A 57,671-nucleotide genomic window follows, 5' to 3' on the forward strand; every position below is an offset into this window, starting at 1 on the left:
AACTACGCCATTGACTTATATCTGTCTAGGATATATACTTTATTCATCAAATAAAAATAAGAAATAGCAATGATTTTTATTGAAACTCCAATTTTTACAGAAGACATGAAAGAACTATTATCTGATGACGAGTATGCTGAGTTTCAAGAGTATCTTGCTGATAATCCTTTAGCTGGAGACGTGATTCAGCAAACCGGAGGACTAAGGAAAGTTCGATGGTCATCTCAAGGCAAAGGAAAGCGAGGTGGTGTTAGAATTATTTATTATTATGTAACTCCTGCTTCACAAATAAGACTCTTACTTATTTATAAAAAGGGTATTCAAGATGATCTGACTGCAGATCAAAAGAAAATGTTACGACAATTAAATGAACGGTGGTAATCATGGATAAAAAATTATTTGAACGATTGTACGAAAGTATGACTCAGATGAACGAAATTATTGATGGTGAGCGCGTTCCTTCACGAGAGTTTGTTGTAGATGCTCTTCATGTAAAAGAGATAAGAAAAAAAACGGGCTTAACTCAAGAAAAATTTTGTCATTTAATTGATGTGAATATTGGAACTTTAAGAAATTGGGAGCAGGGGAGAAGGGAACCAACTGGACCTGCTAAGGCTTTGCTAAGAGCCATAAAAAATGATCCAGAACATGTATTGGCTGCCTTGGCAAGCTAAAATTTATAAGATTTTATTTTGATTAGATTAACGGAATAAATATGATTGAAAAAGAATCATGTCCAATAACATTTGAAATATTAGATGATTATTCCCACATTAATACGCCAAGAACTTGTTATTTAATTAGGAAAGATTGGGACGATTTTAATTTCAAAACTACATTTGATGCTATATTTATAACCGTTGAGGGCAAACAGAAAAATCTTGGTCCTGTAAGCATAGCTTCAAAAAATATGGGCCATGGATATGTTGTACTTCCCACCGATCATTTTTCCAAGTTACCAATTAACTACTGTTCCTTGGATACAATCTTTCTTAGGCATTTTAATCTTCCTTTTGACCGTCAAATCAAAGGGTTAGTCTAAACTAACTTGATTAAAATGCCCCTTTATTTGGGGTAGAGCTTGAGTTTGTCCATACTTGCCTATTTGACCACTCCATACATAATGGTGAAATGAAGAGTGTGACCAATCATGTAGGGCGTTAATAAAAACCATGATTGATTTGGATTGATTAAAATTAACTGATGGATTTGATTAAATAAACCTTGATTACACTATGCTCCATCAAGGCTACGCTTGCTGTTTGCCTTTCTAGGAAAGACCAGTCCCTGAATGCTGTGAACGTTCCCTCGTAAAATCACTGTGCATATGGGCATATACAAATTATTTATACTAATATGAACATAAAAAGGATTGTTCTTAATTAAATGGCAAACTTTAAAAAAATAAATTTGAATTTATTGTTACACTTGCATGCTCTTTTGACAGAGAGAAAAGTGAGCGCTGCAGCTGACAAAGTTTTTATTAGTCAACCTGCCATGAGTTCTTCACTTAAGCACCTTCGAGAAATATTTAAAGATCCATTATTAATTTTTGATAAAGGTGAATATTTTCTTTCGCCTGAAGCGGAGAAGCTTCTGCCAGAGTTAGAGCTATTTATGCTCCAAATCCAAAATATTTTAACTCCTAAAGAAAAATTTGACCCCAGGAAATCAAACCGAATATTTAAAATTGCTTTACCTGATTATATAGAACTACTTCTTCTTCCTTCCTTACTTACCTCATTAGAAAAATATCCTAATATTGTTATAGACATAACGATTAATGCTATGGTTGATAAGCCTGCATTATTCATCGAGAAAAATATGGATATTGTGATTGGTGCTATTGATGAAAATACAGCACTCTCCCAATTAAAAGTGAGAAAACTATTCGAAGAAAAACTTGTTTGCTTTGCCAGCAACAAAAACCCTTTGATAAAAAATCCATTGTCTTTAAATCAGTACTTAGAAAGTAGGCACCTAACATTCAGCTTTAATGAAAAACAATACAGTAGCTCTGCTGAGTTTTTGAGAAAAAAGAAATTAACTCGTCATGACGTCATGTATGTCAATAACATCCTTCCTGCAATTTTTGCAGTAGCTAATACGGAGTCAATAATTTCTATAGCTCCCAAAGTTTTAATTGATATTTTTGCAAAGCAGTTTGATTTGGCTCAACAACCTTTACCTTTTGATTTAGAGCCTATCCCAATTTATTTAATAACTCATAGGAAAGATCAATCAGATGAAGGAATTCAATGGTTATCAGCATTAGTTGCTGAAAATATTGAAAAATTAATCTTTTTATTTCCTTAAATAGAAATCTCTATTCTTACTACTTAAGTGAAGAACCCATGGCAGCTTGACGCATACAAACTTTGTCAGCTGCAGCACTATTTCTCGCTCTATCAAAAGGGTGTGTAAGTATAACAATAAACTCAAAAACACTCTTAGCTTAATCGTTGTAAACCCAACTGCTTTTTCCAGGATAAATAATTTATATAGGCCCATATAAAAAAGCAATTTTATGCACCAATCAAATGATTATAAAATAATCAATGTGGTGATATCGCAATCAAAGATATCGTTTTTTACTAAATACTAGGAATTTCCATCATGTTATACCAACTAAAAGACTTAATATACAAAGCAAGTAACGAGTTTATTAATGAGTTTACAACGCTTTCAACAGAAGTTACTGCTCTTGATCTGAGCAAAAATGGTCTTGATACCAGACTAACAGACGAATTCGTACAGGGGTTAACTTCTATTGCCCCTAAAATCAAAGAGCTATATTTAGCAGATAATTTTCTCGTTACAAAACCAGGGGCAGACTTGGCAAAAATTTTTGCAGCGATCCCTTCTAGTGTAACATTTCTCCATTTAGGCAGTAATTTATTAGGTAATAAAAAGGCTGCGGAATTAGCTGAAGCGTTTGCAGCAATTCCTGCTCATGTTACTACCTTAAGGTTGGATGATAATTTTCTTAATAATTTTTCTCAAGATGATTTACTTAAATTAAAGGGTTCTCTTACTCATGTAAAAACGTTATATGTTAGCTATACCGAAACTTTAAGTATGACAACAGAACAACGACAAGCACTAAAAATGGTTTTTCCACAAATTGAAACCATCAATCTAGTAGATCCATCAGGAAAAGTAATGGAATTAAATAACTCTTTTCCTCTAATTAACCTGGTCAGATCCTTAGGTGGAAAAACAAGCGTACCTTCATTGCTTGTCCAAGGCACTATGTTTGTAAAAAACAATAATATCGATTATCAAAAAGAAAATGCAATTCCTAGCGACTTAAAGGAATTTGTTAGCAGTATGAAATAATGTATCGCTCATCCTTGCTAAATAATTTCTTATCAAGGATGAGCTCCTTAAGTTGTTGTAATAAAAACCACAAAACAATAGCTCTTGTCACAAGTTCAGGTCAAATTGAGTTGACTTAACATTCGACTTGCATCTAATCTGTCGGTCTTTGTCCGTCGGTTTTTTCTATCTACTTTTATATAGGAATCTGATTCACCTCCTAAATCACTTAATTCGAGATAAGCGCTTTTAGCATTGGCCAGACTCATGGCAGGGTAGCTAACTCATAGTTTTCAAATTTCTAAATCGGTAAGCACTCGTTGAATATCAAACATCAAATGAATACAATGATATAAAAACATACTAATGGATAGAGTTCAAATGCGTTTACTTTTAGCTATATTCTTACCGTTTTCAGTATTTTTCACTATTGGTCGTCCTATAGCTGGAATTGTTTGTTTGATATTACAAATAACCCTTATTGGCTGGATCCCTGCTGCTTTATGGGCTGTATACTCCCTTTCGCAATATAATACAGATATGAAAATCCGCGAATATAATAAACGAAGAGAATAGCAATTGTAGCCTTGATGCGGCGAAGCATGAGCAAGGATTTTCCCACTTCCTATAGCAATTAACCTTATATCTTGTCTAGTATGGCGGGCTCGCACCTTGCTTTATTTTTAATCGAGAATGCGTAATTTATAAAGAAGGAAAATGAAGCTTTTTGAACGTGCTATTCTAGTATTATGTAGCCCAAAAAATTTAGAACGCCTCTGTGTTGGGTTTCACATGAGTATTTTTCAGTTTGGTGTGATGATATTTGCTAGTCGCAGGACTATATTTTGCTTCTGACTTACTGAAAAAAGGAGTGCTATGCAGCTGAATGGGAAATCAGGGAATGATTCTGGCATGAACCAAATTAAATCTTGGCATGCCCTTGAAATCAGTGAGGTTGCGCTATGTTTTAATGTTGATCTTTCTAATGGACTTACTTTGCAAGAAGCAGCAACAAGATTAGCTTCTGTAGGTATTAATCGAATTGAGGGACAACCGTCACGATCACCCATCCTGCTTTTTTGACCCAGTTTAAAAGCGCTTTGATTCTCATCCTAATCGGAGCTGCTGTACTCGCTGCACTGATTGGAAACTTTAAGGATGCTTGCGTGATCCTTGCGATTGTAGTTATTAATGCTTTCGTGGGTTTCTATCAAGAATACCGAGCAGAACACAGCCTGGCTGCACTACGAAAGATGCTCCCATTAAAGACCCATGTCCGGCGTGAAGGTAAAAAACTTTCTATTGATGCCGAAGCCGTGGTGCCTGGTGATATAGTATTAGTGGAAGCAGGTGATCGACTCCCTGCTGATGGCAGATTGGTGGTTGTAGCAAACTTCGAGGTTGATGAATCGACGTTGACTGGTGAGTCACAGCCAGTCAACAAACATGTAGCTACTCTATTTGCAAGGGATCTTCCTGTAGCTGATCGGTTGAATATGGCTTATATGAATACGATGGTCACTCGCGGACGAGCAGAACTTCTTGTCACAGCAACCGGGATGCACACTGAGATGGGGAGGATATCGCAACAGTTGGCTTCGACACCAGAGACTCTCAGTCCACTACAAGTTCAGTTAGACAAACTTGGTAAACGTCTGGGCACAATAGCGTTGATGTTGATCGGCCTTCTTTTTCTATTTCAATTGTATCGAGGTGTAAACCTCACGCATGCTGTTATCGATGCCATTGCGTTGGCTGTAGCTGCGATGCCGGAAGGATTGCCTGTAGTGGTTACAGTAACTCTTGCTTTGGGTATGTATCAGATGGCACGGCACCATGCTATTGGCAAGTGTTGAGATCCTGGGCTGCACAACCGTCATTTGCTCCGATAAGACTGGAACACTTACACTCAATCAAATGACTGTGCGTGAATTGTTTTACCTTGGTAAGCTATTCAAAGTTACTGGTGAGGGTTACAGTACTGTAGGTGCGGTACTTCATGAGGGAGAGAGCTCATTACTGCCAGATATGCGGCCAGTTTTGGTGCCTTTAGTTCTTTGCAATGATAGTAATGTTGAGGATGGGAAAGTCATTGGTGATCCAACCGAAGCTGCTCTCCTAATACTCACAAAAAAGGTGAGATTTCACTCTGAACCTATACTGAGTGAATACCCGCGCATTGCCGAGATTCCTTTTGATTCGACCAATAAATTTATGGCCACGTTTCATCGTTTTGGAGAACAAATCCGAATATTTGTGAAAGGGGCACCTGATGTTCTTCTGGCTCGCTGCAGCCATTTTATTAAGGAGGATGATCACAATGGTTTGTTGAGCAGTAAGCACAAACAAGAAATAGAAGATAAGTACCGCATGATGGCATCTCGCGGGCTTCGATGCCTGCTAATAGCGTCGCGCACTTTGAAGGCCAAAGAATTTGAAACATCAGATAACTTACTGGTTTGGGTTAGTGACCTCACTTTTTTAGGCCTGATCGGACTACAAGACCCGCCACGACCCGAGGCAAAGCAAGCTATCGCCAAGTGTAAAGCGGCTGGGATTGCAGTCAAAATGATTACGGGTGACCACAGGGATACGGGTGTAGCTATTGCACATGAACTCGGTCTGCAAGGTGAGGCCATCTCTGGTATAGAGCTTGAGCGGTTGGATGAGCGACAGCTTGCCGAAATCATCAACGATATTGCTGTGTTTGCGCGAGTGTCGCCAGCTCATAAAGTGAAGATCGTGCAATCATTGCAGAATAGGGGACATGTGGTGGCGATGACTGGTGACGGTGTCAATGATGCTCCTGCCTTAAAAAGTGCAGATATTGGCGTGGCGATGGGGGTGGTTGGCACGGCGGTTGCAAAAGAAGCGGCAACTATGGTGCTCACGGACGATAATTTCTCCACAATTGTCGATGCGGTCCAACAGGGACGAATACTCTACGATAATATCCTTAAATTCATACGTTTCCAACTCTCTACCACTGTGGGTGCTATTTTGACAGTATTTTTCGCGCCTATCCTAGGATTACCGGAGCCCTTCAATCCCATCCAGATCTTATGGGTCGCACTGATCATGGATGGTCCACCTGCAGTATCCCTGGCTCTGGATGCGGGACGGCCAGGAGTTATGAACGAGTTGCCCCGGGATCGTTCGGATCCTGTATTGCCATGGGGGCGTCTGGGACGCATCCTTGTGTTCGGTTTAACAATGATGGTGGGTACACTTGGTGTGCTGTACTACGCAGTGAACAATTACAATGAGCAAAGTGCCCTGACACTCGCTTTTACCACATTTGTGCTATTCCAGTTTTTCAATGTTTTCAATGCTCGCGTTGAGAGGGGCTCGGCTTTTGTCGAAGGTTTCTTCAAAAATCGTATGTTATGGGTATCGCTCACCGCAGTTGTCATTCTCCAGTTCTTGGCAGTGCACTGGATACCTGCCCAGTCTATTTTTGGGACAACCCACTTGACCCTTGCGCAGTGGTTCGTGGCCATTGGCATCGCTTCGTCTATATTAATATTTGAAGAAGGACGTAAAGCCGCAACCCGGTGGTTTTTAGAAAGGTGAATGCATGGAAGTGAAGAGCGAGAAATTGAATATACTTTATGAGCGACAATATATTTTAAATTTGCCTTGTTTGTTGGTTCCCATTTTTTATAACATTAAAGATAAAAAATTCAATGATGAAAGAAAGAATAAGAAACAGTAGATTTTATTTATTAATAGGCGGAATTTTAAGTCTTTTTTTATTTACGATACTTATGTTTGCTGTCTATTCTCAAAGCTCATATTTATCGATTAATAATGATCTGTATTTATTAAGCAGTAAAATTCAAAAAGATTACATTTATTTACTCAGCAGTCTCATTTCACTATTTGGTAATAAATACATTATTGTGCCTACTTTCATAAGTACAGGCATTATTTTATGCATAAAGAAACAAAAATGGATAGGCCTCCATTTGATTGGAGTCATTTCAATCGCTGCTTTTCTTGCTTACATTTTCAAAAATGCAGTTGCTTATCCCAGACCAGAAATAACAACGAGCACATTAACAAGTTATGCTTTTCCCAGCCGCCATGTAACTTTATGCTCAGCGTATGTGAGTTTTCTAGCATCGCTAATTGTTCCACAAATGAAACAACGTTCGTTCGGAATAATCATTGCTGGTTTTCTCATTATAATTGAATCAATTTCTCGTATAACGCTTCAAGTTCATTGGCTATCAGATGTATTAGGTGGGGCTCTACTTGGCGTTGCTTGTGGCTTGTTTGGCGCCTATTCCTTTTTTTTAAAACCTAAAACTTCCTTAAATATCAAATTCATAGTGATAACATTATTAATAACTTTCTTAATTTATAGTTTTATTTATCTGGTGTTACATTTAATTGGAGTTAATCTGAATTAACTAGCTCATTCTATCTTTCCTGAGACATGATTGATATCATCCAGCAAGTAGCAACTGTTGTTATTCCCTTGGCTATTTTCTAACAAGTAATGCTTGACTTATGTAAATAATGTAATCAATATAATCGCATAATGAGCAAAATGTGCCTATATGGGGTGATTTTTCCAAATGAAAACTCGGCGGCCTAAAAGCTTTTATTATATCGGCTATCGATTTTAAACTTTTGAAATGGGTTCTTATTATGCACGATAAAACAGCAGACAAAATGCCAAATTTTTTTAATAACAACAGTAGTTTTTCTCAAAAAGCAGGCAAGGAACCATTAATTATTAAGGGGAGTGAATTACCGGATCTATTAAATGCCCCACTTGATAGAGATAAGAAATATCATCTCCTCATCTCCTTCATTCGTGATCATGATGCCGAATATCTAAATCAAAAAATTACGGTTAATAGCCATATAACTGATGAAAAAGAGGGACATACCCCTCCCCATTGGACAACTACTGCGACAAAAAGAGTATATGGCAATCCAGGCCCTACAACTCAAGATGAGCCATTGATGACAACCCTAGCAAATATTATAGCAACCAATGAATTAAATTTTTCTTCAACGCAAATGGTCTCATTGTTTAAAGAATTGATGGCAAAGCGAGTCGATTTTTCCACTATTGATCAGTCTCCTTATCTGAATTTAATCCACCCCAAAAGTGGCAATAATCCGCTCAAAAGTTTAATCGTATCGAGTTTTGGAGACCCCGAGCTTATTGACTTAGTGGGCGACTTCATAAGTTATATTGAGAGCAATATTGCTGGTGAGGAACGATTATTCATGATTAATAATCTGGATAATTTTGAATATGAAGCGATGCGGCCCGCTGAGTTTTTGTTGCGTTTGGGTCATGAAGATTTGGCTTTAAGGTTATATAATTTGGGGGCAAAACCGACTTCACTGGCATTCCAACTAGCCTGTGCCAGTTTTGGTACTACGCTGCATTATGAAGAGGCTATCCGCTGTATTCATTTCTTAATGAAGTCTGTCGATTTGGATGAATCCGTTTTATTGGAAGGAAAAACTTCCCTGCACAAAGCAAGCCCTGCCCAATATACCGAGATGCTTACCAGAATATCACAAATGCTGTATGAAGAATCAAAACTGAAAAGTGGACACGCAACGATTTTCGAAATGATACGAAAAGAGTACTTGGAGTATTATCAGGATACAATGAGCCTGTCGTTTCACGATTTTTGCCAAAATAAGACGAATAGGGAGCACCCGCTCATTCAAAAATATGCTCTTTTACGCATCAAGGAAGAAAACGTGGGGAATGGTTTATTCTCAGCTTATTACCGTACGGATCCTGATTGTTTAGCTAAGAAGAAATGGACTTTGCTCAAACACGATCAAAAAGCCAATAAATTACTTCTCGACCTTATTGAGTTGGTTGATAACCAACTGGAGACAACTCCCACGCTATCTTTGTCTTAAGGATCATGAATAGGCACTTTAACAGAAAATCATATATCCGAAACAATACTTTGTAGCGAAATCCGGGTTAACTTTGCCGTATCATTATCCCGGGCTTCGCTGTGCTATAACTCAATTACTTGCTATGGATTATTACGAATTTAAGTCTTTCTCCCACTATATTGCACTCTTTACAAGGCATCATCAGATTTCCTAAAAATGCTATGCGTGTAAGCTATGTCTTAGGATGGACATGGCACTAGACCTTGTTTTATCTGTTTTAAACCTTGCGCCACTTTTTCTTTACTCAACGCATAACAAAAACGTAATACATGTTTTCCTTTATCCGGATTTAAATAAAAAGCGCCTCCAGGAACCACGGCAACTTTTGCTCGTTCAAGCAACATGCGTGTCATGGTGGCATCATCTTTAAAACCCATGCGTGAAAAATCAGCCATAATATAATACGCCCCCTGGGGAACGGTCACTTCAAAACCAATGTCACGTAACTCACGAACAGTATGATCGCGTTTCTCCAAATATGTTTCACACATTATTTGATAATAATTTTCTTCTAATTTGAACGCATCGATCGCCGCATGTTGTAACGGTGTTGCAGGACACACATATAATAAATCTTGCACCAAGGCCATTTTTGCAATGACATGTGCCGGACCACTGGCATAACCTAAACGCCATCCCGTCATATTATATGTTTTTGAACATCCCGAAATCGTGATAGTGCGATCTTTAAAATTTTTTAAACTGGCAAACGACACATGTTTATAACCAGGATAAGTAATATATTCATAAATTTCATCCGTGATAACTGCTAAATTATATTGTTCTGCAATTGCGCCAATCGCTAATAATTCGTGTTCAGAAAAAACTTTGCCACAAGGATTACACGGCGTGCAAATAATTATCGCGCGGGTTTTCGGAGTAATCACTTTTTTAAGATCATCGATTTGAATGCTAAGATCATGTAAATTAATAGGTACTGCTTTAACATGAACTTGATACAGCTCCAAAATATTTTTGTGGTAGCCATAGAAAGGTTCAAACAAAATCACTTCATCGCCTGGATTAAACAAAGACATCGTCGCACAAATAAATGCGCCGGTAGAACCGTGGGTCACCAGAATTTCTGTTTCGGCATGAACTGGGATTTTATTAAACGTTTGAATTTTATTGGCAATAGCCTGGCGTAAATTGAATACCCCCTCACAAGCAGAATACACATTTTTTTCTTGTTCAATCGCACGTATAGCAGCCTGCTTGATAATCTCAGGTGTAGGTAGATCACAAATACCTTGACCTAAATTAATGCCGCCAATTTTTGCACACTCCGTGCTCGCCGCACGAATACCAGATTGATATAAGGTTTCACTTGCTTGACTTGTTTTCAGCATGTTGTTAGTTCCTCTTTGATTCTTGGTCCTGCATGTAAATAAAAAATCCCCGCCTCGTTACCGCTTGCCATTAAAAACGATGCAAGATCTCACGATGTTCAGCCGCAAAATTGTTTCTAAAAATAGGGGCATATAGGAAGGAAAGGATACCATTTAAAATTCCTACACCCAAGAAGCAAATACACAACTTACTCTTAGCATTGGCATGTTATAGTTTGCTAAAAAATGTGTGCATGTGTGTTTACTTGCAATACAAGCCTTTAATCATCTATGCTCGAAATTAATATTAATTGGAGGATATGGCCTAATGTTGGTTTCTGAAAATGTCATTACTTAATCATCTCCCAAGCTATATTGGTTGGAAGGATTTAAACCGCCATTATTTAGGATTTACTCGAAATTATTTAAAGGAAATTCGCATGCGTCAGTTATTGATTACATTGTTTATTTTTTTGCTGTCTCATGTAGTATATTGTGCGCCTGTCTTCGAAATTATCCCTCTTGGAGTCTATGGTGGTTTGAAAGATGGAAATTTATCAGCTTATTTATTAAAGACTATTGAGAGTGAAAATTATATGGCTCTTGATGGGGGTACTTTGGTGCATGGGCTTGAAGTTGCCATCAATAGACAATTCGTGGGTAGTAAAAATATTGAAGATTTGCTGCAAAGACATATTCCGGCTTACCTTATTTCTCACGCACATCTTGATCATCTTATGGGTCTTGTGATGGCGCAACCCGAATTGCGAGCGCAGCAAACAATTATGGCGCGCGAAGAAACAATGCAGGCATTGCAGAAAAATATTTTTAATTGGTCTGTTTGGGGGAATTTTGGGGATAAAGGAGAAATTCCACACTTGAATTATCAGCATTATCAAACTATGCCATTACTCCAGTGGATTGATATTCCTAATACTGATCTGCACGTAAAAACGTTCCCTTTGAGTCATGGCGGAATGGCATCAAGTGCTTTTTTAATACGTTATAAAACTGAATATCTCTTGTATTTTGGTGATACTGGTGCTGATAGCATTGAAAAATCGACAAACATGCAAAATATTTGGAAAGAAATTGCACCACTCATAAGAAATAAGCGGCTCCATGCCATCATGCTAGAGTGCTCATTTTTAAATTCACAGCCAGATGACAAATTATTTGGTCATTTAAAACCAAGCTTATTTATGTTTGAGTTGCGACAATTGGCGTCGATTGTTGATCCTTTAGATTTAAGAAACTCGCTACGAGGATTACCAGTTGTTGTTACTCACATCAAACCCAGATTAGCTGACCTTTCAAACTCTAAGGATGATTCAAGAAAGCAGGTTATAAACGAATTGTCCCAGGAAAATGATATTGGCGTAGAATTAATTAAACCTGAACAAGGCATCATGTTAAGTTTATAAGAGACACAATTTCATGATTAACTTTGCCATTATGTAAATATTTTATTTATCTAAGATTTGAGGCGTAAATAAATAAACCTTGATTGCGCTATGCTTCATTAGGCTACGCTAAAAATCAAGTGTTCGAGATTGGCCGAAAAAATGGACTACACTGTTATTATGAAGAAAGGAATGGTGTTTTTATTTTGGTTTTCTATTTTATTTTTTTCGTCGTTTATAACGGCAGCGGATTCTCTTTATTCAGATCAGACGGTAAAACTACAAGTTTATCTGGATAAAAACAATTTTAGTCCTGGAAAAATAGATGGGGTTGATGGGCCGTTTACCCGTTTTGTTTTTTCTTTATTAGATAAAACCTCTGAAGAGGAAAAGGCAAACCTAAAATATCCTATGAGTACCATTAATCCTCTTTATACCGAATATAAAATTAAAGAAGCGGATAAAAAATTTATTGGAAAAGTACCTAAAACGCCGAAGCAACAATCCCAAAAAAAATTTCTTCCCTATGCCAGTTATGGAGAATTTGTAGCAGAACGCTTTCATAGTGATACCCATTTATTAAAAACAATTAATCCAGGAAAAAATATAAATACTTTAAAAGCTGGCGATATACTAAAAGTCCCCAATGTTGAACCCTTTGTCATTGAAGAAATTAAACCAAAATCGTTTGCAAAGCAAAAACCAGAATTCGCAAAACGTGTGATAAAAATAAATACCAAACAACGTATTTTAAGAGTTTATGAGAACGAAGCTCTTTTGGCAGTATTTCCCGTAACGCCAGGGTCTACCGAGCTTCCAGCACCAAAAGGTGTATGGAAAATTGTAAAAATCACCTTTTTACCCTGGTTTCGCTATGACGAAAAAATGCTCAATAAAGGAAAAAGAAGTAAGTATTTTTTTAATATTCCCCCAGGACCGAATAATCAAGTGGGAGTGGTTTGGATAAGTTTAAATAAATCAGGTATAGGTATTCATGGTACAGATAACCCTGAAACAATCGGACGTTCGACAAGTCATGGGTGTATTCGTTTAACGAATTGGGATGCGTTAAAATTAAGCAAATTAATAAGTCCCGGTGTTGAAGTCAAAATCGATGTGAATGAATAAGCAAGCGCAAGTCGGACTTTAAGAACCACTATGTGCCGTTATTGGCTCATGAGAGTCGGGGTCCTCCATAATTTTATGTATTTGCGGATCTTTATATAAATTAGCACGGATACTGGCAAAGGTAGTTGACGTAGGACTATTAAATACAGCTCTTAATGAATGAACCTGCGTATTTTCATCCGGAGAAGGTTCCATTTTAGAAATTTTCTTAATTTCAATGATGCTTTTTACAATATTTGATTCGTTATTATAATCTATTTGGCTAAGAATATTCCTTAACTCATTAATATAGCGAGGAGAAGTATTGTCTTCATTTCTAAATAATGAATCAGATAATAAATTGTACACTGCATTTATATTTGCGCGCCTATCCAGAGGGTCAATTTTCATCACACTAAGATGCATTCTTGATAAAGAAGCGTTGCGCTCATTAGAGGCGGGTTGACTTAAGCTTTTTATGTATTTTAGACCATCCAGAAAAGCCATATGTGTTGCATCATATAACTTCAATGATTTGTTTAATTTAGTGCAAAGTTCCAAAGAAGAGAGTTCCAGTTGTTCCCCTTTATTGGGATCAAAAAATGAATAGGTATTATTGTGATTTTTTTTGATTAACATGGAGTGCCCCTCCATTTTTCCAAATGATTTACTAAAAGCCATGAATTTTATATAAGTACCAGGCTCAAGCTTGTCTAATTTTTTGGTGAATAAGTGGGGGGCCAGCTGTTTTCCATCATTACTTACATCCGCAGAAGAAAAGAGGGAGTAAGGATATATATTTAGCAAGTAGGCTTTTAGTTTTTCAAAGTGACTGCTGGTATCTAAAATGTGGCTACCTAATACCCAGTCAGTGTTTAATTGATATACTCCTGCCAATAAATGAATGTCATTTAAATTGGAAGGTAAGATTCTGTTAAAATCACTGCCATCTAAGGATTCACTCTGAGAAGACAAGCCCATTAGATCTTCTTTGATAATATAATTACAAATTAACTCACAAAGACCTGAAAATCTTAGTCGCGCTCTATTCAGTGCTCGATAATTACTATCTTCTCGAAGTTTTGCAATAAAATCATCCTGATTATAATATTTTTTTACTGATGCAGCAGATGGCGGCGTAGGATTACTCTCCATTTCTTTTGCATCATAAGTGGAAACAATTTTTTGGGCTAAAAAATCCAAAACATTTTTAAAAGATTCCATACTTTCTGCATTTATTGATTCATACTCTTCCCTATTTTGCTCAAGAAAGTCTCCCAATTTATTGAATAGTTCCATTTCGTTTTCTTGAAGGGATGCGGTATTTTTGTAATGGAGTACCGCGGATAATAGTTCTGGCTTCAGTTCATTCAAAAGGGGAGTTGCCTTAATATAAATGTCTATAAAATATAATAAATTTTGTTCTGGATTTGTATCTTTGGTTAACTCTTCTTTTAATTTGGATTTAATCAGTTCTATTGATGAGTTATAAATCGTTTCAAGTTGGGCAGGATCCCATACGTTTTCATCTTTTTTATGAAATTCATGTTTCATTTCTTTAAGAACTCTAAGCATTGCATGGAGATCATTTTTGGCTTGCGCTTCATTTAATAAAATAAGATAGGAACTTTTTATTCGTTGATTTCTTTTTAATAATTTCTCTAATTCTATCAAGCTGTTATCTGAAATCCTTCCTCGGTCAAAATCAATTGAAGTAATGCTGATATTATTTTGCAAATGGTCACATAAATCCTGGACTGAATTAAAATCGTTTTCGAGCAAATCAAGATGAACCAGTGTATTATTTTGTTGAAGTGCTTCACTCAAATGTTTTAATCCCTCATTACTTACATGATTTCTTTGTAAAACTAAAGTAGTTAGTGAGTTGTTGCTTTGAATTCCAGTTGCTAAATTCCTAAGTCCTTCGTCACCAATGTTATTAGCGGTTAGATTTAAAGATTGAATAGAAGAACTGTTCTTAATTATTTCGGTAGCGAGCGGATATTTTTCTGGGTCAAGCCCATTTGAGGATAAATCCAAATAGGTTAAGGAGGGATGGATACTTAAAACTTCAGCTAAATTCTTTAATCTCCCAGCAGTAGAGGCATCTAATGCACAGGAGGCTAAATTTAAATGGACTAAATTTTTATTTTTTCTTAAGCCATCGGTTAAGTAATCTAAATCGTAAGTGCCGAAAGAGTTCATGCTCAGATTTAATTTTTTTAAAGATTCACTCTCATTTAAGAGCTGCGATAAACCTGAATCAAATTGTAAATAGCTATTGCTTAAGTCAAGTTCTTGAAGGGATTCGTGGGTGCTTAATGTTTGGAAGAAATAATTTGTAGATCGCCCAAGATCAGAACCAGCTAGTTTTAATATTTTTAGACCTTTATTTTCTTTTAGGGCGAGTACAATTTTATCGATTCCCAAAGGATCAATCTCAGTATAACTTAAATCAATTCCCTTTAATGTCAAATTGGATTTTAACATTTCCGCAATAAAAGCGACTTCTGTATTTCCAATAGGATTATGTCTTAAAACCAAAGTTTTTAAATGCGTATTTTTAGATAAAGCGGTAGCTAATAGTTTTATAAACTCAGTAGTTGCTTGATTTTTAGGTAATTTTTGACAACATAGAGATTCTAGCTGGGAATTATCAGCTAACGTTTGTATCGCCCATTGCCATATACGAAAATCTTTTTTAAGAGAAGATAAATCAAGTACAGAGCTCGTCTTTTGCAAACTTTGTGCTATTGGAGCCTCATAAAAATAGGAAGAATAATAATGCCGTATGAGCGAATCAAAAAGCAATATTTGCGCAGCAAACATGGGACTCTCAAAATAATAAATTTAGTATACAGTATAGAAGAATCTAATGGCTTTTATGTGTCACAATCGATTAATAAGCAAGCTTGTTTGCTTGCAAACAGGTTCCTCTAGGCACTAATTCAAAGTTTCTAAGTGATAAGTGTGATACGAATAAGTTACATTTTTGTTAATAAAGTTTATGATTGGCAAAGAAATAGTAAAAAAAGTAACGATATATCAGGATTAAATTGATGGATACCACAACTTTAAGGCGGGGTATTTTGACCCAACACAAATCTAAATTTGCCATAGATTGGTGGGTTTAAAGACCCAACTACTTTTCCCTCTTTGCAATTTTCGGAGTTTTTTATGTCCATTCGACTATTGGTTATAGCAATTTTAAAATTCTTGTATTGCACCACGGTATTTGCTGTCGCAGGAGTACCTCCTACCTCAGCGAATATCAAGCAGGTAATTTATATCACTTTGGATGGTGTCCGTTGGCAAGATGTTTATCAAACTCACCAATATTTTCCAAAATTTTGGCAAAAGCACGCCAGTAAATTTATTTTTTACGGAGATCCTGCGAGCAATACTCCTATGTATACTGCTTCAGTGCCAATCAGCCTTCCTTCTTATCAAAGTCAAATGGCAGGGGCGGTACAACCATGTACAGGTAATGAGTGCGGCAGAATTAAAGTTGAAACATTGCCGGAAGCAATTATTCACAAATTGCATCTATCTAAAAAGAAAGTGGCAACTTTTTCCTCTTGGCCTGAGATTGGCTATGCTGTGGAGCACGTTCCGGGGACAACGTTCAGTAATAATGGAAATGAATTAGTCTATGATCCCGATAGTTTAAAGCCTGATGACGTGATGAACGAGTTGAATCAAAAACAACGTGATGACCATCCTGACGGCAAGGATCGTTATGATCGATACACTTTTGCGCAAGCATGGCATTATTTTGTTACCTATGAACCTCTTTTCTTATGGATATCATTGGATAACTCCGATGGAACCGCACATGCAAATGATCTAGAGGGCTATCATAAGGCATTGGCCTATTACGATGACGTGTTAGATAAAATTTTGACTTATTTACAAACTAAGGGAATAGATAAGCAAACCCTGGTCATCGTCACTACAGATCATGGTCGTGGTGATGGAAAAAATTGGGTACATCATGGTCCCAAATATCCAGAATCCAGGAAAATATGGGCTTTTGTGATGAACGGACAATTAGTTCCCGTCGCACAAGATGAGGAGAAAGGTCATTATAGTTTATTGTCTATTCGTCCCACTATAGAAAAGGCATTAGGCTTGGTTGATCAGTAGGTTAAGCTTATAAGCATAATAGAGCTCAAACAACTTTATCGCTTCAAGGCGAATTTAATTACCATCCGTGCTAGCAAAATAGTCTTTACATTGACGCTATTGTATATTACATCTAGAGTGAATACTGAATAATCAGAAATTCATTCTTGTTCAGGACATAATTAATAAGGGATTAAACTATGCGATTCACTAAAAATATAGGTTTTATTCTTCTCGCTGTTTACCTGATTCTAGTAGCTCTTGGTACTTTGGCGCCTGGAGTTGCAATTCCCAGCACCATCACTGCTGTAGTTGCTTTGGTAGCTGCAATTTTTATACTCATAGGTAGGTGAATAAAACGAGTTCCCTATGAATCTTGCTGCAGCGCAACGCCATAGTTCCTTTAATATGTAAACAAAGTTGGGTCAAAATGGCCCAACCTGTCTTACTGATCCATAGTAAAGTTAGGTTATTTTGTCCCAGCAATATTAGAGTTGTTGTTATTTAGCCTCAATAAATTTTTCTTTAGGATTATCAGATAAAATAAATTGCACATTATTTCCTTTAAGGCTAATCCGAATCATTGTTGCATCCTCTTTGAAATATCATTTGATAAAAATATAATCATATTTAAGTATAGGAGCATCTTAAAAAAAGTGATTGGTTTTTGTTTATTTTGTATTTATAGCTGGACTGGATGTGTAGATGTAATGATTGAATTCATAGCAAAAAATATTAGAAATATCCTTAGCAGATCCGCAAATTTAAAAGAGTAGAACCTATTTTAAATCAATAGGATAGAGCAGAATAAACCAAAAGGAATTGCCTTTTCAGATTATATTAATAAAAAGAAGTTCATTTGATCAATTAACATTCAGAGAAGGAAATAGGTTATGCCACAGTGTTTTAATGCACAAGAGATACAAGGTTGTCTTATTACAATTAATAAAATACCTACTAGTGAAATAAAGTATTATTTGTTGTTGGCCCTTCATTCGATTAGAAATGCAGATGCTGCTGAGTATCGGGATTTTTTAAATGAATTAAATAAATTGAGTAATAAATTAACTCATTTTCTGCTATCCGAAAATACAACGTTCTCTTCCACAGTTCTTAAAGATATTTATCAGTCTTACCAAAAGCTTTGTGAGTTTTCTAAGGCGAATACTACGACTATTGCAGTGAGGGATGTACTAATTAACCTTGGCGCAACATTATTAGCAATTTTGGGCGGAGTTTTAGGAGGGATAACTGGTTCCGTTGTAGGATTAGGAAGAAGTGTTTGGGAATTAGGTAATCCACTAAGCTATTTGAAGGATGGAGCAATCACCGGGTTTGCCTTTGGTGCGGCCATAGGATTTAGAGCGCCAAAAAAAATATTTAAAAATGAACTAACACGACAATTAAAATTTTGTCTAAATCAACTCGAACACTGTTTGCAAGAGATGCAAGAACAGAAAATAAAACCGTTATCGTATTATAAGGACAAAGTGAAAACCCGACTTTTAAAAGAGTGTTTTAACAATGATGAAAAAGCTTACAAAGAATTTTTAGATGAAGATAAGAAATTTCAAATAGTAACATTGCGCGCACAATTTGTAAGCGAACAACTTGAAGGTTATTTAGGGCATCATGCGTGTATTGTCCTTTCGTTAACCAATCAACAAGAACCCGAGTTGATTGAGTTTTCCTTAGGCAAATCGGATCTGAGGCGAAAATTTACGCAAAAAGAGGAACGAATTGTAACAGGTGAAAAAATTGTAGAAATGATGGCTTTTCACCAACTATTACAAGAGACACAGACGTGTAGTTTGCAGTATATTTTGACCAAAATGAAAGCGGGTGAGAATGATTGTTTTCGATATATTGAGAAAATTCTCCTTTGTACAGGGCAAAAAACAATTGAACTGAAACGTTTTGACGATAGTGAAAATTGGGTTGGAAGAAATATTGTAGGTTTTTTTGTTAAAAAATTGAGTCCCTTTAAGCAGAATATTTTTGAAGAAGAGCCAGACCAACTCGCTTCAAGTACCAATCAAAGGAATTAATCCTGTTTGCAAACGGGCTACCTTACGGCTTTCGCCTGTACCCCAGGCTATACAATATGCTCTAATCTTGCCATGTAGCCTGGGGGAAGCGAAGCGTAACCGGAGTTAAATAGGATACTGTTTATCCGGAAACCAGCGTTGTTGCCCTAAAGATAACAGCCCAGCCATATGGTTGGACTGCCTTAAGTGGACGCCATTGTGTGAATAGTTACTACGTCTTTAAGTGATGATTGTTCAATAAATTGAGACGTTCTCTCTTTAACTTTATTGATTGGAAAAATAAGTTTGATAGAGAGTAAGATAACTATCATCTTCTTCTATTTTTTCTAATATTTTATTTATTCGTGCAATTAAAGCAGCCTGTTGGGGTTTAGCCATGATGGCGATGCCTTCACCTAACACTACGACATCTCCCAAAGGTTTGAATAAATCATTGCCGTTTTGATTCCAGAAGTTCATATCGGAACGATAAAGAAATACTGCGGATATGGTTTTATCGTGTAATGCGGCAAACATATCTTCTGGTGTCTCGTACTCAATAATTTTAAATTTATTTTGATAATTCTTGTTTAGGTAAGAATACAAAACACCACCGCTGAGTTCATCATGTATCACACCAATTTTGCTTCCATTTAAATCATCTATGGAATCAAAATGATTTTGTTTTAATGTTAAAAATTGATTCTTACTGAGCAAATAAGGTAAGCTAAAAATGTAATCTGCTTTACGAACAGGAGAAACAGTGATTCCAGAAATTGCGAGATCAACTTCTCCATTTTTCAACGCTTCATAGAGCTGGTTTGGCCCTTTCTTTGGAATAAGCTCGCACTCTATTTCCAGGTGCTTGCATATCAATCGTGATAATTCAATATCAAATCCTTCACCGGTTGATATGATAAAAGGAGGATCATAGAACAGAGTCCCAATTTTAACCGCACTATGGCTGAAAGTAGAAAAGAAAAAGCAGAAAATTAATCCTGGCAATATCTTAATTGACTTCATGATCCAATCCCTTGGTTTGCTTTTCTTTAAGTTTAGTCTACAAAGTAATATTCCAAACAGCTAGCTACGAAACCACCAGGTTATAAAGCATAATGATGCGGGCTGGATATTATGAGATGTCCCTATTTTTGTGTTTATAATATACCTGCCCATCCAAATATCTATTCTTATCTATCTTAAACTAAGGCTCGTTGATTCTATCTGGAGTTTCTCACTATTATTTTTATAAAAATCGGATCTTTTATATCTTCGAAAACTGTACCTTTTTCTACTGCTTTTGCCTGCCACGCTATGCTTTTTGTAGTGAAAACTTGCCTACTCATACTTCCCCTGATAGTTTACTTCCTTTTCGAATTTAGGAGAAATATATGGGTAAATGGTCTGCATATTTTTTAGCTCATCTTGATAGTAAACACCATCCACTTGTAGAGAAAGCTTGCGCTAAATTTTCTGATGAAAATGATGCGCAGCAAATTACAAATCAATCATTGAAGGCTTTGGATCTTGGATGTGGAACGGGGAGAGATACGGTATTTTTAGTGGATAAGGGATTTAATGTGACTGCCCTGGATGCAGAACGTGAGGCTATAGAGATAACCAGGGAAAGAACTCGTCATAAAGCAAATCAGATCACTTTTATTGAGTCTCAGCTTGAAAAAATGCAGCTCCCCGAGCAGTACCATCTGATAAGTTCTAATTTAACACTCTCGTTTGTATTGTCTAAATATTTTCACGGTACTTGGTCTGAGATTGTTCAACATATAACCTTCGATGGTCGATTCTCAGGGCAATTTTTTGGCGATCAACATGAGTGGGCTAACCCAGTGCAAAGTTATTTTAGCTACTCGCAAATGTTGGATTTGTTTCGGCTCATGTTTGAAATCGAGTTTCTTGAAGTGTCTTTATCTCAAGAAGAAACTACCACTGATGGCACCAGGTTATGGCATCAATATGATATCATTGCTTGTAAAAAAGCAATTTCCCCAGAAAAACCGTTAGCGATTAATTCATTTTTTTATCATGATGGGCGTTCAAAAAGAACGAATCATGATAAGTTGCTTGAGAATAGGCCAATGGTTTTATCAAATTAGTAATGACTTAAATAGAAAGGTATATGTGGATATATGATAGGCTGCGTCCACCTGGAGAAGTATAGCTGACTGGACCTTGGTAAGATACTCACCTGAGTTAAGCAGCCAATTGGGTCACTAGGTTAAAAAAATCAGGGAACGTATTGGTTTGCATGTTTTGTGATGCGTGCATCTGGCGTACTACGACCATATTTTTTTCAGGGATAATAACAAGGTATTGGCCTAGATATCCTTCAGCAAAATACATCGTTGGTTGCATCTTTACCCACCAAAGCAAACCACACATGTAATTGATTCCACTTTCTAAGCGGTTAGAGAGTGGTTCAGGATTCATTGATAAGCGAATCCATTCTTTGCTGACAATTCGTCTGTTGTTCCAAATGCCGTGATTAAGTATTAACTCACCAATTTTAAGCAAATCCTCCGCTTTAATTTGTAGTCCTGCCATACCATGAGGATTACCAGCGGAGTCTTTCATCCAGGCAAAATCAGTAATTCCCAAGGGGTTAAACAATGTTATTTCGATAAAGTGATCCATTGGCAAACCTGATATTTTTTTAAATAGGCCAGCTAATAAATTGATTGCCTTGTTATTATAGAAAAATACTTCTCCAGGATGAGTACTAAGTTCTGCGGCTAATGCGAGTTGCACAAAATCTGGAGAAGCATAAATTTCTTTAGTTGTTGGCTCTGCCTGGATACCGGAAGTATGCGATAGCAATTGCTGAACCGTAATGAATTTCTTTGCTCCCTGCCGCCATTCTGGGTAAAACCGAAAAATCGGATCATCCAATGAAATCAGTTTTGCATCATACAATATCCCAATGCCCAAGCTAACGATTGACTTGGTAACCGACATGGCCTCGATAGATCCTATGTGCGGGCTTGAAAAGTACGCTCCTAGAATTTTACCATTTTGTGCAACAATCGCAGCATCAGATTGGGATAATTTAGATCCGCTAATAATAGCGATTATAATTTTTTTAGTGTTCTCATCAAGTTGATCAAGGGAATAGAATTCATTAGAGCTATAATCAAAAGACATATTATAAGACATACAACGACACATCAAAGTTACCACATTTTTTTATATAATAGATTACTTTTTGAACATTTTCATAATTTGATGGATTTTTTTGATCTTTTATATTGTATGATACAAAAAAATTAATAATGAGACTTCTTATGAAAACAGTTTGTGTCTATCTTGGTGCACGTTTTGGAAATAATAGTTATTTGATTTCATAAATTATTGTGTTGGCAATGGGTTTATAAATACCAACCAATCCGCAATTCCAATAGTAAATAATGATCCCTCTTTGTTGCTTAATCATTTAATTTGCCCAATTGGAGAATTTACCCTGGCGGATAAAACCCCTGACTTGGTTAAATGAATTTTTCATACTGTTAACGTATTAACAAGAGGTAGTTGAGGATATCAGTGTACAGAGTAACAATCAGGACTTTGAACTCAACTCAAAAATCCATATTTTAAAAAGAAAGAATGTTCATTTTGTTTTAAAACAGAATGAACATTCTATAACCTCTTGCATGAATTACATTACAAGACAATTATCTTGCTTCGTTTGTAACGAATACTCTTCCTTATACCCTGGCATTTGACCTGAGATAAATTCAAGGTTATTAACATCTGTGGTCACATAGCTTACGGATGCTGTTTTTTTCTTATCACTCCATGGGAATCGCAAATAGTTTACATCTTCTTGAATTGTAGAAAGTATTTTAGGCTCAGAAAGTTTTACTTTAAATATGGGGGATCTCTCGGCAAACCCTAGCCCTCTATCAGAGTCTTTGGAGGTTTTAAAGGCGTAATCCTCAGCTTCTTCTTGAGATTTGAATAGCTTAATTTTACCCGTAGGGATTGCCTTGCTTATTTCTGCTAAAGGTATCTTTTCTTTGAGCTTGGTGTAAGGATATTCTCTATCTAAAAATAAATTAGTCTCTCTTGAAATAACTACTTTTTCTCCAACTGCAAAATACTCTCCAGCCAGGAGTTTAGTAGTATAACTCTTTAATTCATTTTGACTTAAAGAGTAAAATTCTTTTGAAACTCTATGAGTCTTTTCTAAATCCGCCTTATTAAAAAAGAAGAAGACATTTTCTGCTACTACTTTAGGAATCATATATTTCTCCATATTTTTATGGCTGTAAATTTTACTACAAGATCTAAATCTATTCAATTTATTGATCGATTTTTAGATATTTCTGTGCTCTTAATATTTTTTTGAGGGGTATTTGAGCATAATTCTCAGTTAATAAAAAATTTTAGTGATTTTTTTCTATGGCAAACGCCTTTACAAATGTTATCGTAAAGATTTTTATGATGACAACGGATTGTTCGTTTATTATTTGATATTAAGGATGATGATATGAAAAAGGTTGTTCTAAGTCTCATAACTATTGCAAGCGCGAGCTGTAGCAGTATTTCATATTCTGGGAGCATGGGACCAATTCACGCTGAGCCCCATGGCTGGACAGGATTTTATATAGGTGCTAATGCTGGATATTGGTGGTCTACAAATAAAGCAGTGAATACCGTGGGCTCACCTGGTTATGCAGATCCATTGTTTTCATTGGGCGCAGAAAATATTGCAAACGCACTGGCTGTTGTAGGAACCAATAATTTTTCACTTAATACAGATGGGTTTATTGGCGGTGGTCAAGTCGGTTACAATTATCAGTTGCAAAATCAATTCGTTGTTGGCCTTGAAGCAGACATCGATGGTCTTACCCAATCTAATGCAACTGCTCAAGCGGCCCGCATGGTTCCTTTGGTTGATTTTCCTGCCGAATATTATAACGCAACGATATCTGTTACCAAAAAACTTGATTATCTTGGGACAGTTCGTGGTCGATTGGGTTATCTATGGTCTCCATCTGTACTTTTCTATGGCACCGGTGGGTTTGCTTACGGTGGTGTTGTATTGAATGAAGCGTTTACCGCAAATGAATCATTAGGATTTCCTAGCTATGCTCCTATTACCATGCAAAACAATATAAAGAAGACTGGTACTGGATGGACAGCTGGGGGTGGATTGGAATGGATATTTCGAGCTAATTGGAGTGCTAAAATTGAAGGGATTTACTACGACATTGGCACAATAAATAATAATGTTGTCTTATCCCAGAGGAGTTTTTTGCCGATTCAACCCATTGTTTTTGGTGCTGCACAAATTAATACCACCACCAAATTTACTGCAGCGGCTGTTCGTGTCGGGTTGAATTATCATTGCTAATATTTGCTATCGTACCGGCTATTAAATAAATAAGGGAGTATTTATGAAGCGATCAGAAAAACACTTGAGTGAGACAACTTTACGAAGATTCTCTATAGCTTTAGGATTAACGACAGCCCTCTATGGGATGAGTGCTATGGCACAGGCACAAGAGCTCCTAACACACCATATTTATCCCGAAGTTGCAAATGGAACTGCGACATACGTGCGTCCTATGCTTGCGACCAAAATTTTGCGTCTCGACATTGTATTACCACTGCGTGATCAGGAGGGATTAGATAGTTTTGTAAAAGAACTTTATAATCCTGCAAGTCCCTTTTATCGGAAGTTCCTCACCGTATCAGAGTTTACTGATAGATTTGGTCCGAGTCAGGAGGATTATGACACCGTAATTCAGTTCGCCAAAGATCACGGCTTTAAGGTAGTAGGAGGCTCTCGCGATGGTATGGACATTCAGATTGAAGGCTCTGTTGCGAATATCGAGAAAACCTTCAATATATCCATGCAGATGTACAAGGACGCCAAAGAAAACCGCATATTTTATGCCCCAGATCGCGAGCCCACGGTGGATTTGCCATTCCCTCTATGGCATATCTCTGGCTTAGACAACTATTCAATCCCTCATCCTCGGTATAAATATAGAGAACAGGAGCTGGGTGAACCCAGGGCGACTACAGGTTCTGGTCCTCAGAACTCATTCTTAGGCAGCGACATGAGGGCCGCTTACTATGGAGTAAAAGGGCCATCAGCTCTGACTGGTGCAGGCCAACATCTCGGGCTGCTTGAATATGCGGGTACAAATCTGATTGATTTATACACTTATTTCAACAATATTGGTCAAACTAATAGGGTACCCATAACCTTGCTCTCCACAGACGGTACACCAACGAGTTGCGTCCATCCATCGTGTGACGATGTTGAACAAACACTGGATATGACACAGGCTCTTGGTATGGCTCCTGGACTCGCAAGTTTGGTAATGTATATAGGCTCCACTGATACTGCAATTTTCAGCTCTATGGTTTCGCATAATCCTTTACCTACGACTATTGGCTGTTCATGGGGATGGACACCTGCTGATCCAAACACACTTAACCCATACTGGGTGAGAATGATGGCTCAAGGTCAAACTTTTTTTGTAGCATCGGGCGATGATTCTACCTGGGAGAAGACTGGCAAAGCCGAGGCATGGCCGGCAGATTCTCCATATGTTGTCTCAGTTGGTGGTACTGACTTGATTACTACTGGCCCAGGCGGTGCTTGGCAGTCGGAAACAGCCTGGTCACATAGCGGTGGCGGCGTCTCCCCAGACAATGTTCCGATCCCCCCATGGCAGACCATTCCAGGCGTGATCAACTCAAGAAATAATGGTTCGCAATTTTTGCGTAATGGCCCAGATGTAGCCGCCAATGCGAATTTTACTTTTTACGTGTGCGCCAATCAAAAACCGTGTACGGCAAACCATTTCGGAGGCACTAGTTTTGCGGCTCCTATGTGGGCTGCCTATATCGCTCTGGCTAATCAACAGACAGCCGCCGTTCACCATACGACGCTTGGATTTATTAGTCATACTCTTTATTATCTTGGAGCATCATCCGTTTATGGTATCGTTTTTCATGATGTCATTTTCGGCCAATCTGGCATTTATTCAGCAGTACCTGGTTATGATCTTGTAACCGGCTGGGGTAGTATGAAAGGGCCTAACTTGATCAATTATCTTGCTTATTTTGGATAATTAGAACGATCCACTACGTCCCGCCCCTACGACTTGTTTACGGAATCCAGTTTTATCTCATTGTTGCTGGAATAGGGGCAGGCAGATCTTTTGTATGGCAAGGGGATATTTATCTTGTTAGAAAATATTACCAGTAATGAGAAGTACCTATACGCTCATCGGATCTTAAGGTAAGGATTTCATACCCATGATCAGTGACTAAAATGGTATGCTCCCATTGTGCAGATAATTTATGATCTTTTGTGACAACAGTCCATCCATCACCTAATGTCTTGATTTCCTTACTTCCTAAATTAATCATCGGTTCAATAGTAAAGGTCATTCCAGCTTGCAATGATAACCCTGTATTGGGCTGGCCAAAATGCATTACATCAGGTTTTTCCCACATGGTTCTACCAATGCCATGTCCCCCAAATTCACGAACAACAGAATACCGATTTTTCTCCGCATGTTCTTGGATGATGCTCCCTATGTCCCCGAGTCGGGCTCCCGGACGCACAAGAGCAATTGCCTTATAAAGACATTCCTGGGTGACTTCTACTAATTTTTTGGCAAAAGGTTTTACATTGCCAATGAGAAACATTTTACTTGTATCTCCAATGTATCCATCTTTTTGAACAGTAACGTCAATATTAATGATGTCGCCATTTTTAAGTAGTTTATTAGAAGGTATTCCATGACATACAACATGATTAATTGAGGTACAAATGCAAGCCGGAAATCCATAGTGATTTAATGTTGAAGGAATTGCTTTTAAATCTTCAATAATATAGTTACGACATATTCGCTCCAGTTCAATAGTGCTTATACCTGCAACAACATAAGGTTCTATCATTTGCAGTACCGATGCAGCCAGATTTCCAGCAATGCGCATTTTTTGTATTTCTTCAGGCGTCTTCACTAACATCGTGTATTTCCCCTGATGATGCTTGGTTTACTAAAATTTTGAGAATTTCAGGGTAAGTAATAGAAGGATTTTCTTCTGCTAATTTTCCTACTCTAATCCAATACTCAGCTTGTGAATTTATTGAACGACTCATGGCTCTAGCCATTAATTTAGTGGCTTCATGCAATTCATTTGAAATTTTTACAATACCCATAGAGTTCTCCTAAAAAAAGCGGATAATATAACATATTAATATATATTGCTACATTATGTGTATTAAGTGTAGTTTTCGTCATAAACGTAGTATTGTCAAATTACTCTGCATTAAAGAAAGCTCCCCCCTTGGAAGTATATGCTTCGCAAAAAAACCGATGAGCCATAACTTTATCTTAATGTTCAATAACTAAACTTCTCCTAATGATTTTATTATCAAAAAAATCAACCGAAAAGCAGTATATGAATAAAATATGGAGTCGCTAAAATGTTCCAGATAACCGGCCGTGATATTTACTCAATTAATGAATGGCAAGCTATTTTGCATTCTTCACATGGTGATAAAAAGAATAGCATTATTACTGAAATAACTGATGCAATAACAAAATACCATCAATTTGCAAAGAAAAAAGCAGACAATATCATTGCCCGAAAAGAAGCGTTATCTCACATAGAAAAATTGTGTGAGCGTTATGTTGCAGAACGTGGAGACGCTTTAGGTCAAAAACCACAAGGGATCCACAAGAAATTAGAAGATAGTATTGATTACTGGATTTTGTCATTACAGAAAAAGTCTAATCATAAGTTACAATACCTTAGCAAACTCGAATCGTTCTTAGCTACTGCTAAATCTCATCACATTAATCGCAATGAAATGATTGAACATTTAAAAGTACGTAACAAATCAAATGCACCATCACGGTTAAAATTATTCAGTGGGACATATCTCGAAAAAATTGATCCATTACATCGGCAATTTGAATTTAACATGAATAACTTACCTAATAAAACGTGCGGAATAAATTCTGCATTTATTGATTGGGTAAAAAGCGAAGACACTACTCCATTTTTTCTATGGTTAGAAAATCATAAGATATTAACTCAAAATCGAGTTTTTAAAGAAAAGTATGAAATTAGTTTGATTGATTATGCTTTGAAAGATGCGCATATTGCGACATTTAAAAACATTGAGGGCCAAAATTACATTGTTTCAAAGCCCCAAAATAGTGATGAAGAAGCTGAGAAATTAAATTCAAGACAAATGAAAAATTATAGCTTTAAAATGGGCACGGCATATGGATCAGCAGCATTTGTATGGTGCAAGGATAATGAAAATCAGTTTCTTACCCATCCTCATCAGGCTGGCAAATTCCATCATTCTTCATTGAGTGCGGGTAAAAGTGTACGATGTGCAGGCATGTGGGTGATAAACAATGGAATTATTACACACATAAGCAATAGCAGCGGACATTACCGACCAAGCTCGCTTTCATTTTATTTGCTCATCAAATTCTTAGAAGATAAGCAAGTGATTCACGATAATACGAAGGTAGCCGATTTGCGCAAACCCAATGAAGCTGTTAATCCTGATCAACCCTTTGGATCCACAAAAAGCCTCTATATTCCATTAAGAGAATATCTTGATTGGGCTGAGCAATTACCAGAGATACAGGAATACTTACAAACCGTGAATACAAATGACAACACAGCAAACGAGAAATGCATTATCTTTTAAATCAATCTCCAAGCTGACGCCTCTGAAGGAGACTAAAATGGCGGTTTTTATAAGGTAATTTACGTCTTCCTATCTTTTTCACCAAAAAAATTTTTATGGCATCGAGCATTTTTCACCTTGCCAACTCAGTGGGAGGGGATAGTTAATTTTTGTGCTTTCACTTATCTACCATTTCTGGCAATATTCGGCTTCTGTTATGGATTAAGGAAGATCGTGTCGTGTCGATAATTCTAAATTCCCACTGCTTTAAATTTCTGTTAGGGAGCTTATTGTTCTCTTTCTGTCAAATTATTGTTGCTGGAACTCCTAATGAAAAAGAAAAAAATATATCGCACTATGGCCATGCGATAGCGAGCCAAGATGGCTTTGGCTTCATTTCAAATGATAACCAAAACAAATTATTTCTGCATGGTCTTTATCAATTTGACAATGATGCTTTTTTCAATGTAAGAGGATTAACCATAAATAATGGTGCCGAAAGTACCGATATGATTAACCAGGATGATGTGAATCGATTTTGGATGAGACGTGTACGCCCCATTTTTAATGGTACTTTTTTGAAATATAATGATTTTTATTTCACACCGGATTTTGGTCAAGGTCAAACTCGCTTATTTGATGCCATTATTGATTTGCATTATTTTGAAGTGTTCAGTTTAAGAGCTGGCAAACAAAAAAGCCTCTTAACAGGATTTGATCGATTGAGAGGGGCCGCTACGAACAATACAGTTGAACGTGGCTATGCAACGATGATGGCGCCGAGCAGAGAATATGGTTTCGTATTCTACGGAGCTGTGGGTCCAAAGCGAAAAACCGATCAATCTCCTTATAATTATAAATACAATAAATTCAATGACTGGTTTTCTTATGAGGTTGGGGTATTAACAGGGACTTTTGATAATACCAATCCCGGATTAAATCCTGTTACACCCACTACCTTTAGTTCAGAGACAGCAACCTTAGCGAATAAAGTATTTGAAGTTCGCTTGTTTACCAATCCTTTCCTAAATGGTTATTTGCCGCTTTTAAGAAATTTGGGATTTGGCATCGCTGGCAGTACAGAAGAGGTAAACAATCAAAGCAATCCACCTGCTCTAGTTTCTGTTGGCCAAAATCCAATTTTCTTTTATGAAACGGATGTACACGGGAATGGTCCAAGAAAAAGACTTCATCCTCAAGCTTTTTGGTTCCTAGGCCCTTTTGGCGTATTTGGGGAATGGGCACAAACTCGGCAAACCCTGTCCAAAGGACTTGTTTTCCCCAACGCTGATGCTCTGCAATTCGTTGAAGTGACGAACCACGCAGCAGAAGTGCAAGTGGTTTATAATTTGACTCAAGAAGCCTTTACGCTCGGGTCGTTAAAACCTAATCGCAACTTCTCTCCCAGGGAGAAGGGATGGGGCGCGTTTCAATTAGTCGCGAGGTGGTCACAATTAGCGCTGGACAATCGTATTTTTAATTCTTTTACTACCGAAGAAGAGCAAACCAATTACACCTTTTCTGATCCCAGGCTCTCTATACAAAGAGCGAACACTTGGGGCGTAGGGATTAATTGGTTCTTAAATAGAAATATGGTCATTATGACAGAATATGATCAAACTAGTTTTGTTGGGGGGTGTTCCACAGGAGCATTAAATGCCCCAGAGACACCTGGATGTTTAACCGCCGGTGATTATGCCACCGCTTCGACAAGTAAAGTGAGAAACCGTCCCAATGAACGTGTGATTATGCAACGGTTTCAATTATCTTTCTAAAGTACTCTGCCATCTGCAAGCTCATTAATATTATTTACTTCTTAAATAAAGTCGTTAATTTTTCAAATTCTATAATAATGAAGCTAAAGATGCCTATTACTCCTATCCCAACGTTATGCCAAAGGGTAAGGGGTTCTGTTTTAAAAATTTCTTGCATAAATGGCATATAAGTAAAACTTAACTGCAAGAAAGCAACTAATCCTATTGCGACTAATACAGGTTTTGTTCCTTGCATTCCTTTCCAGGTTAGAGATGGGCCATGTATATATCTCGAACTGAACAGGTAAAAAATTTCCAGTAAGACTAAGGTATTTACGGTCATTGTTCGTGCCGTTTCCAGGCTTTCTCCGCGCCACAATGTCCAATAAAACACGGTAAAAACACTAGCGACAAAGAGTAGGGAAACAAAAATAATCCGCCAAACAAGGTACTTCGATAGCAAAGGTTCATGAACTGGAGTTGGCGCTCGTTTCATGATACGAGGTTCGGATGGTTCAAAAGCTAAGGCAAGCCCTAATGCTACAGAACACGTCATATTTACCCATAGAATTTGTACCGGAGTAATCGGCAAAGTGGCACCCATGATAATAGCAATAGCCAGACTCAGTGTTTCACCACCATTAATTGGCAGCAAAAACAAAATGGCTTTTTTTAAATTATCATAAACGGTTCGTCCTTCCTTTACTGCCGCGACAATAGAGGCAAAATTATCATCTGTGATAACCATTTCAGCTGCCTCCTTGGCGACTTCTGTTCCTTTATGTCCCATGGCTACCCCTATGTCAGCTCGTTTTAGAGCTGGGGCATCATTGACTCCATCACCAGTCATTGCAACTACATAACCTTTGGCTTGCAGCGCGTTGACTAACCGTAATTTATCTTCAGGACTAGTGCGTGCAAAAACATCAACTGTTTCAATCGATTGCTCGAAACGTTCATCACTAAGCTCGTGTAATTCTTTCCCGGTTAACACGTGTTGACCATCACCTATTCCTAATTGCCTGGCGATAGCCAATGCGGTGATAGCATGATCGCCTGTTATCATTTTGACTCGAATATTGGCTGCTCGACACTCTTTTACTGCTTGAATGGCCTCTTCTCGTGGAGGGTCAATAATACCCACGATGCCAATCAGTATCAAATCAGACGTTACATCCGCAAACTCTATCTTCTCGTCATTGATTGAAACAGGTTTGTAAGCAATCGCTAACGTGCGTAACCCCTGCTGTGCCAAATTAGAAATTTTCTGCTGCCAATAGTCAAGGTCAAATGCATCATACCCCTGATTATGAAGCTGGAAGGAACAAAAATTGAAAACAACTTCGGGGGCTCCCTTTAAATAGATAAAAGCCGATTTCTCTTGGTGGTGTAAGGTAGCCATAAACCGATGTTCTGCATCAAAAGGAATCACATCCTTCAATGTGAGTTTTTCTTCCAGCTGATGTCGGTATATTCCTGCTTTGGCTGCGAGAGAAAGTAAAGCCCCCTCCATGGGATCACCCTGTAATTTTGGCTCATTATCCTGAAAATCCAATTCTGCATCATTACATAGTACGCACGCAGTCCCCAAAGTTAATAAATCATGATTTTCTTGAGGCTGTATTTTCTTGCTTTCAAAATAAAAAGAACCCTCCGCATTGTAGCCTACGCCACTGACATCCAGATCGCTCGTTGCTAAGCAGATTTTCTGCACAGACATCTCATTGCGCGTCAAAGTGCCCGTTTTATCAGTGCAAATAATGGATACTGAACCTAAAGTTTCCACAGCAGGAAGTTTTCGGATAATAGCATATCGGCTGGCCATGCGCTGAACCCCAATAGCTAAAGCCACCGTCAATATAACAGGTAATCCTTCAGGGATTGCTGCTACAATAATCCCTACTGCGGCCATAAACATCTCATGTGCTGAAAAGTGATGAAGAAAATAACCAATAAGAAACAAAACACTTGCAAAAGCTAAAATAAATCCACTTAACCATTGAGAAAATAAAGACATTTTCTTTATAAGTGGTGTCATTAAGGGTTGTACATGGGTAAGTAACTGGTTGATTTTGCCAATTTCTGTTTGAATTCCTGTTGCAACAACAATCCCTTCCCCTTTGCCCGAAGTCACTAGTGTTCCTGAAAAAGCCATGTTGGTCTGTTCTGCTAATGGAGTATCAGAAGCTAATACCCCTATTTTCTTTTCAACTGTGTTGGACTCTCCTGTGAGTATGGCTTCATTAATTTTCAAGTTCTTAGTACGTACAAGTTTAAGATCAGCGGGGATTTTATCTCCTGATTGCAAAAGCACTAAATCACCAACGACTAACTCGCTTGCGGGAATAATCATTCGCTTATTTTCTCGTAAAACTGTAGCATGTAATGAAAGCATGCTATGTACAGCAGCAATCGCCTTTTCAGCTTTTCCTTCTTGTATAAACCCAATTAATGTGTTGATTAATATGACCCCGAAGATTATTACTGAATCGGTAATCTGGCCTAAAAATAAAGTTGCTATAGCTGCAGCCAATAATACAAGAATTAACGCGTTATTTAACTGAGAAAGAAGCCTTTTAAAGACCGATTGTGGAGGTAAAGAGGGCAGTTCATTGTATCCAAATTTCAATAGGCGATTTTTCGACTCGCTTATTGTTAAACCTTCTTCAGTTGAAGTCATAAGCTCATTACAAATATCGTTATCCGTACAATCATTCCATGAATGGAGTCTGTTATTTTTCTTCATAATTCTTCCAGACTATGAAAAAGAAAATTGTTGTTTTTTTGCTTTAATAAGCTTTTACAGGCGATACAAAACCCTGTGGTTTAAGCGCCCAAAGCGAACAATTGATTTTTTGCAGAATATTTTCGGCTGTATTACCAATAATAAAACCAGCTATTCCTGTTCGTGCTACTGTTCCCATCACCAAAATATCAATTTTATTCTCATTAATGCTTGAAGGGATAAGTTCAGAAGGATGTCCTTTCACGTGATATATGGTTGGTTGCTCTTTTATGCCTGATTCATGGATCAGCGCACATAATGCACTATAATGTGAGCGACTCTCTTTCATCACCATTTCATCCAGTTCTGGTGGGGGGATATCAATAAGAACGCTACGGCGCAGATAGTCTTCCAAAACGAAATCCCAGCAAGTAACAACACTTAATTTAGCCTTATAATGTATTGCAAGAGCATTGGATAACCTTAAAAGGTTAATAGAAAGATCATGACCTGAAACCTCCTCCTCTTTGGGGTCAATCGCTACGGCGATATGAATCGTTTTATCTGGAGTTATCGGACGATGAAGAAATAAAGTGCAAGGGCATTTACGTAATAGGGCCATATCTAATGCCCTAAAACCTTTTTTATTACCATCTTTTTCTGCTGCTTTCACTACAAGATCGTATGGATGACGCAGTACGCGCTGAATAATACGGATATCTGGTGTATTTCCACATTCAATTTCTATCTTTATTAATGGCTCTTTCTTATTAAGAGATAAGGAAGTTTTCGCTGATTCAATGATTTTGTTCATTTTTTCTATAAGAAACGTTTCATACGAGCTTTTATATTCATCAAGATTATGAGGAAAGGGTGGGCATGTTATCAGAATATCAAGGGTTGCTTTATTATCAGCAGCTAATCTTATAGTATGTCGTAAAGCTTCAGATTCATCATCAATTCCGTTACTTACAAACAGAATATTATGAAATTGTTTCATTCCCTGTTCCTCCATGAGTTCATAACCAATTGAGCTACACTTTACTTTATTAATTGATCTTCAAAGTAAAATTCCTATTTAATAATTAATTTTAGACTATTTTTCTTGAATGATGCGTGATAACTTTTTACATTGAGTAAAAATTAAAAAAGGACTATTTGGATTGCATCATTCGCTTCCCCTGATTACCACCATCGCCATGGGATTTGCTTTAGCATTAATCCTGGGATTGATTGCCGCACGCCTTAAGATTCCCGCATTAGTAGGTTATTTATTAGCTGGTGTTGCTATTGGGCCGTTTACTCCCGGATTGATGGCAGATATCAGTATCGCTCAGGAGCTTGCGGAAATTGGGGTTATGCTGCTGATGTTTGGAGTAGGATTACATTTTTCATTGTCGGATTTGATGCGCGTACGCAAGATTGCTATCCCTGGTGCAATAGCCCAAATCCTTGCAGCAACAATACTTGGCGGTTGTGTTGCAATCATGTGGGATTGGAATTATGGCAGCGCTTTAATTTTTGGGCTTTCTCTATCCGTAGCCAGTACCGTTGTATTATTGAGAGCACTTGAAGAACGAGGAGCCCTTGAATCGATTAATGGCCACATTGCTATAGGCTGGCTTTTGGTTGAGGACTTGGTTATGGTTGTTGTTCTTGTGTTGCTTCCACCGCTAGCACATTGGCTAGGCGACAGCTCATCTGTTGATATTCATAAACCTCTGTGGTTGGTTTTTGGTCTAACACTCCTTAAGGTATCAACGTTCATTGCATTCATGCTCTTGGTCGGTCGACGGTATTTCCCTAAGCTACTCTGGCTTGTTGCCCGAACCGGCTCACGTGAATTGTTTACTTTATGTGTGATTACTGCAGCAATTAGCATTGCCTATGTGGCCTCTAAATTGTTTGGTGTTTCGTTTGCCTTAGGTGCTTTTTTTGCAGGTATGATTATGCGCGAATCTTCATTCAGTCATCGTGCTGCTGAAGAATCCTTGCCGCTTCGGGATGCATTTGCTGTATTGTTTTTTGTTTCAGTCGGCATGTTGTTTAATCCTTCTGTGTTGATTGAACAACCCTTACAAATTTTAATTGTGGTGGGGATTATCGTTATCGGCAAGTCAATTGCAGCTTTTGCATTAGTCCTTGCATTTCGCTATCCATTACAATCCGCATTAATCGTATCAGCAAGTCTGGCGCAAATTGGTGAGTTTTCATTCATACTTGCTGAGCTAGGGATACGCTTAGGCATGCTTCCTACAGAAGGTCAAAGTTTTATTCTTGCCGGTGCACTCATATCCATAGCGATTAACCCTCTTATATTTAAATTAGTGAATCCTGTTCATGCTTGGATAAAGTCTTACCCTCGATTGCTCCATTTTTTTGAACGCGCCCACGATTCTTTGGCTGAATTACCGATGTCCACAAAAAAAGAGTATCTTGCAGGGCAAGTGGTTTTAGTGGGCTATGGGCGTGTTGGGAAGCGCGTTGCCCATTTACTTTCTGAAAAAAACATTCCTTACGTTGTGATTGAGGAAAACAGAGAGCTAATTGCAAGTTTGCGAGCTTCTGGTGTTCCTGCAGTTTACGGCGATGCATCCAAACCTGCCGTGCTGATTCAAAGCCATATTGCTCATGCCAGTATGCTCATGATTGTCATAGCGGATACTGTCCACCTAAGGAAGATGATTCAATATGCTTATCAACTTAATCCAAAAATAGAAATTGTTGTCCGTACACATGATGAAGAAGAAGCGGTGTTATTACAGAAAGAAATTGCAGGCAAAGTATTTTTCGCTGAAGGGGAAATCGCTAAAAACATGGGAAAATATGCCTTAAACCGATATGGAAAATTATAAATTAGTACGATTTAGAATCAGTCTTTAAGTGATTAGGGCTTTGGAGGAACAACAAGCATATCCACAAACTAAGATGAAGAATTCGTTGGCAACACTTTTGAATAAGAAGTCTTTACGCTTGGGACGTTAAAACCTAACCGCAATTTCTCTCTCAGGGAGAAGGGATTAATTGGTTTTTAAATAGAAATATGGTCGTTATAACAGAATATGATCACACGATAAATTGCCAAAATTAATCTGTTTGGAGTAAAGCGACGCTCTTAGTTATCCATTTCTTCCCAAGTACAATCTTGTGCATTCGGATAATCACAATGATACCCATAGAAGTTATCGTCTTTATCATTTGGGAAGGTTGTTTTAATCCATACATTGCTTTTGAGTCGTATAGAGGTTGACTAAAAAATCTGAAAATTCATTGGGCCGTCACAATTCATCGGATTGGTTGACTTTTTGTTGGAAAGAGACCTAAACTAATCTTGAAGCGTGCCGCGCCGGTGCTGCTAACACCAGCGCTGCACTAACCATAATCCTAGCGCAAACTAGAATCATGGCTAAGTACCATGGCAAACGCATTGAAATTCTCTAGTCCATAATTCTGTTATTAGCGTCACTACCCATCTATTGAAATTAGGATTAAATAACTTTATAAGGTCTTATTTTTTAGGGAAAATAAGATGAATATAGAAGGAACTTTTCTAAGCCATTTTAAGCAATTAGAAGACCCTCGTTTAATTAGTCACCGCAATTTACGCCATAATCTTGAGGATATATTAATTATCAGTATATTAGCAACGATATGCGGTGCGGATAATTGGGTAGAAATAGAGCGCTTTGGCTTAGCAAAACAAGAATGGCTAGAAACGTTTTTGGGGCTTCCCGAAGGCATTCCTTCTCATGATACTTTTTCCCGAGTATTTGCCTTGCTTGAGCCTGATTGCTTTGAAACGTGTTTTAATGAATGGATAGCTTCATTAGATATTGATTTAAAAAATGAAATTATTGCATTGGATGGAAAAACGCTAAGAGGCTCTGGGAATAAAAGGCAACATCATCCTGCGTTACATCTGGTTAGTGCATGGGCAACGAAGAATCGTGTTCTGTTAGCTCAAGTCAAAACTGAAGAAAAATCAAACGAAATTAGTGCTATCCCCAAATTATTGACAATGATGCATATAGAAGGCGCAACGATTACTCTCGATGCCATGGGATGTCAGACTCAAATTGCAAAACAAATTATTACTCAGGGTGCTAATTACGTTCTATCTTTGAAAGAAAATCAACCCACGCTATATCATGACGTACGCACTATTTTTTTACGTGCTGAAGAGGAAGAGAAAAAATATAAAAAAATGCTTCATTTACGCCGAGTTGAGAAAATACATGCTCACGGCAGAATAGAAACCAGGCGCTATACCTTAATTTCATCTCGAGCCCCATTACTATTTGAATTACGTTGGCCTGGATTAAAAGGAATTGGTAAAGTCGATGTGGTACGCACAACGAATAATCAAGTAGAACGCTCTACTCGATACTTCATCACGAGTCTGGATTACGAACAAATCGACTTATTTAAAGAAGCCGTTAGAAAACATTGGCACATTGAAATTGATTTGCATTGGTCTTTAGATGTTGGCTTTCGCGAGGATTTGAATCAAGCCCATGTCGGACACTCAGCTCATAATTTAGCCATTATTAGACGAATCGCTCTCAATCTTCTCAAAAAAGAATCCTCTCACAAAAATGGAGTCGCCTGCCGACGAAAAACTGCTGGATGGTATCATGCTTATCTATTAAAAATTTTAACAAGCTAAATAGATTTTAGGGGGAATTTAATGCGTTTGCCATGTGATGTGTGCAGGGCATGTTCTGTTGGTTAGGAATCAATAGAGCACTGCTGTCGCTTTATTGATTTTCTCCCCTCAGAATATGCTCGTGCAGCGTGCGTGGTACGTTTCCTGGAATATTTTCAGAGTGTTGTTGAAGAAAGGAACTTATCCATGGAGAAAAGCACATTCAATTGGCCGCCTCATATTTTGTTGATTGATGACAATCCATCAACTACCGTCCTTGTCCTGCGTTTGTTTCGCTATCTGGGGTATAGTGTCATGCACGCTGACAAAGCAGAAGAAATAGTAACGTTTATCCAGAAGGAGCAATTTGATTTAATCGCCATAAATCTGGCCTTTTCATGTTTAGAAAAATACTGGCTGCATCGTACCCAATACTTTAGAGAAAATATCTCCATCATTTACTATACCCCCACTATTCTCATCAATGATTTTACCCATGCAGCGAAGCAGGCGGGCAGGGATATACGGGATGACAGCTGGATGCTTTATTCTGAATTTTTTCATTTTTTACCTTTTACATGAACATTGAATATTTTATTCAACTTAAAATATAAAAATTTAAAACATTCAACGGCGTTGGCATGCGAGCATTTTCTTGGTTGATTCATGGCAACGATCTCATATTAAGTCTGACTTATTGGATTCACTTGAATCAAAAAACCAATAGGCGATTAACTTCAACCAATCATTGAGCAAGAACCAGACAAACGCATAACCCCAAACAAACAACGCCCAGCCCCAGCCAAGAGGTTTCATAAATATTCCATAGACAGCAAGTAAGGTTGCCAAAATTTGTGTTCCAAGAACAGCACACCATAAAATTTTTGCAGGACGTATTGACCAGAATGGGCCACGTGTGCGGGTCAAAAAGATGGTCAGATGTCCAGCTACCGATAACATGAGATACATGAGTGTCTGGAGATGAGGATGATCCAGATGAAAAACACGGTCACCAAGATAAAATAACCCAAATGCAGCCACGGGGCCAATAACCCCTAATACCGTAGCAACTCCCAGTACCACTTTCATATTCCAAGATTGAGGTTTATTTTTACAATGTACGTTATCATAAGCAATAGATAATATGGCACCGTCATTGAGCAATGCCAAAATCACAATCATCACTGCTGTTAAGGGATAAAAGTTAAAGATGAAGATGGCTAAAGTCATAAATAACAGGACACGTAAGGTTTCCGCAATCCGATAAATTGCATAACTATTCATGCGTTGAAAAATTTTCCTGCTCTCTTTAATCGCATCAATAATTACTATCAGTCCAGGAGTCATTAACACGATGTCTGCTGTAGCACGTGCTGCATCCATCGCACTCGAAACAGCGATACCACAATCCGCTTTCTTCAATGCAGGCGCATCATTTACCCCATCACCTGTCATTCCGACAATATGACCTTGTTGTTGCAATGCATTGACAATACTGAGTTTGTGTTCAGGAAATACTTGTGCAAAACCACTGGCATGTTCAATAGACTTCGTTAATTGTGTCGTCAATCCATCCAAGATGCTCGCATCGAAAATATCGGAGCCAATTCCTAATTTCTTTGCTGTTTCCTTAGCGATTGCTAACTGATCGCCAGTAACCATTTTAACTTGAACACTCATGTGTCGTGCTGTATCTACAATTGTTCTGGCATCTTTTCGGAGCGGGTCAAATAAAGGCAACACACCAAGAAACTGCCATGAGCCATCTCCATCAGCTCGTGCAACACCTAATGAGCGAAAACCATGTTCAGCAAAATCATTGACTGATTTATCGACAAGTGATTTCACATGCGCTGCATTAGCTGATAATGCCAGGATTACTTGAGGTGCACCTTTTGTCACCTTAAATTCCTTTCCATCCGGACCCTTGACTAACACCTCTGTACGTTTATGTACTGGATCAAAAGGCTGGAAATGAAGCCTTTGGTACTCTTGCAAAGCTTGCGTATTCTTTAATCCGCGAAGAATTGCTAAATCAATGGTGTCGTTATTGTCGGCACGAGATGCCAGAGCCGCATTGAGGATCACAAAATTTTCGGAAACATTGTTTACACTAAAGGGAGCACCTAAGGTCAATTGGTTTTGTGTCAACGTACCTGTCTTGTCGGTGCACAGCACATCCATGCCTGCTAACTCCTCCACAGCGGTTAATCGAGTCACAATGGCCTTTTTCTTAGCTAAAACACGAGCACCAACGGCCATGGTCACTGAGAGTACGGTAGGCATGGCAACAGGAATTGCAGCTACTATCAATACTAACGCAAATTGTAATGTCATGAGTATTGGATCACCGCGAAGAAGCGTGACTGTAATAATTGCCGCCACTAAGACTAAAGCAAGAGCAATCAGGTAATTGCCTATCTTTAAAACGCCACGCTGGAAGTGACTCACAGTATGCACTTCTTTGACCATCTGTGCTGTTTTACCAAAATAGGTTTTGGCACCAGTCGCATAAATCAGTGCATTACTTTCACCCTGACGAATAATTGAGCCAGAAAATATAGCATCGCCAGATTGATACACAACGGGTAAGGATTCACCTGTCAATGCGGATTGGTCAACTTCTACTGGATCACCTTCCAATAAACGAGCATCAGCAGGTACGATATCGCCCAGGCGTAAATGAATCACATCCCCAGGTACTAATTCACGCGATTTAAGATTAATCCATTTTCCATTACGTTTTGCTCGGCACGTAATCGCAAGGCTTGCTTTAAGGGCAGCAATAGCGTTTCCAGCTTGATGTTCTTCCCAAAAGCCCACTAAAGCATTAGAGATTAATAAAACAAGGATGATCAAAAAATCCGGCCAGTGTCCTACTAAACCGGACAAAATCACAGCTACTTCAATCATCCAGGGAATGGGGCCCCAAAAGTAGGTGAGAAATTGCACCAAAGGGTTGCGCTTTTTATCCTCGATTTCATTAGGTCCATAGTGAATCAATCGTTTCTTTGCTTGGGCTTGACTAAGGCCTTCTGGCGATGAATCCAGTTTGTTCTGTAATTCCAATAGAGGCATAGATTGCAAATCATCTTTAGTATCGGATTTCATAATGGTCATACTCCTGTAATCCAGATTTTATGAAAAATATACGATAATCTGTGCTCATTCTGAATCTTTCTAATGCAAATAAATCTATTGGTTTTTTAATTGCAATAAAGCACTGTTTGTCTTAAATCCTATCTACTTTGAGTCATTATCTTTCATGCGCAGAACGAGCTGCTATCAAAAAATGGATCTGAAGATCGGATGAGTCATTTCTATTTATTTCTTTTATCCATGGGGCTTGTGAACTTTATGCGAGGAAGCTCATAATCGCATATGACGTTCTTAATTGATGCTGGTTATAAATCAAAGTTCATTTTGACCTCCATGATGTTAATTATATTGCAATTCCTCCATTTAAACCGGTTTGACGCTTCTAGGTTTTATTTTATATTTGACCGCATTATGCAGCTGGTCAGATTTTTTTCTTCGTTTTTACGAATAAGCCGCGCTACAAAACGTGTGGGGAATTTTAATGTTTCAGCAATTAAAAGTGGGGGGATTGTTTTTCTACGTAATGTAGATGCAATACTTCTTTTTTATTTATGGAAGCAAGAAACTCCAGGTAAACTCCTCTTCCATATCAATATGTTCTGAATCATTTTTTTGCGTAAAGGAATCAATAAGATTTTTTTCTTCTTCATCAGGAGAGATTAAATCGAATATTGAGCTGGCAATTAATTGGTTCATTTCTTTAGCTTGTTTTATAAATTTTAACTTTTCCTTTGGAATTGATTGGCCAGTAACCGCACTTTTATGGGTTATATTTAAAACCATCTCAATAGGATGTAAAAAAGTTCTAATATTATCTTTTTATCAAGACTGTTTGTGAGCTAAAGTATAACTTGGCTTAGCGCTCCGGAACTTGTATATGGACTCATCCGGGATTGCAATATGTTCTAATGTAGTGAGGTTTGCATTTGTATATCCGGTAATATTTTAGAGTATTAAATTAACTCATACCTTGATGTGATTCGTCCTCTGTCTCCTTTATCGCGCCGTCGAACATAATAGCTCAGCAAGTTCCTCAGGTATAAACAGAGTAGATTTTACCTTACTTTCATCATCGCATTTTGCAAAACTTAGATAATCACTTTTCTTTAATTACAAACAAAATATATAAAACTAACTTGCTAATTGATATTTATATTCTTCACCATAATACATTATTGCCCAGGCATGCCGCGCATTTTTATTAGCGATCGCAACGCATGCTTTATTAAACCCTCTATCTTGTTTTATTCTATTTACCCAAGAGTTTAAAGGAGTTATTTTTTTATCGGAAATCTTTGCCACTGAACGTCCGCCATTGATTAAAAGATTTCTTAAAGTAATATCACCTCGTTTACTTATTCCCATTAAACATTGTTTTCCTCCGCTTGAATGTTCTTTAGGCACAAGGCCCACAAAAGCTGCGAAATGGCGCCCATTTTTAAAGTTTTTAGCATCGCCTATTTTTACTACTAATAAAGAAGCCGTTAAGGGTCCAATACCCTTTAATTTCATAAGGCGTTTACAGTTTTCATTTCTAAGACATATATTTTCTAATTTTTTATCATATTGAGAAATTAGCCTAATTAGATGTAATACTTCTTGGTAAATTTCATAAATTTCTTCTCTAGCTATTTGTGTTAATTCATTACCAGCATTCTCCAAAATTTCTGGGATTTCTTTAGTAAAGAAAGTCATTCCTTGCCTCATGACAATACCGTATTCTGTCAAAAAACCTCGCGCTTGATTCGTTAAGGCCGTCCTTCTTCTTACAAGCTCTTCTCTTCTTCTATGAATTAGTTGGATGTCTTGTTGCTCTAGTGATTTAATAGGAACCGATGGCATACCATCCTGCATCGCTGCGGTTACTATACCTTGAGCATCATTCGCGTCATTTTTATTTCCTCGAACAAAAGGTTTAACATGCTGCGGGCTAATCAACATTACTTCATGCCCCATACTTCTAAAGATTCTTCCCCAATAATTTGATCCTGCACAAGCTTCCATTGCAATTTTGCAAGGATTTATGTTTCTTATAATATCCATCAAATTAGCTCTATTAATTTTTTTCTTTATGATCGTTTTTCTTTGCTTATCTATCCCATGCAATTGGAATATATTTTTTGCTAAATCAATACCTACAAGGCTAATATTATTCATTGGATTCTCTCTTAAATCGTTAAATCAGTTATCTTGGCCTAAGCTATGGCCGATTAAAAGAGGATGAGTCCATCACATTGCGCTCTGACGCAAAAAATTTATACCAGACGATTTATCAACAGAGCATTAGACCTGAAAGTACTTTATTCAGTAGTCATCTCTATAGTTTTCAGCCAAATTTCCAATAAACTAGGCCAGTTTGTAATTGGAAGGTTAATTAATCTTACTAAAAATCCGTGACCACCTTGCGCATAAATGAGGGATGTAAATACGGGTCTTACAACATGGGAGATTGATGGAGAATCAGTACCTATTTTTGACATGGAGCGTACAATTATCGATGCCTTTCGGTTTCTTTCAAAAGAAATTGCTCTTAAGGCACTTCAGAGTGGATTGAGAGAAAAACATATTGATTCCCGAAAATTGCAAAAGTATGCAAAGAAACTGCGGGTTGATATTACTCCTTATTTGTTGGCGATGACGATATGAATGAACAAGCAGGATAGTCCAGTCTCCCCATCATCCTGGCTAGTTGGCGAACTAAGTCAATACGGCGCTGATGGGCAGAGGCTTGTTCCTTTGGAAATTTCTCCAACCATTGCAACACCAACTCCTCAGGCAAGGCCACTTCTCTAAGTGTTGTGTTACAGAGAAACTGATCAAACTGATATAAATACGAACAAAAATTAACCTATACTAAAGTTATTATTTACATAATTACATTTATATCTATGGTTGATTTAAATAAATTGGAGAGGTTATATAAAGTTATTGATTTATTAATAGCTTCGGATTCGGCTAACTCCTTTTGGAAAGACATCATTCCAAAGACTCTGAAGCTTCCTAAGAATATTTCTTCTATGAAGCAGCTTTTCGAGGAACTTAAGAGAAACCCATTTGGTAGCGACTCATCAAACAAAATACGGTTGTTAGTTGAATTGGGAATAAAAGCAGATGATGCTTTGCATAGTGATCCAGATTTTTTAATAAATGCTAAAGAAAAGTTAAGTACTTTTAAAATATTCAAAGGCCTTTCTAGAGATCCGATCACAGCTCAATTTTATGAAGCGCTTGCTCAATTAAAAAATTTAAATAACCTTTCCGATGATGAGAAAAATATGTTGATTGATGAGGTTCAAAATAAATTATTAAATTTAATTAAAGAAAGGAACAGTGTTCATTTCAAACCTCCAAGGTTAGTGACCGATATCTTACACACCGAGCAACAAGAACAACTTTTAAAATCGCAATTGAAGCTTAAGGTTTCTGAAAATAGAACAATCGCATATATTTATAGTAATGAACCTCCATCGCAAGTGTTTCAACAAGGATTGAAAGCGAGTGGATTTGATCGCGCTCTATTTGAAGGTACATTGAGTAGTACTGTTGGGAGTAAAACAAGCATGTATATCCTCTCACATAATCAATTAGATTTAAAAAAAGCACAGCAATATAAATATGTTTATGTGGTTGATGTTTTCTCTCCAGCAATAATAAATATGAATAATTTTCCAAAAAATCCAACTCCAGACCAGAGTTTAATACCACGCGCAATTGAATCTGGTGAAATCGTTGGTTATTTCCAAGTAACTGTTGGGGAAAACCCTCAAATTAAAAATGTAGAAAGAAACCTCGAGTATGAAAAAACAATGGATCCCGGTAAACAACTACTATTTCGAGCGGATAGTCGCCATTACTCTGGCGCTCCATCTAAAGATGCAGCATTGCATGTTTTTCAAGAAGGCCCAATAAAGTCAGAACAAAACAAAGTATCAGCACAAAAGAAAACTGAGGATTTATTTAAAACTGGGATGAGGCCATGGGTCAATTATTCTGATGATTACAAAGAATATATCGATAACCGAAAACCAACCATTTTTATTTCTACGACAGATGATATTGAACGAGCACTTAAATTCCCTGAAGAAGTACAAGCAAAGGAAAAACGTTATATTTATGTAATGTATAAACCAGAACGAGCAATCCAATCCGTAAGCGTATATAAAGATAGTCAACATGCATTAACGGATAGTGAGTTTTTAGTTCCAGGTGGTATTTCAGGGGAACATATTATCGGTATGTATACTTATGAAAATGGTAAATACACTTCTTTCGATTATAATCCTAACTCAACGATAAATATTGGTAATGATCCTAAATATTTTTTGGAGGAGCGTGGCTTACCCATAGCTGAAGACATGCCGTACACTGAAGAAGTAGCTCCAAAAGTGGAGATATGATTTGAATGTGCTTATATAATGGATTTAGATTATAATTTTTGATTAGGTATATTTTGCGGAGGAATATCCATGTGTACTTCTTCTTTTTTACAGCGCATACCAATAACAAGCCCCCAATACAGCTTGAGAAGGTGCCGATAAAAAAGGGAATGAAGATGGATAACGCTCATTAAGTCTGATTACTCATACTAAAAATATGAAACAGCATAGAGACTGGAATTTGATTTATTGAAAGCTCATCTCGAAATCAAAATTTTAAAATACCAGTTAGAAATACTTTAGATGAGAATTAGTTCTTAAATGCTGTTTTTGATATCACGATAAAAGTTTTCATGGGTCCTAATTTAAGTAACGTTAGTACGAGCTCACCCTCTTCATATATATAACCTAATAATACTTCCTGATTTGAAAATTTGAATTTATGAACTCTTAAGAAGTCCAAATCGCCTTTCTTGCGTTCACCTATTTCTGGGTTGTTAACTAATTTTCTGACTTCATCATCGAGAATTGCTTTATATTGTTTAGGCAATTTTTTTACAGCTTTTTTAAATGAGTTAAATTGCTTAATGATCAAATTCATAATCATCAATCAATCCATTATCTATTTCTGCTTTTGCTAGTAAACTATCTCTAATAAACTCATAGGATAAATCAGGATTTTCTTCAGCAATTTTTCCTATTTTTGCCCAATGTTCAATTTGTCCAGCCCCAGAGCGAGACATTACTTCACCAACCGCTTTGGCTTGTTTCACTAGTGTATCTGATAATCTTACCGATTGAGCCATGCTAATTTCTCTCGTAAACTATATAAAAACAATTATAGCATATGACGACAAATAATCGCAATTTGCGATTTTATATAATTGATGTTATTTGAGATAGATAACGTACCGGCGGCCTGTTGTAAAAGGTGGCAGATTTTGATCTTTTAAATCAAAATAAAACAAACATAAAAATACTATTCGCTTAATATTGATTGCTATTGCAGCCATGTAGGCTTGTATTTGGATATTTTCAATTCTGCGATATTTTGCACATCTCTACCTTTCATAATAGGGGCTTGGCAAACATCTCTTAGAGAGCAATTTCTACAATCTTTAACTCTTGTACGATAAGTAACAATTTCATCTGAATTAACCTTGCTCGCATGAAATAGTACGTTGTTTCTACAAACATAAGTTTGTTTAATGGGATCAAAAGCTATTCCTTCAAATTCAGAACAATTATTATTGCCGCTCCGTGTTGTAAAAAGAGGAATAAAAGATTTAATTCCATAATTCTGTAAAAATGCAAGTATGGCACCAGAGCCATAAGCTCGATCAGCGACAACCTCTTTGATAGAATGGGAAAATTTAGTATTTAACTCTTTAATCAGTTCTATAAATGGTTGAGAGTCATGAATCGACCCAGTTGTTACGTGAATAGCTGTTATTACTCGATTTTTACTATCACACCAGACATGAGCTTTGTACTTAAGGCTTCTGGTCATTCCAGCTTTAAAAGCAAGAGAAGAATCAGGATCTGTAATACTGCGATGCGTTTTATTTGAAAGCTGCCATTTTGTAAATTGTGGTTATCATGAATACAAAAATTTTGATAAAATAACTGCGAGACAGGAATATCAATTAAGAGTAAATGAAGTACTGAGGCAATATTCCGATGGATATGAGTTAAGCGACAACGGATGTATTTTAATTCTAGTTGAAGGAGGGTTTGATAATTTATTAAAAGCAGCGGTCCCAGAAGGTTTAGATGGTCGCCAAATTATACAGAATAAAATAAATCATGCTGTAGATAAGTACAGAAGAGGTAGAAGAGCTGAAGAGAGAAGGGATGGCATTCGTATTAGCAGATATTTTAGAGTTGCTCCGTCCGGAAATTAAAAAGCTAAGTTTAAGTCAAGATGAAAGTGATATTTTTAATTTATTAAATAATTTTGGTATACGACATTTTAATTCTGGGCAAAAAACAAACTATAATACTTCAATATTTTATAGCGCATTATTCTATCATTTTTTGTTGATGATACACATGTCCCTAAGGCTAATAGAGAAAAGTAAAGATGAAGCTATTGAAGCGTGATTATTTTCCACTAAGTCTGATAAATCGTAAACTCAGATGATTAAAAAGCGTACCCCATGTTTTTTATGGATAAATAGAAATTAATTATAATAGAAATAGCAGTTTTTAAACTTTGACTACTTCAAGTTTTTCCAGTAAGACAGGAGTACAATATGGTTTATTTAAACACTTTTATTGCTATCGCTCTGTCCTTTATTTTCTTATCTAAAAAGATAAAAAAGAGAAATAAAGAAGTCACCAAGAAAAGAATGCAACAAGAAAGACTTATACCTAAATTTTCCTTTAATGGAAAACCGGGATTAGCACTTCCAATAACTTCAAAAGAGGAAGAGTGATATGCTGAACTGAACTCAGCAGCCATAGCAGCAAAATAGGCTTGAATTTGTGTGTTTTCTAATCCTCTGTATTGTGCTCGTTTTAAATCATGATAATTTTTCAATTCATTCATAATTCCTTCTAATTTCCACATTCTTTCATATAATTTTTCCTTAAAATATTGTTGCTCCATTTCGTTCTTCATTTGATTATAAAGCTCGGCATATTTATTGCGAGTGACATATCGAGCTGGTCCTTTATTTTTGATCTTTGCCAAATAATCTGGAGAAAAAGAGCATTGTTTACAGTCCTTCGTGGAAGAAATATAGATAGTGGTATCTCCCTGTGATTTACAGGGTTTTAATATGGCATTTTGAGGACATACGTACTGATTCTGTATTGAATCATACTGAAAACCATCAATAATACTATTTTCAGAAGAACCACTTCGGGAACTAAGCAAAGGGGTATAGGTTGTTAATGCTTGTGCTCTTAAAAAAGAGATAATTTCACCTGAACCGTATGCTCTATCTGCAATCGTTTCATTTAAGGAACTAAGAGCATTTTGCTTTACATAATTAAGTTGTTCTAAAGAAGGTACAGAATCATGAATTGCACCTGTAGTGATTTTAATTGCCAAAATTATGAGTTTTATTTGATATGGTACGCTTACCTTTTTCAATAAACGTATTATCGATATCTTTTTCTTTTAACGTTAATGAGTCAAGAGAAGCATTTGCATCAAGTAAAATACTATCAGTCATTACACTAGTACCATTTAATAAGTTAGCTTTCCTGCACTGTTCAATAATTTCAAAAAAAAATTGCTCTAAAATTTTCGAACCTAATCGTTTTTTAATTCGACTCAGAGAGGAATGATGAGGTGTTTTATCTTTGAGCGTTAATCGACAAAACCAGCGATAGCAAATGTTGTATTTTATATGCTCTACTAACTGTCTATTGGAATGTATATTAAACAAATGACCTATTAATTTTATTCGCAAGTAGAGTTCAGGAGAAATGCTGGGTTGACCTTTGTTAGGACTATAAAGTTTTTCAGTGAGGGTATTAGCAAAAGAAAAATCGACTAGTTGATTTACTTTCTTTAAAAAATGGGTTGCTGGAATTAACTCTTCCAGATGCGAACTTGTAATACCTTTCTTGCCATTAATTAATCCTTGTATACAAATAATTTAACTCATTGAAAATAAATTTGGATTAGATCATTTTTAATCATTTGAGTAAATTTTTTTCATATTTTTCAACAGGCCGCCCCGTTTTATGAACTTTATATCAAGGCTGTATTACAGTGTAATCATATGAGAAAATAACAATAATATTAGACGGTAAGAGATTTATGGTGGGAAAAATAAAACCTGTGCGTATCCATGAGCAAAGTTTTGATGACATCGTTAATTTAATTAAATCTTGTGGAAAGTGTCGTCCTTTGAAACTGATCCTCATTTAGTCTTATCGTTATTTTTATTGCGCGATAGCATAATCTGTATTTTCTATTTTCGATAGAATCAGAAAAAACACCACCTTTTATCATTTAATCTTATGGGTTAAAATAGGTCATTAAATTGGCCTAGTAGATTATTGTGCCGCAAAAATAAATGATTAAAATAATGCCTATTAGTAATAAAATTGACGCACCGAGTTACCCTTGATAACGCCAGAGCACTAATGAAATCGCTTTAAATTTACTCAGTTATCAAAAATTATTGGAAACAAATACTCAGTGAGATTTACTACTTCCTGAATTGCAGATACTTATTTGAGACAATCTTCTTGAGGTTTTTTTTCTGATAGGCAACGCATCCAAAGAGTTTGGATTTTTTACATATCTTATTATTTTTATTCACATTACGCGACAGCAACTATGCTGCATAGAGTGGTTTAAAGGGATTTTTTAATGATAAAGAAAAACTCGGGGGATAATCTTTCAGATATAATGCATGAGCCGCTCGCTATTGTGGGAATAAATTGTCAGTTTCCTGGAGTTAATGCGGATATCGAAGATGTTGATGCATTTTATGAGATGTTAATTAAAGAACAGACTTCAATCAAAGAAGTGCCTGCAAATCGCTGGGATATTGACAGGTATTATGATCCTGATAGACAGAAAGACGATAAAATAGTGAGTCGTAAAGGAGGGTTTTTAAATGATCCTCAGTTATTCGATGCTGCTTTTTTTGAAATAGCTCCCATTGAAGCCAAACAAATTGATCCACAACACCGCCTGTTTTTAGAAGTATCCATTCGCGCATTAAACCATGCCAATATCCCCCTTGATTCATTAAAGAATTCAAATACCGCAGTGTACTGTGGCATCTCTACTAACGACTACAACCAGCTGAATTATAAAGACAATATAAAATTTAATGCGTATACCTATATTGGTTCTGCTGACAGTGCGGCAGCAGGCAGGCTTTCTTATTTTTTAAATTTGAAAGGACCATGCATCACGGTGGATACAGCATGCTCTTCCTCTTTATCCGCACTTTATCTTGCAACCACGGCATTAAGAAATCAGCAATGCGATATGGCAATTGTTGGCGGAGTCCATCTTAATCTTTGTCCTGAAATTTTTATCGGCGTAACCAAGGCCAATATGCTATCAGCTCTTGGCCAATGCAGTAGTTTTGATGCTAAAGCCGATGGCTATGCACGTAGCGAAGGTTGTGGCGTAGTGGTAGTTAAACGGTTATGTGATGCGATTAAAGATGATAACCAGATCCATGCGGTGATCAAAAGCATTGTCATGAATCAGGATGGTGGTGGAATGGGCATGGCTGCGCCGAATATAGAGGCACAAATTGCGATGCATCAATCCGTGTTAGAGCAAGCTCATTTAGCAGCAAGCGATATTGATTATATTGAAACACACGGAACAGGTACTGTTGTTGGTGATTCGGTTGAATTTAATGCGATTCAACACATACACCAAGGCCAGCATGACAAAGACAAGCCTCTGATTATCGGTGCATTAAAAAGTAATCTAGGCCATACGATTTCATCATCGGGTATTGCCTCACTGATTAAAGTAATCGAGGCATTCAAGCATGAAACCATACCAGCAAACCTACATTACGCAACACCAAACAGCTCAATTGATCCGAAAAGCATACCCGCACTGATACCTGTTAAGGCGATACCCTTTACGAAACAACTTAATAAAAAGAGGTATGCACAAGTATCCAATTTTGGTTTTACGGGTACCAATGTGAGCGCTATTATTGAAGAACCGCCAAGTTTTACATCAAAAGAGCCTATTGCGGATAACGGTGAACCCGTATGCTTTGTCCTTTCAGCAAACAGTGAATACTCATTGCAACACATGATGGCAAGCTACTTACACTATTTCAAGGAATCTTCCGTAAGTTTGTGTGATGTGTGTTATACCTTACTCAATTGCCGAGACCATTATAAATTTCGCTGCGCCATCATTGCAAAAGATAAAAGGGAATTAATTAAGGCAATAGAGTCTAAAGATTATGAACTGAAAAGAGTAACTATAAAAGAAGACATCAAAATAACCGGAAATGATGCAAATCAAATTTTCAAGCTTTATCTATCCGGTGCCAACATAAGATTAGATGAACGTGATAATCAATACAATAAAGTTGATTTACCGCTGTATTACTTTGATAGAAAACCCTATTGGCATGAACCTAGAAGCAGTAGCATTAGTGAACAATCATCAATTAATGCGCCTCAGAAGGCGGCAGACGATGCAATCGCTATTATAGGAATGAGCTGTTCGCTGCCTAATGCACCTGATATTACCGCATTTGAAAGGTTGCTTGAAGAAGGGCTGAGTGGCATTAAGGATATTCCAATCGATCGATGGGACAATGAAAAATACTATAATCCAAATAAGGACGTCCCAGGAAAATCCTATGTTAATAAACTTGGATTAATAGAGAATATTAAAGATTTTGATGCAAGTTTTTTTGGTATTAGTCCCCGTGAAGCGCAATTTATGGAGCCTCAACATCGAATTTTTTTAGAATGTTGTTATCTGGCTATAGAAAATGCAAACTACCCTCCTAGTTCTTTGCGTGATAGTTTAACCGGTGTATTTGTTGGCGTGGGGCCCATTGGTACGGGATATTATCCACACCAAAATGAAACATTAAATTTTTATTATGTTACCGGTAATGGACTAAGTTATATTCCGGGTCGAGTGGCATATGTTTTTGATTTTAAAGGACCATCGATAGGTTTTAGTACAACGTGTTCTTCATCTTTAGTTGCAATTCACTATGCATGTCAGAGCTTAAAAAATAAAGAAATTGATTTTGCCTTGGCTGGTGGCGTGAATATCATATTAATGCCAGAGCTAAATATAGCTCTTTGCAACGCTAAGGCATTATCGCCCGATGGTCAATGTAAAACCTTTGATGCAGGTGCAGATGGTTATGTACGCTCCGAAGGTTGTGGGGTCATCTTTCTTAAAAGACTGGCGGACGCGGTTCGCGATAAGGATACGGTTTTAGCGGTTATTAAAGCCTCAGCAGTTAATCATGACGGAAAATCTATGGGCTTTACTACTCCTAACGGTAAAAGCCAAGAAGAAGTGATGTTGCAAGCTCTGAAACAAACCAAGTTATCGAGCAGTGATATCAGCTATGTTGAAACGCATGGAACAGGTACTCCTATAGGTGATCCTATCGAGGTTCATGCTATTAATAACGTCTATGGATGTCAGCGTAGCAAAGATAACCCCTTATATCTCGGGGCGGTTAAAACAAATATAGGTCATCTTGAAAGTGCTTCTGGTATAGCAGGTGTTATTAAAACGATCATTAGCCTACAAAAGAAGAAAATTTATAAGAATTTAAATTTTAAAAAATTAAATCCCAACATAAAACTAGATAATACACGTATCGCTCTGCAAAATATGGATTGGAACATGGGTTCAAAACCCAACTGCGCAGGGGTCAATTCTTTTGGCTTCAGCGGTACGAATGCCCATCTTATTTTGCAAGAATTTGCTGTAAAGGCAGATCAAAGTCCACCTCAACCAGCGAGATTAAATTTACTGGTTCTATCGGCAAAAACCCAAACCTCATTAGACCGTTTGGCAAAACGATATCCACAGTATTTAGAAACAACAAAAGATAGTTTTAGTGATGTATGTTTTACCGCTGCCACTTGCCGAGAACATCATCCTTATCGGTTGGCTGTGGTTGCTAAAAGCGCTGCTGAGGCCGGGCGATTGTTAGATATGGGCCAATTTGCATCATCGCAAGGGAAAAATAATCCGTTTGATTTACAAGACGATGCTGTACTAATGTTATTGCTTACCGATTATTTGCAAGGCAAAAATGTAGACTGGAATTTATACTATAAAAATTGTGATCATAGATTTATAAAAGTAGCGCTGCCTAACTATGCGTTTGACCGGAAAGAATTTTGGTTTGAAAAAAGGGACTCTTTAATAAGTACTGATATAGTGCAAGCGAGCCCAATTTCTGGCAATGAATCTCACTTGAATCATCTCTATGAAATAATCTGGAATAAACTTAATGTAAACTTGCTAAGCACACCAGATATCCCTGACTTTTGGGTTATTGCGCAAGATGAAATGAAAGTGAAACAAGTATTTGGCCATCTTGCTTACCAGCGCACAGATGATGTGAATGCATTAGAGAGTATAGAAAATAAAAATATAATCTTCTTTTATGAAGAAGGGCAATTTACTGCGTTGTTTCATTGCTGTCAAAAAATGTTTAAATCATGCCCGAGCAGCTTTATATTAGTTACAGAAAATGCCTATAGCATTAATGGTAAAAATAAAGTAAATCCTGAGCATACTATGGCGAGTGCTTTTTGGAAAAGCTTTAGAAATGAGCTCGGACTCAGTAGAAATTATACGATTGACTTAGATTCAAACGGCAATTTGAACAAGCTTTTAAACTATCTATTCGACGCTAAAAATTTGGAAACTCAATTTGCAGTAAGAGATTCAATTTATGTCCCCAGGCTAGAAAAAAAACAATTGTCTCCTCCTCCTGAGCAACAGAAGATATTATTTGATAGAGAGGCAAGTTACCTCATTACGGGAGGTACTGGAGGCTTGGGGAAAGCATTAATTGAATATCTTATTCTTAGAGGCGCTAGATATATTATTATTACGAGTCGCTCTGAATGTTCAATGGATACAAAGGACTTGATTTCAAGTGCAAGAAAAAAACAAGTCTACATTAGGCATTATGCTGCTGATGCAAGTAATTATCAGCAAATGAAGCAGATATTTGAGTATATTGAGCAAGATTCCAAACCTCTCAGAGGTGTGTTTCATCTCGCAGGCGTTATTAAAGATGGCTTGATTGTCAATTTACGCGATGAAGATATTCAAACTGTTTTACGTGCGAAAATGGAAAGCGCTCAGATTCTGCATCAATTAACTAAAAATATTCAGTTGGACGTGTTTGTTTTATTTTCTTCTATAGCGTCCGTGCTAGGATCAAAAGGGCAGTCAAACTATGTTGCTGCTAATGGATTTTTAGATGGGCTAGCGCATTTACGACATCAGTTGGGTTTACCCGCAATTGCGATTAACTGGGGTCCTTTTCATACAGTGGGGATGGCAGCAAATCTTACGCAAGCTATGAAACAACAAGGTTTAATTCCTTTAGATAAAGACAGTGTGGATATTCTTGATGTTTTATTGACACATCAGGTGACGCAAATTGCAGTATGTCCTATTGATAGAGATATTTATTGCAAAAACGCACCGAAACAAATGGAGTTTTTCGCTCAGAGCAGGGAAGCTCCTGCACCAGCTCAGCACTTTTTAAACGCTCTTCGAGAGCATACTCATGAAGAGCGCGTCGCTATGTTGAGTTTGGCTTTATGTAAAATTACTGCGGATGTTATGGGGATGCCGGAGCTGGATCAAACCGCAGTAAAAGATGATTTGTACTCAATGGGAATGGATTCATTGATGTATTTAGAAATTAGAAACCGAATGCATGATAAGTTGCAATGCCCATCGCTTAGCATACCCATAGAATATTTTCTTAATCACCCAAGCATTGATAAAATTGCCAGGAATCTTGCAAATGAATTACAAAATATTTTTGCAAAAGAAACCGGTAATCACGCCCAGAGTATAGAGACTCCTAAACCCGATAAGCACTTTTTAAACGCTCTTCGAGAGCATGCTCATGAAGAGCGTGTGGCTATGTTGAGTTCGGCTTTATGCAAAATTACTGCGGATGTTATGGGGATGCCGGAGCTGGATCAAACCGCAGCAAAAGATGATTTGTACTCAATGGGGTTGGATTCATTGATGTATTTGGAAATTAGAAACCGAATGCATGATAAGTTGCAATGCCCATCGCTTAGCATACCCATAGAATATTTTCTTAATCATCCCAGCATTGATAAAATTGCCAGGAATCTTGCAGATGAATTACAAAATATTTTTGCAAAAGAAACCGGTAATCACGTCGCGGAAAATCCAGTTTTAGAAGAAATAGCTTTATCTGATTATCAATACATATATTGGGTTTCAAATAAAATGAGTTATGCTATGAATTGCGGCATACACATACAACTCCACGGAAAACTCAACAAAGAATACTTGTTCCAAGCGTTTGATTTTGTTGTGAAGCAAAACAGTACTTTCTGGATAAACTTTAATGAAGATGCGCCGACCCAAATGGTGAAGAAAGACGGTCAATTTCAGCTAAACTACGAGGACATTTCCTTAGATAATAAGAGGGATGTGTTGAAGCATGAGTTCTATAGTAATGTAAGGAGTATTATTCCATTAAACAGACAGCCACTGATTAGAGTATGTCTGTATAAGGTGCAACATGACTTGCATGAATTACATATCGTGATGCCTCACATTATATCTGATGATGATACGTGTAACATTGTACTTGCACAGGTTAAGGAAAATTACACTGCACTTACCCGTGGAGAAGCACTCACCCCGATACCCGAAAAAGCATCTTTTTTTGACTATGTGAGACAGAGTAATATTGATTATGCAAAAAACCTGAAAGATAAAATTGATTTTTGGTGGAGTTATAATAAAGGGGTTAAAGGATTAAATTTTGGTCCCGGAAATCATTTACCTGATTCAGGGTTTGGCCGCTCAAAGCATTTGTTTCATTATACTATTGAGTCACAATTAGTTGAAAAATTTATCGACTGGCATAAAGAAAAAAATATTAGTATCAGCTCTGGATTAATTGCTGCGTGCCAAATCGTTTTTTACAAGATAACTCAGCAAAATAAAATACCTGTCACACTAATTCATAAAGGTAGAGAGGGAGGTCAATACAAGTCAGCCCTGGGTCTGTTCTCGGAGCGTAAAATGATAAATATTACCTTAAATGTGGAGGATAGCTATATTGACTCTATTCATTCAATTGAAGAGCAACTGTTAAAAACAGCCCCTTATCAAAAATGTTCTCAACTAATCAAAAACCAGAGGCTAAGAGGTTTTTCATTGTCTCTTGGTCAGTATTTGGTATATGCATTTAACAAAGCTTTTCTAACGAAACATTTTAAAAAAAGTAAGCTAAACTCAATAGTAATAGACTACTATCTGAACTACTTAGCTCAGATCACATCGAGAAGAAAAAATATTTTAATCAAATCAAAGCTCAATAAGATGTTTCACTTGAATATCCCTTTACTAAAACCAAGTCCGGTGAACGTATGTATTAATATTACTGAGGGCTTTTTCAAAGAGCCTCCGCATATGGGGTTTGCAGATCTTGAGTATAATTATGCCAGTCATTTTGCCAGTGTAGACCGTCCTATAGGCAATCAATACTTATGGATTATCTTTACCAGGAATCAGGATGGCGAATATCTGGTGTCTATTAATGGCCCTCTAACTGAAAAGTGTAACGATCAAATAGCCAGCGAATTAATTAAGTTGATTAAAAAATTAGTGAAAAATGACGAAACTAAGATTGCTGATTTAATAAGTGATTAAAATGAAAGAAGAAATCAAAACGTACAGTCAAGCTCTTAGAAAAACAAATAAAATACTTAAACAAAAATGTTATCATCCCTCAGACGCTATATTAATGAAACAGGATGTCAAATCGAGCTATGAATGTTTTGCCAATTTTATTGAAGAAAACGTTTTTATGAACTGGGGGCTGTGGAATAAGAAAATATATAAGGAATACATGGCGTTAAATTTTGATATTTCTACCTTATCTCCACATCAAGATATTTATTCACCACTACTCCTTTATAACCTGATCAGGCCATTAATAAAAATGGAGTTTTTCGATAAGAGATTGTTAGAGGTTGGTTGCGGCAATGGGCTCGGTTTACGATTGGGTTCTGAATTACTGAAAACTCAATATGCTTTAGGCGTTGATTTAATAACTCCTTTAATAAGACATGCAAAGAGTAATTTTTATAAAAATGAAAAAGTAAATTACCTACAATCTGATGCGGAAAGCTTAGCGTTAAAAGATGAAAGTTTTGATGTGGTAACGAACCTTGAAAGCTCTCATCTTTACCCAAGAATTGAGCTTTTTTTTGCTGAGGTGGAGCGCGTCCTAGCCCCTGGTGGTTTCTTTTGTTATGCCGATATTTATTTTAAGAATAAACAGCAATCAGACAGATTAGAAGCATATATTAAGACAAGTAAGCATTTAAAAATCATCAAAAAGAAAAATATTACCCGGATGGTTCAAGCATCTATCTA

Annotated in this window: 46 protein-coding genes and 1 pseudogene (1 of these 47 cut by a window edge); 30 read left to right on the top strand and 17 right to left on the bottom strand. The window is 37.1% G+C overall.

Annotation, left to right across the window (positions count from 1 at the left end; genetic code table 11):
- Positions 1–69 precede the first annotated feature (69 nt).
- The 5 genes from DY223_RS03510 to DY223_RS03530 all read left to right on the top strand — a co-directional run bounded on the left by DY223_RS03510 (position 70) and on the right by DY223_RS03530 (position 3,339).
- A complete protein-coding gene (locus DY223_RS03510; protein WP_058460900.1) occupies positions 70–381 on the top strand; it encodes a hypothetical protein in 312 nt (103 codons plus the stop codon).
- Between the two features lie 2 nt (positions 382–383).
- On the top strand, positions 384–674 hold the full coding sequence (locus tag DY223_RS03515; RefSeq protein WP_058460899.1) for a helix-turn-helix domain-containing protein: 291 nt from the start codon (positions 384–386) through the stop codon (positions 672–674).
- A gap of 41 nt (positions 675–715) precedes the next feature.
- Positions 716–1,042 carry a hypothetical protein gene (locus tag DY223_RS03520; RefSeq protein ID WP_058460898.1) on the top strand — a complete coding sequence of 109 codons (327 nt, stop codon included), beginning with the start codon at positions 716–718 and terminating at the stop codon, positions 1,040–1,042.
- 344 nt (positions 1,043–1,386) lie between these two features.
- A complete protein-coding gene (gene lelA / locus DY223_RS03525) occupies positions 1,387–2,316 on the top strand; it encodes a LysR family transcriptional regulator LelA (RefSeq protein ID WP_058460897.1) in 930 nt (309 codons plus the stop codon).
- Between the two features lie 300 nt (positions 2,317–2,616).
- Entirely contained in the window at positions 2,617–3,339 is a 723-nt protein-coding gene (locus tag DY223_RS03530) for a hypothetical protein (protein ID WP_058460896.1), read from the top strand.
- Positions 3,340–3,434: 95 nt separating this feature from the next.
- Here the strand turns inward: DY223_RS03530 and DY223_RS19050 are convergent, their stop codons facing one another.
- Positions 3,435–3,587 (bottom strand): hypothetical protein, encoded by a 153-nt coding sequence (locus DY223_RS19050; RefSeq protein WP_160116270.1) that lies wholly within the window; start codon positions 3,585–3,587, stop codon positions 3,435–3,437.
- Positions 3,588–3,684: 97 nt separating this feature from the next.
- On the opposite strand from DY223_RS19050, the gene DY223_RS03535 reads away from it, so the two are divergent.
- The 6 genes from DY223_RS03535 to DY223_RS03550 all read left to right on the top strand — a co-directional run bounded on the left by DY223_RS03535 (position 3,685) and on the right by DY223_RS03550 (position 9,222).
- Positions 3,685–3,894 (top strand): YqaE/Pmp3 family membrane protein, encoded by a 210-nt coding sequence (locus DY223_RS03535; RefSeq protein WP_259293189.1) that lies wholly within the window; start codon positions 3,685–3,687, stop codon positions 3,892–3,894.
- A gap of 336 nt (positions 3,895–4,230) precedes the next feature.
- The gene (locus DY223_RS19380) at positions 4,231–4,401 is read left to right on the top strand and encodes a cation-transporting P-type ATPase (RefSeq protein ID WP_259293190.1); all 171 of its coding nucleotides are present in this window, start codon (positions 4,231–4,233) and stop codon (positions 4,399–4,401) included.
- A gap of 83 nt (positions 4,402–4,484) precedes the next feature.
- Positions 4,485–5,174: an HAD-IC family P-type ATPase gene (locus DY223_RS19385; protein WP_259293191.1), complete on the top strand. Its 690-nt coding sequence runs from the start codon at positions 4,485–4,487 to the stop codon at positions 5,172–5,174.
- Positions 5,155–6,891, top strand: a complete 1,737-nt coding sequence (locus tag DY223_RS19390; protein ID WP_235810592.1) for a cation-translocating P-type ATPase — start codon at positions 5,155–5,157, stop codon at positions 6,889–6,891. The genes DY223_RS19385 and DY223_RS19390 overlap by 20 nt, the downstream gene beginning before the upstream one ends.
- Positions 6,892–7,004: 113 nt before the next feature.
- Positions 7,005–7,733, top strand: coding sequence for a phosphatase PAP2 family protein (locus DY223_RS03545; protein WP_082642501.1), 729 nt, complete (start codon positions 7,005–7,007; stop codon positions 7,731–7,733).
- Between the two features lie 241 nt (positions 7,734–7,974).
- A complete protein-coding gene (locus tag DY223_RS03550) occupies positions 7,975–9,222 on the top strand; it encodes a hypothetical protein (protein ID WP_276330986.1) in 1,248 nt (415 codons plus the stop codon).
- Positions 9,223–9,443: 221 nt separating this feature from the next.
- Here DY223_RS03550 and DY223_RS03555 read toward each other — a convergent pair whose 3' ends face one another.
- Entirely contained in the window at positions 9,444–10,613 is a 1,170-nt protein-coding gene (locus DY223_RS03555) for a pyridoxal phosphate-dependent aminotransferase (protein WP_058460893.1), read from the bottom strand.
- Positions 10,614–11,032: 419 nt separating this feature from the next.
- On the opposite strand from DY223_RS03555, the gene DY223_RS03560 reads away from it, so the two are divergent.
- Positions 11,033–12,016, top strand: coding sequence for an MBL fold metallo-hydrolase (locus tag DY223_RS03560; RefSeq protein ID WP_058460902.1), 984 nt, complete (start codon positions 11,033–11,035; stop codon positions 12,014–12,016).
- Between the two features lie 141 nt (positions 12,017–12,157).
- Positions 12,158–13,123: a L,D-transpeptidase gene (locus tag DY223_RS03565; RefSeq protein ID WP_082642500.1), complete on the top strand. Its 966-nt coding sequence runs from the start codon at positions 12,158–12,160 to the stop codon at positions 13,121–13,123.
- 18 nt (positions 13,124–13,141) lie between these two features.
- Here the strand turns inward: DY223_RS03565 and DY223_RS03570 are convergent, their stop codons facing one another.
- Entirely contained in the window at positions 13,142–15,931 is a 2,790-nt protein-coding gene (locus tag DY223_RS03570) for a leucine-rich repeat domain-containing protein (protein WP_058460891.1), read from the bottom strand.
- 348 nt (positions 15,932–16,279) lie between these two features.
- On the opposite strand from DY223_RS03570, the gene DY223_RS03575 reads away from it, so the two are divergent.
- The 3 genes from DY223_RS03575 (at position 16,280) to DY223_RS03580 (ending at position 19,275) form a co-directional block, all read left to right on the top strand.
- Positions 16,280–17,248: a sulfatase-like hydrolase/transferase gene (locus DY223_RS03575; protein ID WP_058460890.1), complete on the top strand. Its 969-nt coding sequence runs from the start codon at positions 16,280–16,282 to the stop codon at positions 17,246–17,248.
- Between the two features lie 179 nt (positions 17,249–17,427).
- Positions 17,428–17,580 (top strand): hypothetical protein, encoded by a 153-nt coding sequence (locus DY223_RS19200; protein WP_165482562.1) that lies wholly within the window; start codon positions 17,428–17,430, stop codon positions 17,578–17,580.
- Positions 17,581–18,120: 540 nt separating this feature from the next.
- Positions 18,121–19,275: a hypothetical protein gene (locus DY223_RS03580; RefSeq protein ID WP_058460889.1), complete on the top strand. Its 1,155-nt coding sequence runs from the start codon at positions 18,121–18,123 to the stop codon at positions 19,273–19,275.
- Between the two features lie 264 nt (positions 19,276–19,539).
- On the opposite strand, the gene DY223_RS03585 is transcribed toward DY223_RS03580, so the two are convergent.
- Entirely contained in the window at positions 19,540–20,277 is a 738-nt protein-coding gene (locus DY223_RS03585) for a transporter substrate-binding domain-containing protein (protein WP_058460888.1), read from the bottom strand.
- A gap of 368 nt (positions 20,278–20,645) precedes the next feature.
- Here DY223_RS03585 and DY223_RS03590 point away from each other — a divergent pair, with 368 nt between their 5' ends.
- Positions 20,646–21,368, top strand: coding sequence for a class I SAM-dependent methyltransferase (locus DY223_RS03590; RefSeq protein ID WP_058460887.1), 723 nt, complete (start codon positions 20,646–20,648; stop codon positions 21,366–21,368).
- Between the two features lie 97 nt (positions 21,369–21,465).
- Here the strand turns inward: DY223_RS03590 and DY223_RS03595 are convergent, their stop codons facing one another.
- Both DY223_RS03595 and DY223_RS03600 read right to left on the bottom strand, forming a co-directional pair.
- Positions 21,466–22,425 carry a serine hydrolase domain-containing protein gene (locus tag DY223_RS03595; RefSeq protein WP_058460886.1) on the bottom strand — a complete coding sequence of 320 codons (960 nt, stop codon included), beginning with the start codon at positions 22,423–22,425 and terminating at the stop codon, positions 21,466–21,468.
- Positions 22,426–22,924: 499 nt separating this feature from the next.
- Positions 22,925–23,512 carry a hypothetical protein gene (locus DY223_RS03600; protein WP_058460885.1) on the bottom strand — a complete coding sequence of 196 codons (588 nt, stop codon included), beginning with the start codon at positions 23,510–23,512 and terminating at the stop codon, positions 22,925–22,927.
- Positions 23,513–23,758: 246 nt separating this feature from the next.
- Between DY223_RS03600 and DY223_RS03605 the strand changes: the two genes are divergently transcribed.
- Both DY223_RS03605 and DY223_RS03610 read left to right on the top strand, forming a co-directional pair.
- Positions 23,759–24,625: an outer membrane protein gene (locus tag DY223_RS03605; protein ID WP_058460884.1), complete on the top strand. Its 867-nt coding sequence runs from the start codon at positions 23,759–23,761 to the stop codon at positions 24,623–24,625.
- 43 nt (positions 24,626–24,668) lie between these two features.
- Positions 24,669–26,360 carry a S53 family peptidase gene (locus DY223_RS03610; protein WP_058460883.1) on the top strand — a complete coding sequence of 564 codons (1,692 nt, stop codon included), beginning with the start codon at positions 24,669–24,671 and terminating at the stop codon, positions 26,358–26,360.
- Between the two features lie 127 nt (positions 26,361–26,487).
- Here DY223_RS03610 and map read toward each other — a convergent pair whose 3' ends face one another.
- Together map and DY223_RS03620 are read right to left on the bottom strand one after the other, a co-directional pair.
- Positions 26,488–27,267, bottom strand: a complete 780-nt coding sequence (gene map / locus DY223_RS03615; RefSeq protein WP_058460882.1) for a type I methionyl aminopeptidase — start codon at positions 27,265–27,267, stop codon at positions 26,488–26,490.
- Entirely contained in the window at positions 27,248–27,460 is a 213-nt protein-coding gene (locus DY223_RS03620) for a ParD-like family protein (RefSeq protein WP_058460881.1), read from the bottom strand. Before DY223_RS03620 ends, map begins: the two co-directional genes overlap by 20 nt.
- Positions 27,461–27,727: 267 nt before the next feature.
- On the opposite strand from DY223_RS03620, the gene DY223_RS03625 reads away from it, so the two are divergent.
- Together DY223_RS03625 and DY223_RS03630 are read left to right on the top strand one after the other, a co-directional pair.
- Positions 27,728–28,975 (top strand): hypothetical protein, encoded by a 1,248-nt coding sequence (locus DY223_RS03625; protein WP_058460880.1) that lies wholly within the window; start codon positions 27,728–27,730, stop codon positions 28,973–28,975.
- A 269-nt stretch (positions 28,976–29,244) separates the two neighbouring features.
- Positions 29,245–30,729 (top strand): porin, encoded by a 1,485-nt coding sequence (locus DY223_RS03630; RefSeq protein WP_058460879.1) that lies wholly within the window; start codon positions 29,245–29,247, stop codon positions 30,727–30,729.
- A gap of 34 nt (positions 30,730–30,763) precedes the next feature.
- Here DY223_RS03630 and DY223_RS03635 read toward each other — a convergent pair whose 3' ends face one another.
- Entirely contained in the window at positions 30,764–33,454 is a 2,691-nt protein-coding gene (locus DY223_RS03635; protein ID WP_058460878.1) for a cation-transporting P-type ATPase, read from the bottom strand.
- Positions 33,455–33,497: 43 nt separating this feature from the next.
- The gene (locus DY223_RS03640) at positions 33,498–34,433 is read right to left on the bottom strand and encodes a universal stress protein (protein WP_058460877.1); all 936 of its coding nucleotides are present in this window, start codon (positions 34,431–34,433) and stop codon (positions 33,498–33,500) included.
- Positions 34,434–34,596: 163 nt separating this feature from the next.
- Between DY223_RS03640 and DY223_RS03645 the strand changes: the two genes are divergently transcribed.
- From DY223_RS03645 to DY223_RS03655, 3 genes are all read left to right on the top strand, one after another.
- Positions 34,597–36,288 carry a cation:proton antiporter domain-containing protein gene (locus tag DY223_RS03645; protein WP_058460876.1) on the top strand — a complete coding sequence of 564 codons (1,692 nt, stop codon included), beginning with the start codon at positions 34,597–34,599 and terminating at the stop codon, positions 36,286–36,288.
- A gap of 674 nt (positions 36,289–36,962) precedes the next feature.
- Positions 36,963–38,099 (top strand): ISAs1 family transposase, encoded by a 1,137-nt coding sequence (locus DY223_RS03650; protein WP_115684277.1) that lies wholly within the window; start codon positions 36,963–36,965, stop codon positions 38,097–38,099.
- Between the two features lie 186 nt (positions 38,100–38,285).
- Positions 38,286–38,660, top strand: a complete 375-nt coding sequence (locus tag DY223_RS03655) for a response regulator (RefSeq protein WP_058460782.1) — start codon at positions 38,286–38,288, stop codon at positions 38,658–38,660.
- A gap of 96 nt (positions 38,661–38,756) precedes the next feature.
- On the opposite strand, the gene DY223_RS03660 is transcribed toward DY223_RS03655, so the two are convergent.
- The 3 genes from DY223_RS03660 to DY223_RS03670 all read right to left on the bottom strand — a co-directional run bounded on the left by DY223_RS03660 (position 38,757) and on the right by DY223_RS03670 (position 43,334).
- Positions 38,757–41,189 carry a plasma-membrane proton-efflux P-type ATPase gene (locus tag DY223_RS03660; RefSeq protein WP_115684278.1) on the bottom strand — a complete coding sequence of 811 codons (2,433 nt, stop codon included), beginning with the start codon at positions 41,187–41,189 and terminating at the stop codon, positions 38,757–38,759.
- Positions 41,190–41,726: 537 nt separating this feature from the next.
- Positions 41,727–41,960 carry a hypothetical protein gene (locus tag DY223_RS03665; protein ID WP_058460784.1) on the bottom strand — a complete coding sequence of 78 codons (234 nt, stop codon included), beginning with the start codon at positions 41,958–41,960 and terminating at the stop codon, positions 41,727–41,729.
- 348 nt (positions 41,961–42,308) lie between these two features.
- On the bottom strand, positions 42,309–43,334 hold the full coding sequence (locus tag DY223_RS03670; RefSeq protein ID WP_058460659.1) for an IS110 family RNA-guided transposase: 1,026 nt from the start codon (positions 43,332–43,334) through the stop codon (positions 42,309–42,311).
- Positions 43,335–43,589: 255 nt separating this feature from the next.
- Between DY223_RS03670 and DY223_RS03675 the strand changes: the two genes are divergently transcribed.
- The 3 genes from DY223_RS03675 (at position 43,590) to DY223_RS03685 (ending at position 45,574) form a co-directional block, all read left to right on the top strand.
- Entirely contained in the window at positions 43,590–43,823 is a 234-nt protein-coding gene (locus DY223_RS03675) for a type IV toxin-antitoxin system AbiEi family antitoxin domain-containing protein (RefSeq protein WP_058460665.1), read from the top strand.
- Entirely contained in the window at positions 43,824–43,970 is a 147-nt protein-coding gene (locus tag DY223_RS19055; protein WP_154669241.1) for a hypothetical protein, read from the top strand. It abuts the gene before it with no gap.
- Positions 43,971–44,065: 95 nt separating this feature from the next.
- Positions 44,066–45,574: a scabin-related ADP-ribosyltransferase gene (locus tag DY223_RS03685; RefSeq protein WP_058460666.1), complete on the top strand. Its 1,509-nt coding sequence runs from the start codon at positions 44,066–44,068 to the stop codon at positions 45,572–45,574.
- 289 nt (positions 45,575–45,863) lie between these two features.
- On the opposite strand, the gene DY223_RS03690 is transcribed toward DY223_RS03685, so the two are convergent.
- From DY223_RS03690 to DY223_RS03700, 3 genes are all read right to left on the bottom strand, one after another.
- Entirely contained in the window at positions 45,864–46,154 is a 291-nt protein-coding gene (locus DY223_RS03690; RefSeq protein WP_235810580.1) for a type II toxin-antitoxin system RelE/ParE family toxin, read from the bottom strand.
- Positions 46,138–46,359, bottom strand: coding sequence for a ParD-like family protein (locus tag DY223_RS03695; RefSeq protein ID WP_058460667.1), 222 nt, complete (start codon positions 46,357–46,359; stop codon positions 46,138–46,140). The genes DY223_RS03690 and DY223_RS03695 overlap by 17 nt, the downstream gene beginning before the upstream one ends.
- Before the next feature lie 194 nt (positions 46,360–46,553).
- Positions 46,554–47,063: a transposase gene (locus DY223_RS03700; RefSeq protein WP_058460668.1), complete on the bottom strand. Its 510-nt coding sequence runs from the start codon at positions 47,061–47,063 to the stop codon at positions 46,554–46,556.
- Between DY223_RS03700 and DY223_RS19060 the strand changes: the two genes are divergently transcribed.
- Entirely contained in the window at positions 47,041–47,457 is a 417-nt protein-coding gene (locus tag DY223_RS19060) for a hypothetical protein (RefSeq protein ID WP_160116271.1), read from the top strand. The two genes, DY223_RS03700 and DY223_RS19060, sit on opposite strands and share 23 nt — an antisense overlap.
- 509 nt (positions 47,458–47,966) lie before the next feature.
- Here the strand turns inward: DY223_RS19060 and DY223_RS19780 are convergent.
- Positions 47,967–49,155: pseudogene (locus DY223_RS19780) on the bottom strand (transposase); the annotation flags it as partial.
- A 731-nt stretch (positions 49,156–49,886) separates the two neighbouring features.
- On the opposite strand from DY223_RS19780, the gene DY223_RS03720 reads away from it, so the two are divergent.
- A complete protein-coding gene (locus DY223_RS03720) occupies positions 49,887–56,942 on the top strand; it encodes an SDR family NAD(P)-dependent oxidoreductase (protein ID WP_058460672.1) in 7,056 nt (2,351 codons plus the stop codon).
- A 1-nt stretch (position 56,943) separates the two neighbouring features.
- Positions 56,944–57,671, top strand: the 5' portion of a protein-coding gene (locus DY223_RS03725; protein ID WP_058460673.1) for a class I SAM-dependent methyltransferase. It continues 244 nt past the right edge of the window; the window shows 728 of its 972 coding nt (coding positions 1–728); the start codon lies at positions 56,944–56,946; its stop codon lies beyond the right edge, outside the window.

The sequence above is a fragment of the Legionella bozemanae genome (assembly GCF_900450575.1).
In the GTDB taxonomy this organism is placed as follows: domain Bacteria; phylum Pseudomonadota; class Gammaproteobacteria; order Legionellales; family Legionellaceae; genus Legionella; species Legionella bozemanae.

What these genes read in the sequence shown, in the direction of transcription:
- DY223_RS03510 (WP_058460900.1), top strand. Translation starts at nt 70, where the DNA reads ATGATTTTTATTGAAACTCCAATTTTTACAGAAGACATGAAAGAACTA.
- DY223_RS03515 (WP_058460899.1), top strand. Translation starts at nt 384, where the DNA reads ATGGATAAAAAATTATTTGAACGATTGTACGAAAGTATGACTCAGATG.
- DY223_RS03520 (WP_058460898.1), top strand. Translation starts at nt 716, where the DNA reads ATGATTGAAAAAGAATCATGTCCAATAACATTTGAAATATTAGATGAT.
- lelA (WP_058460897.1), top strand. Translation starts at nt 1,387, where the DNA reads ATGGCAAACTTTAAAAAAATAAATTTGAATTTATTGTTACACTTGCAT.
- DY223_RS03530 (WP_058460896.1), top strand. Translation starts at nt 2,617, where the DNA reads ATGTTATACCAACTAAAAGACTTAATATACAAAGCAAGTAACGAGTTT.
- DY223_RS19050 (WP_160116270.1), bottom strand. Translation starts at nt 3,587, where the DNA reads ATGAGTCTGGCCAATGCTAAAAGCGCTTATCTCGAATTAAGTGATTTA.
- DY223_RS03535 (WP_259293189.1), top strand. Translation starts at nt 3,685, where the DNA reads ATGGATAGAGTTCAAATGCGTTTACTTTTAGCTATATTCTTACCGTTT.
- DY223_RS19380 (WP_259293190.1), top strand. Translation starts at nt 4,231, where the DNA reads ATGAACCAAATTAAATCTTGGCATGCCCTTGAAATCAGTGAGGTTGCG.
- DY223_RS19390 (WP_235810592.1), top strand. Translation starts at nt 5,155, where the DNA reads ATGCTATTGGCAAGTGTTGAGATCCTGGGCTGCACAACCGTCATTTGC.
- DY223_RS03545 (WP_082642501.1), top strand. Translation starts at nt 7,005, where the DNA reads ATGATGAAAGAAAGAATAAGAAACAGTAGATTTTATTTATTAATAGGC.
- DY223_RS03550 (WP_276330986.1), top strand. Translation starts at nt 7,975, where the DNA reads ATGCACGATAAAACAGCAGACAAAATGCCAAATTTTTTTAATAACAAC.
- DY223_RS03555 (WP_058460893.1), bottom strand. Translation starts at nt 10,613, where the DNA reads ATGCTGAAAACAAGTCAAGCAAGTGAAACCTTATATCAATCTGGTATT.
- DY223_RS03560 (WP_058460902.1), top strand. Translation starts at nt 11,033, where the DNA reads ATGCGTCAGTTATTGATTACATTGTTTATTTTTTTGCTGTCTCATGTA.
- DY223_RS03565 (WP_082642500.1), top strand. Translation starts at nt 12,158, where the DNA reads ATGGACTACACTGTTATTATGAAGAAAGGAATGGTGTTTTTATTTTGG.
- DY223_RS03570 (WP_058460891.1), bottom strand. Translation starts at nt 15,931, where the DNA reads ATGTTTGCTGCGCAAATATTGCTTTTTGATTCGCTCATACGGCATTAT.
- DY223_RS03575 (WP_058460890.1), top strand. Translation starts at nt 16,280, where the DNA reads ATGTCCATTCGACTATTGGTTATAGCAATTTTAAAATTCTTGTATTGC.
- DY223_RS19200 (WP_165482562.1), top strand. Translation starts at nt 17,428, where the DNA reads ATGCGATTCACTAAAAATATAGGTTTTATTCTTCTCGCTGTTTACCTG.
- DY223_RS03580 (WP_058460889.1), top strand. Translation starts at nt 18,121, where the DNA reads ATGCCACAGTGTTTTAATGCACAAGAGATACAAGGTTGTCTTATTACA.
- DY223_RS03585 (WP_058460888.1), bottom strand. Translation starts at nt 20,277, where the DNA reads ATGAAGTCAATTAAGATATTGCCAGGATTAATTTTCTGCTTTTTCTTT.
- DY223_RS03590 (WP_058460887.1), top strand. Translation starts at nt 20,646, where the DNA reads ATGGGTAAATGGTCTGCATATTTTTTAGCTCATCTTGATAGTAAACAC.
- DY223_RS03595 (WP_058460886.1), bottom strand. Translation starts at nt 22,425, where the DNA reads ATGTCTTATAATATGTCTTTTGATTATAGCTCTAATGAATTCTATTCC.
- DY223_RS03600 (WP_058460885.1), bottom strand. Translation starts at nt 23,512, where the DNA reads ATGATTCCTAAAGTAGTAGCAGAAAATGTCTTCTTCTTTTTTAATAAG.
- DY223_RS03605 (WP_058460884.1), top strand. Translation starts at nt 23,759, where the DNA reads ATGAAAAAGGTTGTTCTAAGTCTCATAACTATTGCAAGCGCGAGCTGT.
- DY223_RS03610 (WP_058460883.1), top strand. Translation starts at nt 24,669, where the DNA reads ATGAAGCGATCAGAAAAACACTTGAGTGAGACAACTTTACGAAGATTC.
- map (WP_058460882.1), bottom strand. Translation starts at nt 27,267, where the DNA reads ATGTTAGTGAAGACGCCTGAAGAAATACAAAAAATGCGCATTGCTGGA.
- DY223_RS03620 (WP_058460881.1), bottom strand. Translation starts at nt 27,460, where the DNA reads ATGGGTATTGTAAAAATTTCAAATGAATTGCATGAAGCCACTAAATTA.
- DY223_RS03625 (WP_058460880.1), top strand. Translation starts at nt 27,728, where the DNA reads ATGTTCCAGATAACCGGCCGTGATATTTACTCAATTAATGAATGGCAA.
- DY223_RS03635 (WP_058460878.1), bottom strand. Translation starts at nt 33,454, where the DNA reads ATGAAGAAAAATAACAGACTCCATTCATGGAATGATTGTACGGATAAC.
- DY223_RS03640 (WP_058460877.1), bottom strand. Translation starts at nt 34,433, where the DNA reads ATGAAACAATTTCATAATATTCTGTTTGTAAGTAACGGAATTGATGAT.
- DY223_RS03650 (WP_115684277.1), top strand. Translation starts at nt 36,963, where the DNA reads ATGAATATAGAAGGAACTTTTCTAAGCCATTTTAAGCAATTAGAAGAC.
- DY223_RS03655 (WP_058460782.1), top strand. Translation starts at nt 38,286, where the DNA reads ATGGAGAAAAGCACATTCAATTGGCCGCCTCATATTTTGTTGATTGAT.
- DY223_RS03660 (WP_115684278.1), bottom strand. Translation starts at nt 41,189, where the DNA reads ATGAAATCCGATACTAAAGATGATTTGCAATCTATGCCTCTATTGGAA.
- DY223_RS03665 (WP_058460784.1), bottom strand. Translation starts at nt 41,960, where the DNA reads ATGGTTTTAAATATAACCCATAAAAGTGCGGTTACTGGCCAATCAATT.
- DY223_RS03670 (WP_058460659.1), bottom strand. Translation starts at nt 43,334, where the DNA reads ATGAATAATATTAGCCTTGTAGGTATTGATTTAGCAAAAAATATATTC.
- DY223_RS03675 (WP_058460665.1), top strand. Translation starts at nt 43,590, where the DNA reads ATGAGGGATGTAAATACGGGTCTTACAACATGGGAGATTGATGGAGAA.
- DY223_RS19055 (WP_154669241.1), top strand. Translation starts at nt 43,824, where the DNA reads ATGAACAAGCAGGATAGTCCAGTCTCCCCATCATCCTGGCTAGTTGGC.
- DY223_RS03685 (WP_058460666.1), top strand. Translation starts at nt 44,066, where the DNA reads ATGGTTGATTTAAATAAATTGGAGAGGTTATATAAAGTTATTGATTTA.
- DY223_RS03690 (WP_235810580.1), bottom strand. Translation starts at nt 46,154, where the DNA reads ATGAATTTGATCATTAAGCAATTTAACTCATTTAAAAAAGCTGTAAAA.
- DY223_RS03695 (WP_058460667.1), bottom strand. Translation starts at nt 46,359, where the DNA reads ATGGCTCAATCGGTAAGATTATCAGATACACTAGTGAAACAAGCCAAA.
- DY223_RS03700 (WP_058460668.1), bottom strand. Translation starts at nt 47,063, where the DNA reads ATGACCAGAAGCCTTAAGTACAAAGCTCATGTCTGGTGTGATAGTAAA.
- DY223_RS03720 (WP_058460672.1), top strand. Translation starts at nt 49,887, where the DNA reads ATGATAAAGAAAAACTCGGGGGATAATCTTTCAGATATAATGCATGAG.